The organism is Paenibacillus sp. Soil750 (assembly GCF_001428045.1).
Lineage (GTDB): Bacteria > Bacillota > Bacilli > Paenibacillales > NBRC-103111 > Paenibacillus_E > Paenibacillus_E allorhizoplanae.
In genome coordinates this window covers 804,493-862,163 of the sequence record NZ_LMSD01000012.1, presented here as the reverse complement: position 1 = coordinate 862,163, position 57,671 = coordinate 804,493, and the positions used below count along the sequence as shown (strand labels likewise).

The 57,671-nt window shown below is 40.7% G+C and carries 46 protein-coding genes, 1 tRNA gene and 1 pseudogene (2 of these 48 only partly in view); 34 read left to right on the top strand and 14 right to left on the bottom strand.

Features of this window, described 5'->3' with window-relative positions; all coding sequences use genetic code 11:
* The 3 genes from ASL11_RS15685 to ASL11_RS36510 form a co-directional block, all read left to right on the top strand.
* On the top strand, positions 1-1,845 hold the 3' portion of the coding sequence (locus tag ASL11_RS15685) for an AAA family ATPase (protein ID WP_056615956.1). It extends 1,377 nt beyond the left edge of the window; the window shows 1,845 of its 3,222 coding nt (coding positions 1,378-3,222); the start codon falls outside the window, past its left edge; its stop codon occupies positions 1,843-1,845.
* Between the two features lie 64 nt (positions 1,846-1,909).
* Positions 1,910-2,185, top strand: coding sequence for a hypothetical protein (locus ASL11_RS15680; protein WP_056615953.1), 276 nt, complete (start codon positions 1,910-1,912; stop codon positions 2,183-2,185).
* 30 nt (positions 2,186-2,215) lie between these two features.
* Positions 2,216-2,653, top strand: coding sequence for a hypothetical protein (locus tag ASL11_RS36510; RefSeq protein WP_157256937.1), 438 nt, complete (start codon positions 2,216-2,218; stop codon positions 2,651-2,653).
* On the opposite strand, the gene ASL11_RS15675 is transcribed toward ASL11_RS36510, so the two are convergent.
* Complete coding sequence (locus ASL11_RS15675; protein WP_056615950.1) at positions 2,585-3,625, bottom strand: YkvI family membrane protein; 1,041 nt, start codon at positions 3,623-3,625, stop codon at positions 2,585-2,587. The genes ASL11_RS36510 and ASL11_RS15675 overlap by 69 nt on opposite strands.
* Positions 3,626-3,769: 144 nt before the next feature.
* Between ASL11_RS15675 and ASL11_RS15670 the strand changes: the two genes are divergently transcribed.
* The gene (locus ASL11_RS15670) at positions 3,770-4,405 is read left to right on the top strand and encodes a DedA family protein (protein ID WP_056615947.1); all 636 of its coding nucleotides are present in this window, start codon (positions 3,770-3,772) and stop codon (positions 4,403-4,405) included.
* Positions 4,406-4,470: 65 nt separating this feature from the next.
* Here the strand turns inward: ASL11_RS15670 and ASL11_RS15665 are convergent, their stop codons facing one another.
* Positions 4,471-5,187 (bottom strand): hypothetical protein, encoded by a 717-nt coding sequence (locus ASL11_RS15665; protein ID WP_056615944.1) that lies wholly within the window; start codon positions 5,185-5,187, stop codon positions 4,471-4,473.
* Between the two features lie 265 nt (positions 5,188-5,452).
* On the opposite strand from ASL11_RS15665, the gene ASL11_RS15660 reads away from it, so the two are divergent.
* Together ASL11_RS15660 and ASL11_RS15655 are read left to right on the top strand one after the other, a co-directional pair.
* Complete coding sequence (locus ASL11_RS15660; RefSeq protein ID WP_056615941.1) at positions 5,453-6,022, top strand: xanthine phosphoribosyltransferase; 570 nt, start codon at positions 5,453-5,455, stop codon at positions 6,020-6,022.
* A gap of 80 nt (positions 6,023-6,102) precedes the next feature.
* Positions 6,103-6,429 (top strand): hypothetical protein, encoded by a 327-nt coding sequence (locus tag ASL11_RS15655; RefSeq protein WP_056615938.1) that lies wholly within the window; start codon positions 6,103-6,105, stop codon positions 6,427-6,429.
* 73 nt (positions 6,430-6,502) lie between these two features.
* Here ASL11_RS15655 and ASL11_RS15650 read toward each other — a convergent pair whose 3' ends face one another.
* On the bottom strand, positions 6,503-6,820 hold the full coding sequence (locus ASL11_RS15650) for a hypothetical protein (RefSeq protein ID WP_056615935.1): 318 nt from the start codon (positions 6,818-6,820) through the stop codon (positions 6,503-6,505).
* A gap of 176 nt (positions 6,821-6,996) precedes the next feature.
* Between ASL11_RS15650 and ASL11_RS15645 the strand changes: the two genes are divergently transcribed.
* Positions 6,997-7,260, top strand: coding sequence for a hypothetical protein (locus ASL11_RS15645; protein ID WP_056615932.1), 264 nt, complete (start codon positions 6,997-6,999; stop codon positions 7,258-7,260).
* Positions 7,247-8,059 (top strand): adenosylcobinamide amidohydrolase, encoded by an 813-nt coding sequence (locus tag ASL11_RS15640; RefSeq protein WP_235550478.1) that lies wholly within the window; start codon positions 7,247-7,249, stop codon positions 8,057-8,059. Before ASL11_RS15645 ends, ASL11_RS15640 begins: the two co-directional genes overlap by 14 nt.
* Positions 8,060-8,344: 285 nt before the next feature.
* On the opposite strand, the gene ASL11_RS15635 is transcribed toward ASL11_RS15640, so the two are convergent.
* Complete coding sequence (locus ASL11_RS15635; protein WP_056615925.1) at positions 8,345-8,530, bottom strand: hypothetical protein; 186 nt, start codon at positions 8,528-8,530, stop codon at positions 8,345-8,347.
* A gap of 111 nt (positions 8,531-8,641) precedes the next feature.
* On the opposite strand from ASL11_RS15635, the gene ASL11_RS15630 reads away from it, so the two are divergent.
* Together ASL11_RS15630 and ASL11_RS15625 are read left to right on the top strand one after the other, a co-directional pair.
* A tRNA-Leu gene (locus ASL11_RS15630) sits at positions 8,642-8,725 on the top strand.
* A 141-nt stretch (positions 8,726-8,866) separates the two neighbouring features.
* Entirely contained in the window at positions 8,867-9,520 is a 654-nt protein-coding gene (locus tag ASL11_RS15625; RefSeq protein ID WP_056615922.1) for a Bax inhibitor-1/YccA family protein, read from the top strand.
* Positions 9,521-9,610: 90 nt separating this feature from the next.
* Here the strand turns inward: ASL11_RS15625 and ASL11_RS15620 are convergent, their stop codons facing one another.
* Complete coding sequence (locus ASL11_RS15620; RefSeq protein ID WP_056615919.1) at positions 9,611-9,835, bottom strand: hypothetical protein; 225 nt, start codon at positions 9,833-9,835, stop codon at positions 9,611-9,613.
* Between the two features lie 167 nt (positions 9,836-10,002).
* On the opposite strand from ASL11_RS15620, the gene ASL11_RS15615 reads away from it, so the two are divergent.
* Both ASL11_RS15615 and ASL11_RS15610 read left to right on the top strand, forming a co-directional pair.
* Positions 10,003-10,284, top strand: a complete 282-nt coding sequence (locus ASL11_RS15615; RefSeq protein WP_056615916.1) for a hypothetical protein — start codon at positions 10,003-10,005, stop codon at positions 10,282-10,284.
* Between the two features lie 91 nt (positions 10,285-10,375).
* Entirely contained in the window at positions 10,376-10,567 is a 192-nt protein-coding gene (locus tag ASL11_RS15610; protein ID WP_056615913.1) for a YqzE family protein, read from the top strand.
* A gap of 102 nt (positions 10,568-10,669) precedes the next feature.
* Here ASL11_RS15610 and ASL11_RS15605 read toward each other — a convergent pair whose 3' ends face one another.
* The 3 genes from ASL11_RS15605 to ASL11_RS15595 all read right to left on the bottom strand — a co-directional run bounded on the left by ASL11_RS15605 (position 10,670) and on the right by ASL11_RS15595 (position 14,516).
* A complete protein-coding gene (locus ASL11_RS15605) occupies positions 10,670-11,611 on the bottom strand; it encodes a hypothetical protein (RefSeq protein WP_056615910.1) in 942 nt (313 codons plus the stop codon).
* 116 nt (positions 11,612-11,727) lie between these two features.
* Positions 11,728-12,729, bottom strand: coding sequence for a YqhG family protein (locus ASL11_RS15600; RefSeq protein WP_056615907.1), 1,002 nt, complete (start codon positions 12,727-12,729; stop codon positions 11,728-11,730).
* The gene (locus ASL11_RS15595) at positions 12,726-14,516 is read right to left on the bottom strand and encodes a DEAD/DEAH box helicase (RefSeq protein WP_056615904.1); all 1,791 of its coding nucleotides are present in this window, start codon (positions 14,514-14,516) and stop codon (positions 12,726-12,728) included. The genes ASL11_RS15600 and ASL11_RS15595 overlap by 4 nt, the downstream gene beginning before the upstream one ends.
* A 214-nt stretch (positions 14,517-14,730) precedes the next feature.
* On the opposite strand from ASL11_RS15595, the gene ASL11_RS15590 reads away from it, so the two are divergent.
* Positions 14,731-15,570 (top strand): lipoate--protein ligase family protein, encoded by an 840-nt coding sequence (locus tag ASL11_RS15590; protein WP_056615901.1) that lies wholly within the window; start codon positions 14,731-14,733, stop codon positions 15,568-15,570.
* Positions 15,571-16,176: 606 nt separating this feature from the next.
* Here the strand turns inward: ASL11_RS15590 and ASL11_RS15585 are convergent.
* The 4 genes from ASL11_RS15585 to dat all read right to left on the bottom strand — a co-directional run bounded on the left by ASL11_RS15585 (position 16,177) and on the right by dat (position 20,154).
* Complete coding sequence (locus ASL11_RS15585) at positions 16,177-16,971, bottom strand: ABC transporter ATP-binding protein (protein WP_056615899.1); 795 nt, start codon at positions 16,969-16,971, stop codon at positions 16,177-16,179.
* Entirely contained in the window at positions 16,971-17,885 is a 915-nt protein-coding gene (locus ASL11_RS15580; RefSeq protein ID WP_056615896.1) for an ABC transporter permease, read from the bottom strand. Before ASL11_RS15580 ends, ASL11_RS15585 begins: the two co-directional genes overlap by 1 nt.
* Before the next feature lie 70 nt (positions 17,886-17,955).
* Positions 17,956-19,008, bottom strand: coding sequence for an ABC transporter substrate-binding protein (locus ASL11_RS15575; RefSeq protein ID WP_056617131.1), 1,053 nt, complete (start codon positions 19,006-19,008; stop codon positions 17,956-17,958).
* Between the two features lie 315 nt (positions 19,009-19,323).
* The gene (gene dat / locus ASL11_RS15570; protein ID WP_056615893.1) at positions 19,324-20,154 is read right to left on the bottom strand and encodes a D-amino-acid transaminase; all 831 of its coding nucleotides are present in this window, start codon (positions 20,152-20,154) and stop codon (positions 19,324-19,326) included.
* A 279-nt stretch (positions 20,155-20,433) separates the two neighbouring features.
* Here dat and ASL11_RS15565 point away from each other — a divergent pair, with 279 nt between their 5' ends.
* The 6 genes from ASL11_RS15565 (at position 20,434) to ASL11_RS15540 (ending at position 31,971) form a co-directional block, all read left to right on the top strand.
* Positions 20,434-23,073, top strand: coding sequence for an adenosylcobalamin-dependent ribonucleoside-diphosphate reductase (locus ASL11_RS15565; RefSeq protein ID WP_056615890.1), 2,640 nt, complete (start codon positions 20,434-20,436; stop codon positions 23,071-23,073).
* Positions 23,074-23,485: 412 nt separating this feature from the next.
* The gene (locus ASL11_RS15560) at positions 23,486-27,130 is read left to right on the top strand and encodes a YobI family P-loop NTPase (protein WP_056615888.1); all 3,645 of its coding nucleotides are present in this window, start codon (positions 23,486-23,488) and stop codon (positions 27,128-27,130) included.
* Between the two features lie 370 nt (positions 27,131-27,500).
* A complete protein-coding gene (locus ASL11_RS36975; protein WP_162261651.1) occupies positions 27,501-27,719 on the top strand; it encodes a sporulation protein Cse60 in 219 nt (72 codons plus the stop codon).
* A gap of 316 nt (positions 27,720-28,035) precedes the next feature.
* Positions 28,036-28,785, top strand: coding sequence for a TnsA endonuclease N-terminal domain-containing protein (locus ASL11_RS15550; protein WP_056615881.1), 750 nt, complete (start codon positions 28,036-28,038; stop codon positions 28,783-28,785).
* A gap of 6 nt (positions 28,786-28,791) precedes the next feature.
* Positions 28,792-30,897, top strand: a complete 2,106-nt coding sequence (locus ASL11_RS15545; RefSeq protein ID WP_056615877.1) for a Mu transposase C-terminal domain-containing protein — start codon at positions 28,792-28,794, stop codon at positions 30,895-30,897.
* Between the two features lie 123 nt (positions 30,898-31,020).
* Positions 31,021-31,971 carry a TniB family NTP-binding protein gene (locus ASL11_RS15540; RefSeq protein WP_056615875.1) on the top strand — a complete coding sequence of 317 codons (951 nt, stop codon included), beginning with the start codon at positions 31,021-31,023 and terminating at the stop codon, positions 31,969-31,971.
* 57 nt (positions 31,972-32,028) lie between these two features.
* Here ASL11_RS15540 and ASL11_RS15535 read toward each other — a convergent pair whose 3' ends face one another.
* Positions 32,029-32,373 carry a helix-turn-helix domain-containing protein gene (locus ASL11_RS15535; protein ID WP_056615873.1) on the bottom strand — a complete coding sequence of 115 codons (345 nt, stop codon included), beginning with the start codon at positions 32,371-32,373 and terminating at the stop codon, positions 32,029-32,031.
* A 147-nt stretch (positions 32,374-32,520) separates the two neighbouring features.
* On the opposite strand from ASL11_RS15535, the gene ASL11_RS15530 reads away from it, so the two are divergent.
* From ASL11_RS15530 to ASL11_RS15520, 4 genes and pseudogenes are all read left to right on the top strand, one after another.
* Positions 32,521-32,853: a hypothetical protein gene (locus tag ASL11_RS15530; protein ID WP_056615870.1), complete on the top strand. Its 333-nt coding sequence runs from the start codon at positions 32,521-32,523 to the stop codon at positions 32,851-32,853.
* Positions 32,853-33,227 (top strand): annotated as a pseudogene (locus ASL11_RS37860) (TniQ family protein); the annotation flags it as partial. The gene ASL11_RS15530 and the pseudogene ASL11_RS37860, both read left to right, overlap by 1 nt.
* Positions 33,216-34,985: a sigma-70 family RNA polymerase sigma factor gene (locus ASL11_RS38150; RefSeq protein ID WP_442953068.1), complete on the top strand. Its 1,770-nt coding sequence runs from the start codon at positions 33,216-33,218 to the stop codon at positions 34,983-34,985. The pseudogene ASL11_RS37860 and the gene ASL11_RS38150, both read left to right, overlap by 12 nt.
* 256 nt (positions 34,986-35,241) lie before the next feature.
* Positions 35,242-36,057: a nucleotidyltransferase domain-containing protein gene (locus ASL11_RS15520; protein WP_056615867.1), complete on the top strand. Its 816-nt coding sequence runs from the start codon at positions 35,242-35,244 to the stop codon at positions 36,055-36,057.
* A 137-nt stretch (positions 36,058-36,194) separates the two neighbouring features.
* Here ASL11_RS15520 and ASL11_RS15515 read toward each other — a convergent pair whose 3' ends face one another.
* Entirely contained in the window at positions 36,195-37,646 is a 1,452-nt protein-coding gene (locus ASL11_RS15515) for a cellulase family glycosylhydrolase (RefSeq protein ID WP_162261650.1), read from the bottom strand.
* A 400-nt stretch (positions 37,647-38,046) separates the two neighbouring features.
* Here ASL11_RS15515 and ASL11_RS15510 point away from each other — a divergent pair, with 400 nt between their 5' ends.
* The 11 genes from ASL11_RS15510 to ASL11_RS15460 all read left to right on the top strand — a co-directional run.
* On the top strand, positions 38,047-41,133 hold the full coding sequence (locus ASL11_RS15510) for a glycosyl hydrolase (RefSeq protein ID WP_162261649.1): 3,087 nt from the start codon (positions 38,047-38,049) through the stop codon (positions 41,131-41,133).
* A gap of 121 nt (positions 41,134-41,254) precedes the next feature.
* Positions 41,255-43,906 (top strand): alpha-L-rhamnosidase, encoded by a 2,652-nt coding sequence (locus tag ASL11_RS15505; protein ID WP_056615859.1) that lies wholly within the window; start codon positions 41,255-41,257, stop codon positions 43,904-43,906.
* 140 nt (positions 43,907-44,046) lie between these two features.
* Positions 44,047-45,687: a sensor histidine kinase gene (locus tag ASL11_RS15500; protein WP_056615856.1), complete on the top strand. Its 1,641-nt coding sequence runs from the start codon at positions 44,047-44,049 to the stop codon at positions 45,685-45,687.
* On the top strand, positions 45,680-47,317 hold the full coding sequence (locus ASL11_RS15495) for a response regulator transcription factor (RefSeq protein ID WP_056615853.1): 1,638 nt from the start codon (positions 45,680-45,682) through the stop codon (positions 47,315-47,317). The genes ASL11_RS15500 and ASL11_RS15495 overlap by 8 nt, the downstream gene beginning before the upstream one ends.
* Before the next feature lie 27 nt (positions 47,318-47,344).
* Complete coding sequence (locus ASL11_RS15490) at positions 47,345-49,042, top strand: extracellular solute-binding protein (RefSeq protein WP_056615850.1); 1,698 nt, start codon at positions 47,345-47,347, stop codon at positions 49,040-49,042.
* Between the two features lie 193 nt (positions 49,043-49,235).
* A complete protein-coding gene (locus ASL11_RS15485; protein WP_056615847.1) occupies positions 49,236-50,912 on the top strand; it encodes an extracellular solute-binding protein in 1,677 nt (558 codons plus the stop codon).
* Positions 50,913-50,984: 72 nt separating this feature from the next.
* The gene (locus ASL11_RS15480) at positions 50,985-51,896 is read left to right on the top strand and encodes an ABC transporter permease (protein ID WP_056615844.1); all 912 of its coding nucleotides are present in this window, start codon (positions 50,985-50,987) and stop codon (positions 51,894-51,896) included.
* Positions 51,897-51,910: 14 nt separating this feature from the next.
* Positions 51,911-52,795 (top strand): carbohydrate ABC transporter permease, encoded by an 885-nt coding sequence (locus ASL11_RS15475; RefSeq protein ID WP_056615839.1) that lies wholly within the window; start codon positions 51,911-51,913, stop codon positions 52,793-52,795.
* A gap of 72 nt (positions 52,796-52,867) precedes the next feature.
* A complete protein-coding gene (locus ASL11_RS15470; RefSeq protein WP_056615835.1) occupies positions 52,868-54,637 on the top strand; it encodes a sensor histidine kinase in 1,770 nt (589 codons plus the stop codon).
* Positions 54,630-56,246, top strand: a complete 1,617-nt coding sequence (locus tag ASL11_RS15465) for a response regulator transcription factor (protein WP_056615831.1) — start codon at positions 54,630-54,632, stop codon at positions 56,244-56,246. Before ASL11_RS15470 ends, ASL11_RS15465 begins: the two co-directional genes overlap by 8 nt.
* Positions 56,247-56,424: 178 nt before the next feature.
* Positions 56,425-57,671, top strand: partial view of an ABC transporter substrate-binding protein gene (locus tag ASL11_RS15460; RefSeq protein ID WP_056615828.1) — the 5' portion only. The gene runs 112 nt beyond the window's last position; only the first 1,247 of its 1,359 coding nucleotides appear in the window; the start codon lies at positions 56,425-56,427; its stop codon lies off the right edge, out of view.

Below are 57,671 nucleotides of genomic sequence, written 5' to 3'. Positions count from 1 at the left end.
GTATCAAGTCAATTTACACATTTGCAAGAACGCCAAGCAGAGCAAAATCTCCACCTGCAAAGTCTCGAAGATGCAACGAAAGCCGGCAGAGAGGCAACGCGTGTATTTCGTCAACGGATGATGATCGCAGCAGGCTTTCTAGCACTTGTCACTCCGTTACTTATCGGATGGCAGGGGAACTGGCTCGCAGCTGCATGTGTTTTCCTTATTTTCGCTGGAGTGACTTGCTATATTTGGCTTATGAGTCGTCAAGTGGAAGGGAGCAGAGCAGCTCGTGCCATGTCCTCAACCATTGTCCAAGATCATCGCTTGGAGCAGGAACTGGGGCAGCTGGAACGCCGCATTCAGGAGCAGCTGCGCCATTTTGAGCAAGTCCACTATCAACAATCTAATCTTCAAGAAGCGGCTGCGGCTACAGAATTTACTAAACATGGATCCTATCGAAATGCGAGTGTGTCAATTCAAGATCTTCAGCCACATCTGGATGCTTGGTTCCGTGAGGTAGATCAGGGTAAGCATCTACATAGTGAGCAGCTTCGTAAGCTCGAGAAATTAAGGGATGCACGAGAACATTTGCAGCTGCTTCAGCAGCAAGTTGAGCAGCGTGTCCGCTACGCAAACGAAGTCAAAAAAGACACTCTTCAGATACACAAGGCATGGGAGGAATGGTTGCACAGTCTAGGGGTAGGCTCACATCTATCAACAGATGCCTTGCTAGAAACGATTCAGGTCATCGAGTTAGCTCAAGATGGGCTGCGTCAACTTCACAAAATGACTTTCAAGTTAGACATGTTAAAGGAAAATGTTCATACCTTTGAAGAAACGGTTCGAAAACTGCTTGAATTGCCTCCGTCCAATCAAGATTATTTGTTTGCATTGAAGCGGTGGAAAGAAGATGAGCAGCGGCAGCACGTTCATATCGCGGAACGCAGACAAACAGAACAGTTGATCGCTGAGACGGAACAAATGCTTCTGCTGGTTCAGCAACACATGGATCGGATACAGGCGCGTCTTCATCAACTCTTACAGGATGCATCAGCGCAAGACGGTGAGCACCTGCGAATTTTGGAACGGGAACAGCTGGAACGCAAGAAGCTTGAAGATGAAAGCAGCGTACTTGAAGCCTCCTTGGAATCGTTATTAAGCCGTTCATTAATGGCGAGCTTTATAGAGTTGATGGAATCACAGGGAGAAGAAGATCTGGCTCTTCTAGCTGCTTCGCTGCAACAGAAGCTGTCGGAGACTATCAAGCAAACGAATGAGCACAGAGAAGTCATTGGCAAGATGTCGGGGCAGATTGAGAAGCTGGAGCAGGGGGCTGAAGCGGCGAATCTGCGACTGCAGGCGGAAGGGATTCGAACGACGTTATCTCAGCAAGTAAATCAATATGCGGTAGCTTCATTTGCTGCGCTTTTATTGAAAAAGGCGCGTGATATGTACGAAAAGGATCGTCAACCAGGCGTACTGTTGCGGGCTTCTGCGTATTTCGCAATGATGACGAACGGAGCATTCGAAGCTGTTAAGGCACCATTTGGAGAGCAAAGATTACTAGCAGTAAGAGCAAATGGACAACAAGTGGACACGAATCAACTTAGTCGCGGGACAGCTGAGCAATTGTATTTATCCATGCGTTTTGCGCTTGTAGAAGAGTATGGCGGCAAAGCCATTTTACCGTTGGTTTTGGACGATATTCTCGTGAATTTCGATGAGGAACGGATGGAAAGTTGTTTGCGTGTACTCGCGGATTTGAGTAAGCGTCATCAGGTTCTGCTATTTACCTGTCATGGGCATGTGCGCGATGCGGCAGCACATGTAATTCCTGATCACCTGTATATTCAATTATAGTGGTTGTCCGAAATGGACTTTTTGAACACGCTCTTATAGAAACATGGGATGGGAGGCATCGAACGTGGAAGGAAACGATAAGAGGAAGGATCACCGAGAAATTTCCTATCAAGTCGGTTGGAAAAAAGGCAAGATTCAGTGGAATGAGGGAGCGACAGACGCACTACGAGCTCATAAGAGCAACCAAGAGGACGGGGAGATGGAGAGGAAAAGTCTGCAGGTGCTGTGGTTTCCTGCGATGAAGCTTCCTCATATGATGATCCTTCCGTTGCTTTATGCGCTCCCAGTTATTAGCTTCGGCTGCACGTTATTGCTCATCTACGGCTTGCGTCAACACTAGCTCAAGGTCAGATGAAAGGAGGGCACATGAATGAATTTATTTTTAGCTATTCTAGGTGCTGTGGTTGGTCTGTTTGTGACAGGTGCCGGCATCTTTACTGCTTGGACGGTGCATCAGCTATGGAGGCAGCAAGCTGCCTCGCCAAGAGCTGTCGGCCAAGCCCAGATTGCGGTTACCTATTTCTCCAGGTGGACGATCATGGATTACTCTGTCGTTGGTTTATTTTGTATAGGACTTCTACTTATGATCGCCATGCTAGTGGCTGTTGGGCGAGATCATACGGAAATCGTGAATTTCCATTGGGCTTATTTGCTTACAGGTATTATCTTTTCTGCGATGGGAATGCTGCTATTGTTCATACGGTTGATTATCGTACTCAGCTTCCCGTCTGGGAATGCCCTACAGCGTACTTCGGCGATTACGCCAGATCATCAAGACGAGCCAAACGACACTCACGACGCCAAATAGCGGGTATAAAGCGGTTAACAGCGTTTTAAAACCAATGTGGCTGATGGCATAGCTGAGAAGTAAAATGACGATGAGCAACAATTTGGGAGGTATTTTGATTCGTTGCTGGAGCTGCATGGATAAGCCATAGGCATCCCCAATAAAGGTCGTGAAAATTTCGCCATAAATAACGAGTAAATAGGCGACTTGCGGGAAATAGCCTAGTTTGGTCATAATATTTCCCATTGGGATTTCAAATTGTGCGATGCCCGGCATTTGTGCGGAAAGTGCATAATGTGCTGCTAGTAGAAGTAACCCAATGCCTGCACCTCCAAGCAAGCCACCCCAATAGAGCACAGAGCGATCGCGAATCGCGCCTCCCATTGGAACGAGTACAGCTTGTGCCATGGCCAAATTAAAGGCAGTGTAAAGAAATGGTGCAAACCAAACGCGAACAAGAGAATCTTCGCTTGAGATACGCAGCCAGTTGCCAGACGTAGGTGAATGCCAGGTGTACACGACAATGATGAAACTGAAGAGCAGCATAATGGGGACAACAATTGAGTTTACGGTCATGATGGCTTTGATCCCACGCGTTAGAATGACATAAGAAAGTACGAGTGTGATTAGAAGCCCCGTAGTGTAGGAGAGGTGGAGCTGCTCTTCAAAAACCGTGCCTGCTCCTGCTAACATAACAGTTGTAATGCCAAAAAGAACAACCATCATAAATAAACTAATCCATTTTCCGATTTTTTCTCCAAAAAGAACTTTATTCAAATCCTCATAGGATTCTGCTTTCAAGTCATGTGCCATAAGCATAAGTTGTATGCCAATCCATATGAATAATACGGTTGATAAAGCGATCGTAAAAGTAGCGAGCGAACCATAGCGAGTGAAAAATTGAAGAATTTCTTGCCCGGAAGCAAACCCAGCCCCAACAACGGTTCCGATGTAGGTGAAGGCGACACGGACAATCTGTGCGTGATTTCGCATATATTGCCTCGCTTTCTTTCGTTTGATATAGTACAAGGTATGTTTGTACGTAAGCTTGCATGACTGTAACTTAGGACGAGATTTGTTTAAGTCCCATTGTGCAGCTAAGAGGCAGTTGAAGTTAAACTCAGGAGAGTGTAGGTTGTGAAGGAATTCCTGTTTGATTTTATTAGCCAATATGGCTATGTTGCCTTATATCTCTTGTTGTCCGCTGGGATGCTTGGCGTGCCAATTCCTGATGAGACCTTGATGGTCTTTATCGGTTCTTTGACCGCTTTGGGAGGTCCTTTTGACTTCGGTCCCACACTTGCCGTTATTTATGCAGGGACAATGACAGGCATGACGGTTAGTTATTTCATTGGTCATCGTGTAGGTAAACCGTTTCTCAATCGGTATGGCAAATGGGTAAAGCTGACACCGAGCCGAATCGAGAGAGCAGAAGGCTGGTTTAAGAAATACGGTCTGTGGACGGTTTTCTTTGGTTATTTCGTACCTGGCGTACGTCATTTCACTTGTTATTTGTCTGGTGTAAGCGGCGTGAAGTTTTATAAGTATATTTTGTATGCGGGAACTGGGGCGCTGCTCTGGTGTACAACCTTTGTGACGCTGGGCCGATTTATCGGCAATAATTTTGAAAGTTTTTTACATTTGTTTCATACCTATATGGGTATTTCGTTATTCATTGTGGTCATACTAGCTGCTATTGGCGTATTGATCTATCTTCGTTTTCGCAAGCATCATATTGTTATACTGAAGCGAAAGCCGAAAAAAAGACCATGATTTCAACCTATAAGGCTGAATTCATGGTCTTCTGTTTGATTGTGTAAGTGACTTTGTGTAAGTGACTACGAATTTGCAAAAAGCTTAATGGATTGGATCGTATTGTCATGAGGATCGATATCGATCTTAAGTAAAGTGCCTTGCGATTTATAAGAAAGCACATAGGTGGAGTTCGAATCAGGTTTGCCTAGGATGGCAATTGCATCCTGCTGACTTTGTCCTAAACGTAAGCCATGTAACCCTGGGTCAATATCTATCGAGTGCACATCTACGAATTCAAGCGTTCCTTTGCTATTGAAACCAACCGAAAAGTCGTTGAAATCATAAACTTCAATGTTGTCTTCTTCCATAACGAATTGCTTCTTCACTTTACCAAATCGCTCCAAGACTGAAGCTTTTGGGGTGCCTAGCTTTAATCCCATCAAGGTCGGCTTTTCTTGCTGGTAAGCATCTTCAGCTTTAACCTTCGGTTTAGCGGTCGGTTTTGGACTTGTGTACACTTGCGATGCGGGTATATCACCTTGATCTACTTTGGTAATACCAGCTACTTGTGCCTCATGCTTCATGCTTTCGTCTACCGAAGGTGTAGCTGTCGGAGTAGCGACGGTAATCGGAGGCAAGGATTCCTGGTTAACCTGTGAAGGTACATATGTTGAAGTTACGTCTATGGTAGCCTTTGGAGCAGGAGCAGATGATTCTTGGCATCCAGTCACCAAGAATGATGCAATTGCAACAGGCATACAGCCTATAAGAATGGGTTTAATTAGGTTGTTCATTGCCATCTATCCTTTCCTCCGAAGAGTAGTTGTTGTGAAAATAGTAGTAAGATTAATGATACTGTTTTATCGAAGGTTTTCAATGCATCTTCGTGCCCAAATGTGAGCAATTCTAGAACGAATTCCAATTGAATGAAATCCTTATATATATATAGACACTATAGAAGACCAAAAAGTTTCAGTGTTTTTTGTTATTTTCTAAATGGACTTGAAAGAGGCGGGAGCAATATGGTAACTTACTCATAATAGAAAGCTATAGGGGGCCGATTTCATGGAGTTATTAAAACAGCGGATCTTAGAGGTCGGCGTCGTTGCTTCTGATCAAGTACTTAAGCTTGATGCTATCCTGAATCACCAGGTAGATCCTGTTCTCATCATGGAGATGGGGAAAGAATTTGCAAGATTGTTTAGAGAAACAAAGCCAGACAAAGTGTTGACTGTAGAATCTTCCGGCATTCCTATTGCGTATACGACGGCTTTGCAACTTGGCGTTCCAATGGTATTTGCTCGCCGCAAGAAGACGTTGACGATGGATCAAGATACGTATAGTGAACGTGTTCCTTCTTTTACCAAAGGAATTGTTACTGATATTATGGTGTCCTCGCATTTGCTGGGAAAAGGGGAGCGTATCCTGTTGATTGATGACTTTATCGCCAACGGGGATGCTGCACGCGGCTTGATTCGCATTGTGGAAAAAGCAGAAGCAGAGCTTGTAGGAGTCGGAATTGTTGTTGAGAAATCCTTTCAAAATGGCGGTAAATCCATTCGTGAACGTGGTATTCGCGTAGAGTCACTTGCTCGAATTGCTTCACTTGCAAACGGGAAGATCACTTTTGACTGATTTTACATCATGAGAATGACTTCCCTGAAACCGATTTATCCTTTATAATGATTACAAGGTAAGAGAGGAGGCTGACATCTATGGGTATCGAAAATGGTTCCATTGACTATTTTATGACAAAGCTAGGGGAAGCAAAGACTCACTTTGAACGTGCGCTTGATTGTAAACATACAGAGTTTGATGACCTGTATCCGTATATGATTGAACACCCTCAATTTTTCTGGTATAAGCGCTATGTAGCCTGGTCCGAGTTGTTAACAATCGTGAAGCTTTGTACAGAGCTAACAATCGAGTGGGAGCAGCAGTTCTCTGTTGCACAATCGGATTATATTAAGAAACGTGTGATGTCAAGCAAAGTCCTTGATTTCTGGTTTGAAACGAACGATTCGAAAGAGCATGTAAGTTAAATAAACCATATATGACAAAAGGCCAATGAATTCCATAGGGATTCTTGGCCTTTTAATTTGTAGCAAATTAGGGTCAAATGCCATTTTCCAAAACGTTCATCGTTTCGATATGCCGCTTCGTTTGTTCCGAACCAAGCCGGTGCAGCGTACGATACACTTCGGTTAAATAGTAATCATATTCCTGATTTGTTTCGTTGGAGTAATATACTTTCCAGGGGAGCCAGGAAGTTGCGTAGCTGCCTTGAGACGAATTGTCGGTTTCCTCAAAAAGCTCCTGCAGCTTGGCGATATCATCTTCCGTTGCGGATATTTCGAATTCATAATCAAGTGCTGTGCTGTCTTCGAGTACTTCTCCCGTGCCTACATTGACGTAGTACGTTCTCTTCTCCATTGTAATATCCCCCTTACGGTAGGCATGAGTTAGCCTTTGCCTTATCGCGTGCCTCGTCCTCGTTAAGTTAACCGAAGATGTGTGGATTTATGTAAAGTTTCATCGAATCTCGAATTGGTGTATGCTTAGGAAGGATAGATGATTTTAAACATGCCTATAATGGAGGTGCTACATAGATGATTACAGAAGAACAATTGGATCAATATCGCGTAGATAGCACACTGCTGCGTGTCATTCGAGATGTCAGCCCAGCGAACGATGTACGTGGCATTGTTGTGGCTTGGGATGATGAGACGGTTCTTATTCGCAAAAAAAATCGGAGAGTCGTCAAGCTTGCCCGTGGATACGTGTATCAGCCTTATGAGAATGAAAGGCCGCCAGCGTTCATGTTGCCTCAGGAAACGATAGCGCCGGATGATCTATCCGATGATGCAGAGTGAGAGAGAGGGAACTTCAGCTAGAAGTTTAATTGCTGGTGTTGGGATGAAGCAAGTGGTATCGCCACACGGACGATATATGCAGATTACAAGCGAAAATCCCTTGCGAACCTTGAATTCCTCTCCGTGGGGTGGTGGTTTTGGTCACCACCGGGTGTTGATGAACCGACAAGTGGACAAGACGTATAACGAGACCGACCCGTTGGTGGAGATGGAGGTTTTTATTGCTCGAGAAGGGCTGGAGCCTCAAGATACGGCTGGGATGCTCACCGCGGCGTGGGTGAGTGATGTTGGATTTAGTGAGTTAGCATGGCCTCTTGAGGAAGAACCTAGTGATCAGCGTGAAGAGGCGGTAAGCGAGGTAAACGAGCTAAATGAGGACGAATCACTTCGTGTTGCTGCATGGGTGACTGTCGGGCTGGGGAATAAAGCACGAGCAGGAGCTATATTACCAACGACTTCGCTTTATCCAGGTACGATTAATACGATCGTTGTCATCGAAGGTCATTTGACAGATGCGGCGATGGTAAATGCGGTTATTACCGCGACGGAAGCGAAAGCTGCCGCTTTGCAGTCATTGCATATTACCGTGGATGGTCAAATCGCAACAGGAACGACGACAGATGCCGTGTTGATTGCGGCAACGGGCAGAGGAACAACCTACCGCTATGCAGGTACAGCAACGACGCTGGGGTACTTGATTGGTAGAACGGTGCATGAAGCTATCCTAGCTTCTGGCCAGTTATATGAGTTAGAAATGAGCAAGCGCGCTGCGGCGCATTCGCAGGGGGAGGGTGCGTAAGCACGCTTACAGCGGCGAAAAGGATGAACGGTGGCAGAAATAGTTGCACATTTGCACGCATTTTAGTTTGATAAGGAATTTCAATAAAAAAAGGATGTACTTTCGCACTTTTGCATATTTCAAAGCAACATTCACGATGCGAACAGGGCGGTTTAGAGAAATTTCTTCCTGGTGTGTTGCATAACCAAGTCACCGAAGAACGTTTCGTTTTTTTTAAAATGCAAAAAAGAGGGCCCTCGCCACATAGATGGCTTTAGGGACCCCCTCGTTGGTTAAGTATACAGCTTACGTTCTGCGGAACACACCATAACCGAGTCCTGCCGCAAACGCGTCGATATCAGAGAGATCGTCATCTTCATTCTCGTTTTTGAAATTCGGATCATGGACGATCCCCTCTGCTTCACCCTCGGTCAAATGACGCTGATTGCCCGTATATTTCGGCTCTAGTGCTTTGATTTCTTCTTCATTCATAGGTCATACCTCCTTTGGGATTAGGTTTAGGAAGTGGTCACCGAATTATACCTAGTGACAAAAGTTTCATTGACGAGCTTTTATGTCACATGGTATATTAATTTTGTAAACGCGATCATGGCGGAATTGGCAGACGCGCACGGTTCAGGTCCGTGTGGGCTTACCCCCGTGGAGGTTCGAGTCCTCTTGATCGCATCGCTCGAAACACCCTTTTCTGACTTCTCAGAGAAGGGTGTTTTCATGTCCAACAGTACCCCTGTAGCGGTTTTCATGAATTACAGGTATAATACATAGGATAGATTGTACATTTCTTTATATCTAAAGGAGCTGAATTTGATGGATAGAACCGTTACGATTACACAATCCGGCAGCTTTGCACATGTGCTTCAAACGTTTGCCATTTCCCTATTGGTTTCATTTCTTGGAACATTGATCGGAGCGATGGTTGTCCCGCCATCCATGGTTATGCTTTTCGTCATTGCAGAGGTCGCGATGCTGGTAGCCGCTATCGTGATTCGTATTCGCGGCAAAAATATTGGCTACGGCTTTCTCTACGCATTTACAGCCATTTCGGGGGTCACGCTATATCCGGTCATCATGGCGTACGGTGGTCAACTGGGGGCTAGTGTGGTGTCGGGTGCTTTTTTTGCAACGGCAGCAATTTTTGGCTCATTGGCCTTCTATGCTCACCGCTCCCAACGTGACTTTAGCTTCTTAGGTGGATTCTTATTTGCAGGAACGATTGGACTTGTGCTAATGAGTGTGCTCGGCATGTTCTTACACTTTGGATCCATGATGAATTTGGTATGGTCCATGGTGGGGATTCTGATCTTCAGCGGCTGGGTGCTCTATGATGTAGCTCAATATCGTAACGGTGTCGCAGCGGAAGCCGTTCCACTTGCTGCTTTGAATATTTATCTTGATTTTATTAACTTGTTCCTATACATTTTGCGATTCATCGCTTCTATCGCGGGAATCAACAGAAACTAAACATCGGGTCAACATTCGATGGAAAAAAGCACGATGGCTCCGAACCACTGGAAGGTGGGGGAGTGCATCGTGCTTTTTTTTGCTGCCCGCTTAAGCTTTGCTTGGCAGCTTTTTCGTATGAAAAAAAGGAATATCTCCTCGAAAGCTGCGATTGATTTCCAGCAGGGTATAGATTAACTGGGTCAAATCTGTATGGTTCATACGAATTGTTATAGGGGAAGAATCCCGTTCTGACTTCAATCGGATCTCGAGTCTTAGATTGACTTCATCCATATAAACTTCAAGTTGCTCGGTTGCAAGCATTAGTTCCCACATTCAAACCAACACCTCTTTCTCTCTCTAGTTACTCTAGCTTATGTTTGTTGGACGAGATTAGAAGCAATTGCAACGATTCGAAAATAGGCTTTTTATTGAAATAAGCACGATTTATGCTCTTGCCTCATACAATTTAATGATCCTATTTGAAAGAGGTGAGAAAACCTATGGCAACTTGTAGCACATGGATGTATAAAGGGATTTCGCCTTCCGTATTCAGAGCATTGCAGCAGGTAGGCAGGAGGCAGGGGTTTGCTATTCCTAACACAGCATCAGGCAAATTTACGATTTCAGTCGTCAGCATGAATGTTGGCTTCCAATATGCCTGGGATACGAATGCTCAAACCTTGCTGTTGCAATGCGATAATAAGCCGATGCTGTTAGGCTGTGGCACAATTAAATCCTTTGCAGATAAAATTATTGCTGAGAGCGGCGGAAGACCAGGGTGAATGGCAATAAGTAAGGGGCCTGCCACCTGTCTTCGTGTAGTTTAAAGCCTTGTTGCTCTGGTAACAATAAGGGTAAAAGGCAGGTGGGCGTATGGCAAAAAGCGATGATCTTGTGAAGTACATAACCCAACAAGTCGTTACCTATATCGACACACCGAAGGAAGTTCGTCAACAAGCCAAGGCATCGATGAAGGAACAACGTGAGGGTTGGCAGACACGGTGGTTTGGGATGCTGCCATTAGCAACGCGGATGTTGTTTGGGCGGACGAAGTCGAGAAAATGAGCTTGGTTAAATGTGCGAAAAGTGGCTGGTCACTTGTAGAATCTTCTACTTGTGATCAGCCACTTTTTATTGTGAATCAGATAGCAGTTTGGTTCCCTCTGATTACGGATAGATCTTCCCAAGCGCTAGCGAAGCATCCAATCCTACATACCGCGGGCCATCATGTTCGAGTATGAGATAGTTATCCCCATATATCCATTGTTGATAACCTAACACAGTTAACGGCATCGTCACCTGACCATCATACAACTCCGTGACATAGGTTAGATCACCTTGCTGCTCAAGGGCAATCTTGAGCTCAGGCAAGGTTGACACTTGCAAGGGTGTGCCTTTAATCCAAGGCATCCGTTCATAGGGATCAAATGGGGGGCGTAACAAGCTTTGAGCAGTACCATGCGATAAATCGGTTGAGACACTCAAATCATACGCCGTTCGTGGGGGTGGGTCCTCCGTCAGCGGAAGCATTTCCCCTGATTTGGCGTCGAGATAATAGGTCTCGCCATCCAGCACGATTTTCCAAATAGAAGTAAGGGTATCCATATATAAGCGGTCTTCAATGATCGTTTCATTTTGCACAAAATCGTCGTATAAGGTTGTAGAAGGGATGAGTTCTTGTTGTATCAAAGAGCGATACAACGTAGCTAAACTAAAGAGCGGAGATTTGCCTGTCCCATATTCGGTCAAACGGAAACCGCCAGAGTCGGTGGCATGCACAATCATGTAGCCCACTTCTTGACCTTGATCGGAGAGGATGACGACCCAACCATGGGTGCCAGGCCCAAGTGGATAGCTGTTCCAGCGTGCGTTTAGCCAACCTGCAAAACCATCTTCCTTCGCAAGCGTCGACTGCCACTTACTGATTGTTGAACCGAATGATGATGTACTCGTCAAGTCCGGTGTTGAAGCTGCTGCTTTAGGTTCCTTCACTTGCGCCTGTGTAGGGCTTGTCCCGACTATGTTGTCAACAGCTGAAGTGTGTAAGGGCATGAAGCCAATACTGCACAAAATAATACAAGTGGCTGTCCAAGTGGTCCACGACTTCATCTTCGTTCACCTGCCTCTCGCTAACCTCTTAGTGTATGTGACTATTGTAATGCGTATGCCTTAAAAAGAATGTTAGAACCTGTTGCGGGTTATTTGCGAGGTTTTAGCGACTTGCGTCAGTTTCTGGATGCGATTCGGCTCGCATTTAAGTGAAATAGTCCGCCATTGATGACGGATACAGCGATCCGTGGCTTGTGCTGCCAATCGATCTCTTCCAAGCGATTCCGACATTGAATTTCGATTTCATCTCTTTTGTCAGGTTCTGCTGCAAGTAAAAGGCCGTTGTAATAGCCTTCCACACGATCGATTTCACTGCGATGCCGGGCATTCGCTTCATCGGCCCAGCGGTGGTCGTAGGTGCTGACCTTGCGCTCGAGCATCATTTCCAGGGCATTGATGGCCTTCGGAATTGAAATCGTATCCGGTAAAATGTGACTATTCGCAGGGAGCTTCGGCGACAGACTTTTTGTTAGCATTTGCTTATGAAAATGCTCGCGAATTTCACCGGTCCCCAGCTGAATCGCAAGGGAATGAATTTCTGTACGTTTGCGATCACAAAGAAGCTCAACCTTGTAGTTCACACAGAGCCACGTATTGTAGACGAGGGAAGCATGATACGTCGCACCTGTCGGGAAGGGCTCTTCGAATACATGTATGAACCGACCACGCTCGCGGACGATACCAAAGATCTGGTCAAGTCGTCGGCTGCCGAAGGTGACATCATCTTGTGGTACACGTGTAGTGATGGTCGTTGGAACGAAGCCGAAATAACGGCCGAGTATGCTGTCCGGCGCACTACCTGCAGGAGCACCAGCACCGCCTGTACCAGATGGCCCGTAGCCAGTGGGCGGAGGGCTTTGGACAGCGGTTATAGCAGCAGGTTTCGGCTTCGTTTCCAGCTTCATTTGCTCGGGATCGATCACGAATTTATACGTCATTGTTTCCGCAGCAGCACCTGTTCGCTCAATGAAGCTCCAATAGTATGGTCGGCCTGTCATTTCCCGATCTGCCTCGGGTGAGAGCTTGACCGTTACAGAGGCAGGTGTTTTCTCTAGAATCTGACAATCGTAGGCTTCCAGAAATCGCATCACGAACGAGTGGATGTTTCGTTTATTCATGGGCCCACCTCCACACCTTGGGAACCGCCTACAGCATCAAGAATGTCTTGGAACTTGGCGCCATATTGCGGATTTTGTTCGATCTCTTCTCTTACTTCGCTGATGGAATGTCCGAGTTCATCGATTTTACGACGGATTTCCTCGCCGGAGCCGGCTTCCATCACCATGCGGAACAGGGATGTTTCAAGCGAGCCGCGTTTCTCGATTTTCTCCAAAATCGTATCCAACTGCCCAATAACTAATTCAAACATATTGATTTTTTCGTGTAATAACGAAAGGATATGTTCTTCAATGGTATTCCTTGTGGATAAGTTGTAAATGTTCACATCATGCGTTTGCCCGAGGCGATGAACCCGACCGATCCGTTGTTCCACGCGCATTGGGTTCCACGGCAGATCGAAGTTGATCATGTTGTGGCAAAATTGCAGATTAATACCCTCGCCACCCGCCTCGGTAGCTATAAGTACTTGTACCCGATTTCGGAATAAATCCATCATCCAGTCTTTTTTGCCGCGATTCATGCCACCGCGATAGGGGACGGCCGTAATTTTATGTTCCTTGAGATAGTTCAATAAATATTCTTGCGATGCCCGATACTCCGTGAAAATAATGACTTTATCATTGATGTCTTGGATAAGTCGCATCGTCGTTTCTGCTTTGCTATTGGACTTAATGCTGCGGATAAGCTCAACGAGCTCCCAAATTTTGGGACGTACTGGCGAGTCTTCAGCTGTCTTTTTAAATAAATTAACCAACGTAATAAAAACAGCGTCTCGCGAACTGCAAACCTCACGCTGAAGCGTAATCATAGAAAGCATGGAGCTGAGATCGCCGCCACTTTCGGAATAGCGTGTTCGGACGAAATTTGTAACCCCATCATAGAGCGCCTGCTCATCATCCGAGAGCGTGAGGGGGATATTACGCACAATACGCTTCGTATAGTGAACACCCCCGTCTCCCCGACGGTTGCGGATCATTACTTTAGAAAGCTCTTGCTGCAGCTGAATCTCATTCTTCGGTGTCCGTTTGCCAACAACGAAGTTGCTCTTGAAGCTGTTCTGCCCGCCAAGCTGACCTGGCTTCAGCAGAGTAATCAGGTTGTAGAGCTCTTTGAGATCGTTCTGCACAGGCGTAGCTGTGAGGAGCAGGCAGTATTTTTTGCGCAGCTCGTTGACGAACGTGTAGTTAGTCGTTTTCTTATTCTTCAGCTTGTGTGCTTCATCGACGATGAGCATATCGTATTCAAGGCCCATCACAATCTCGCGATGCGGATCCCTTTTGGCTGTGTCCATCGAGGCGACAATGATGTCAGCTTGCTGCCACATGTAGGCTTTCTTATGCGCAACGGCAGGGATGCCGAATTTGGTATTCAATTCCCGAACCCATTGCAGCACAAGGGAAGCGGGTACAAGAATGAGTGTTTTGCGGACAAGCCCGCGGATCATGTATTCTTTTAAAATTAAACCAGCTTCAATGGTCTTCCCAAGTCCAACCTCATCGGCCAAAATGGCACGTCCACGCATCTCATTGAGCACTCGTTTCGCTGTATCAATCTGATGCGCCATAGGTTCTAGCGTCCCTAAATGCGCAAGGCATTGCATATCATCAAACGTAGAAATAAGCCCCGATTCTTCCGATTCGTAGGCAAGCTGATATAAGGTCCAGTCATCCCAGGGACCTCCTCCACGTACACGATTGTCCAGCTCGCTAAACCAGTCCCTCTCAAAATGCATATCCAGCTGTTTATGAATGGGGCGAATGTTCTCTTGCTGATCATGTTGACGCATGGCTTTGCCCTCCTAAACGTTCTGATACTGCGCCTACCCTCGCAAACGTCGCATACTTGTTAGTATGTCCAGAGAAGAATCTTTCATAACTTTTCCCATGTAAGAGTTTTACTAGGGGGACGTGTCAGAGGTCGAACGCTGAACTTGAATATGCTATGATAGAGATTAGTTTTTGGGAAAAAGTGACGTTCTACACGAAAGGAAGTCGAATGAGATGACAGCTTGGCGATTTATACATACAGGGGATCGATCTCCTGCTGAAAATATGGCTTTAGATGAAGCGATACTTACCGCACACAGCGAAGGCAAAGTTCCGCCAACGGTGCGTTTCTATGGATGGAATCCTGCTACATTATCTATTGGTTATTTTCAAAAGGCGGCAGAAGTGGATCAGGAAGCGGTAGCGAACGAGGGAATCGGATTTGTGAGACGGCCCACAGGCGGGAGAGCTGTGCTGCACGATAAAGAGCTGACGTATAGCATCATCGTAGCTGAGGATTATCCAGGTATCCCCCGCAATGTGACAGAGGCTTATCGCGTGTTGAGTGAGGGGTTATTGCAAGGTTTTCGTGCGCTAGGCCTAGCAGCAGAAATGGTACAGTTGGCCAGCGAGGAGGAAAAAGAGAAGTATGCCTCCGCTGGCTCTGCGGCATGTTTCGATTCACCTTCATGGTACGAGTTGGTTGTGGAAGGTCGCAAAGTCGCTGGCAGCGCGCAGGTTCGGCAGAAAAACGTTGTGTTGCAGCATGGATCGATCTTGCTGGATATGGATACGGATCAATTATTTCGGATGCTGCGCTTCTCCAATGAGAAGGTGGCAGATCGCATGAAACAAAGCTTTCTGAAGAAAGCGGTGGCGATTAATGAATTGCTGCGTGCGCAAGGGAAAGCGGAAGTGACTCTAGGCGAAGTTGAGGAAGCGTTCCGGCGTGAAATCGCGTTAGGTCTTGGTGTCGAACTCATCGAGTCGTCATTGACGGACTATGAGGTTGAACTTACGGAGCGTCTTGTTTCCGAGAAATATGGCACGGATGAGTGGAATTTACGGCGTTAATTACATCTAGAGAAGCTGATTTAGTTAGATATCACCCACTAATATCCCCTAAATCAACTAACACCCGATAGAATTAGCATATTACTTGGGCAAAAACGAATTAAACCATCCTTGGGATGGTTTAATTCGTTTTAGTTTGGTTTTTTCAGACTAACTCTGGGGGCGCTTGTTACTCCAGAGTTAGTCTGTTTTGTGGACTAACTATGGGGTTTTTGTTTCGTTTCTCCAGAGTTAGTCTGTTTTGTGGACTAACTCTGGGGTTTTTGTTTTGTTTAACCAGAGTTAGTCTGTTTTGTGGACTAACTATGGGGTTTTCGCTTTGTTTGGCCAGAGTTAGTCCGTTTTGTGGACTAATTCTGGGGTTTTCGTTATGTTTGACCAGAGTTAGTCTGTTTTGTGGACTACTCTGGGGTTTTCGCTTTGTTTGACCAGAGTTAGTCTGTTTTGTGGACTAACTCTGGCGTTTTCGTTTTGTTTCACCAGAGTTAGTTTGGTTTGTAGACTAATGTTAGTTTTGAAAAAAAAGTACCCATAGACGGAACACTACTCTAAGTGTCCATCTATGGGTACTCATGTTTGTACGGCATTCACGGAGGGCTTTCCGTTTTAACCCAGCACCACGCGGTCATCCGCCAGCTTATTGCCGCTGATATGTTCAAACTCACCGAGAAGCTGTGCTACCGTGAGGTTCTTCTTCCGTTCCTCGTTCACATCAAGAATGATGCGACCTTTATCCATCATGATCAGGCGATTGCCGAGACGAATCGCTTGCTCCATATTGTGCGTGACCATGAGTGTGGTCAGCTTCATTTCGCGCACGATTTCCTCTGTCAATCGTGTGATCAGTTCAGCCCGTGCTGGATCGAGCGCGGCTGTATGTTCATCGAGCAGCAGAATCTGCGGCTCGGTGAACGTTGCCATGAGCAAGCTGAGGGCTTGCCGCTCGCCGCCGGAGAGCAGACCGACCTTCGCGCGCAGACGGCTTTCCAAGCCGATACCGAGGCGCTGCAGCTGTTCCAGGAACAGCGCGCGCTTCCGCGCGTTGGTGCCGAAGCTGAGCCCGCGCTTCTTGCCGCGGGCATACGCCATGGCGAGATTCTCCTCGATGGTCATACGAGGAGCGGTCCCCGCCATGGGGTCTTGAAAGACGCGGCCGATCCAACGGCTGCGCTTGTACTCAGGCAGATGGTGAATAACTTCACCATTGATAGCGACTTCGCCGGCGTCAGGCGTCATGACACCGGAAATGATGTTCATCAGCGTCGATTTACCGGCGCCGTTACTGCCGATGACCGTGACGAAGTCACCGGGCTTCAGGGTTAGGTTGATACCGATGAGCGCAATTTTCTCGTCGGCAGAACCAGGGTTAAAGAGTTTGGAAACGTTCGAGAGCTGCAGCATTAACGCTCACCTCCTTTGTTCATTTGCAGCGCGAGCTCGAGGAGCTCAGCAGAGCGCTTCTTCGCATTCGCTTTTTGTTTGATCGCTCGCTGCACGGAAGGCAGAACGAGCGCGATAATGACGATAATCGCGGTAATTAACTTCAAGTCGGATGCTTTCAGCCACTCGACTCGAAGCGCCAATGCGACAACGATTCGGTACACGATGGAACCGAGTACAGCAGCTAGTGTCGCTTGGAAAACGGAGCGAGCCCCAAAAATCGCTTCCCCAATAATAACGGAAGCTAGTCCAACCACGATCATCCCGATACCCATCGAGATGTCCGCAAAGCCGGATTGCTGGGCAATGAGTGCACCGGATAAAGCCACTAACCCATTTGACAAGCTCAAGCCTAGAATCGTTGTTCGGTCTGTATTGGCACCGAAGCTGCGAATCATGCGTGCGTTGTCCCCAGTTGCACGGAGCGCAAGACCCAGATCGGTATGCAGGAACGCATCAAGCAACAATTTGAATACAATCACAATGATCAACACTACGGTAATTGGTGACATGGAAGTAAACAAAGTATCTACACCAAGAAGCGAAATGTTCGGTTTGCCCATGATTCGCATATTAATCGAGTACAAGGCAATCATCATGAGAATCCCGGACAGAAGCCCATTAATTTTACCCTTCGTATGAAGCAGTCCTGTACAAGCGCCAGCCACAAGTCCACCTGCAAAAGCGGCTAAACAAGCAAGAAGCGGTGAATAGCCATTTGCAATCAGAATCGCAGCAATGGCACCGCCTGTTGTAAAGCTACCGTCCACGGTTAGATCGGGGAAATCAAGAATACGAAACGTAATATAAACACCTAGCGCCATCAACGCATAGAGAAGTCCTAGCTCGACGGCACCAGTCATTGAATCCATCATCATTATTCCTCCTAACTTTGAAAAAAAGAGGTGAACGAAAGTGACGTTCACCCCTTTAGTGTCTTTCTACTCATTGAATAATATTTTTCTCTTTATCTTTTACTGCGGCTTTCATCGCATCGGTTACTTCGATGCCTTGTGCTTTAGCTGCTTTTAGGTTTAGGATGAGATCCATTTTGTCAGGCACAGTTACTTTCATGTCTGCTGGTTTTTTACCATTTTTGAGGATGTCGACAGCCATTTGGCCTACTTGGTAGCCGTGATCATAGTATTTGAAGCCAACTGTTGCGAAAGCTCCTTTTTCAACGGTATCACGGTCACTGGAGAAGAATGGGATCTTCTTATCGTTCGCGATTTGAATGATACCATCCACACCACTAACAACCGTGTTATCAAGCGTAATCAAGAATGCGTCTGCACGACCAACAAGGGACTGTGCAGCTTGTTTAACTTCTGATGTGTTCGTAACAGGTGCTTTAATGAGCTTGATGCCATGTTTGGTTAAAGATTGTTCGGCATTTTTGGCCATAATGACAGCGTTTGGTTCTCCTTCATTCAGGACAAGACCAACTGTCTTAATCTTCGGCATGTTAGCTGCAACGAAATCCATCAATTGGGCAATGGCCATTGGATTCGTATCGGAAGCTCCGGATACATTGCCTCCTGGCTTATCCACATTGGTTACGATTTTGGCTGCAAGTGGGTCTGTAACCGCTGCGAAAAGAATCGGTGCTTTCTTCACTTGCTGTACCACTGCTTGTGCGGATGGTGTTGCAATTCCAAGTACAAGATCGTTGTCAGCGGATGCAATTTTTTGAGCGATGGATAAGTTATTCGGTTGATCGCCTTGTGCATTATTGAAGTCAACCTTTAGGTTCGTACCTTCTACGATGCCTGCATCTTTAAGTGCAGCAAGGAATCCCTGACGTGTTGCATCTAAGGATGGATGTTCAACAATTTGTGAAATCGCAATCTTGTAAGTTTTGGATGCGGCTGCTGTAGCTGCCGGAGTAGTTGAGGCTGCGCCACCTGCTGCAGGTGTTGGCTCAGCTTTTTGACCACAACCTGCGACTAACATAATAGCTGCTGATAATACGATGGATGTGAGTGCTTTCTTTTTCAACAAAATTACCCCTCTCTAAGTTCCCAGATGTTGCTTGGACGCATTGCTCTCCCACCACTTTAACGCTTTCGTTCAGCAAAGTAAGAGAGGCGAGGTGTCCAAGTACTTTTATAATTAACCATAGTTTAATTGGCTCATGGGGTTTCCGTCAATTGTTTTATCCGAATTTGTGATTTATTTGTAAAGATTTGTCGGGAGGGGAACGACGACTTGCGAATGAAGGGAGGAGGCTTGTACGCAATAAGGAGGACAGCCTTAGAAGCCAAATGAGATGACTAAGGCTGCCCTTGTAATGTTGGGGATAGTGGAAGTCTTTTAGTTAAGAAAGGTTCGTTCAAATTCAGCTTGAAGTTTCTGGGTTGTTGGACCAGGTGAACCAGAACCGATCGATTGGCCGTCTATTTGAAGGATTGGTGTAATTTCTACCGTCGTGCCTGTGATAAAAGCTTCATCCGCCTGAAGAAGTTGTTCCGTTGTGAAAGCTTCTTCCTTGACTGGTAGTTGTAAGGCATGCGCAATTCGGAGTACGACAGCACGTGTAATACCATGCAGAATCAAATGATTGGCAGGATGCGTATAGAGAACCTGATCTTTCACCATCATTAGATTCGAGGCACTGCATTCGGTCACCGTTCCTTCACGATGAAGCACGACTTCTTGTACACCATGATCAAGTGCAGCTTGCTTCGCTAGGACATTTGGCAGCAAATTTAGAGTCTTGAGATCGCACCGTAACCAGCGAATATCAGGTTGTGTAATGGCTTTGATGCCATTCTGAATGGTGGCTAAAGGACGCTTGACCTCAGTACAATAGGCTAGTAAAACCGGCTCAGCCTGTGTCGGGAAAGGATGCGCCCGAGGAGCCTCTCCACGAGTGATTTGCAAATAAACCGTGCCTTCGATGAGGTTGTTGTGTTGAATAAGCTTGTTTAATATAGATAGGATTTCCTCACTCGTATGCGGTAAGGGAAGGCGTACTTCATTAGCTGTTCGTTCGAGTCGCTGCATATGTGCGGGGCCTTCATATATCTGTCCATTGTAGACGCGAAACACTTCATAAATACCATCACCAAAGTAATAGCCGCGATCATCAGGTGAGATTTGAATGTCTTGTTTATGTACGAATTCATTTTTATAAAAATACATGTGGGTGCACTCCTTAGGAATAAAATAATTATGGAACATATGTTCTAAATAATGCCCTGATGTGGTATCCTACTTATAGGTTAACAAAGGATGAGAGACGCGTCAAAAGCTAGTATATTCGTGACTAGAGTGAATTTGGTTCTTTTGCCAATGGTACATCCATATGTTGTGTAGTATAATAATTTGGCACTACCATATATTGAGAAATAAGGGCTACTAACTCTTGTAGCGACTATCTTAAATGCAGCTGAATATGTAGTCTATTGGGAGGCTTATGGCATGGGGAATGTTTATGAGAGCAAGAAGTTAACGGGATTAAGTGAGAAAATCTTTTTGGATCGCTACGCACTTAAGAACGCAGATACGAGTCATGCTAAGGTGGGGGATACCGTCCTCGTTTTGACCAAGGATGATCCTAAATTCCCAGCTAAAGAGGTTGGCGAAATTATTAGTCGTGAAGGAAATACCGTGAAAGTTCGAACGCGCAGTGGGGAAACCGTGGAATCTGCAGTTGAGAAGCTAACGTTAAATATGGAGAAAACACCGGAAGAAATGTGGGATCGCTTGGCAGGCGCGATGGCTTCGGTTGAGAAGACAGCGGAGAAGCGTCAGGAATGGACGGAGAAGTTCAGATATATTCTGAACGATTGGAAGCTTGTACCTGGGGGGCGTATTGCAGCAGGCGCGGATGCGAGTGATGAATTGACTTTGTTCAATTGCTACGTCATTCCTTCACCGAAGGATAGTCGCGGCGGCATTATGAACACGTTGACCGAAATGACAGAAATAATGTCACGCGGTGGTGGCGTTGGCATCAATCTGTCTTCACTACGTCCGAGACGTTCTGTGGTGAAAGGTGTAAATGGATCGTCCAGCGGTGCTGTCTCTTGGGGCGGATTATTTAGTTATACGACAGGCTTGATCGAGCAAGGTGGCAGCCGTCGTGGGGCGTTAATGCTGATGATTAATGATTGGCATCCGGATTTGGAGGATTTCATTACGGTGAAGTCCACCATGGGACAGATTACGAACGCAAACTTATCCGTGTGTGTCAGCAATGGCTTCATGAAAGCAGTGAAGGAAGATTTGGAGTGGGAACTGGTGTTCCCGGATACGACAGATCCAGAATACAATGAGCTGTGGGATGGTAACTTAGATGCGTGGAAGAAATTAGGAAAGGCGGTTAAGCCTTATCGCACGGTTCGCGCGCGTGATGTTTGGCATTCGATTATTGAGTCGGCATGGAAATCCGCTGAGCCTGGCGTAGTTTTCTTGGAATATTACAATCAGATGTCCAACAGTTGGTACTTCAATCCAATCATTTGTACGAATCCATGTGGGGAACAGGGGCTTCCGGCTTGGGGTGTTTGTAATTTATCAGCGATCAATCTATCGAAGTTCTATGATGCAGAGAAGCACGACGTCGATTGGAAAGAGCTTGCTACCGTCGTACGCTATTCAACGCGTTTTCTGGATAATGTCATTGACAAAACACCGTATCATTTTGAAGAAAATCGGGTGAATCAGCAAAATGAGCGCCGGGTAGGACTAGGTACGATGGGTCTGGCGGAGCTTATGATTCTTTTGAAAATACGGTACGGCAGCCCAGAATCACTCGAGTTCTTGGACAAGATTTATGGGTTCATGGCGAGAGAAGCGTATCTAGCTTCATCTGAGATTGCAGGCGAGAAGGGATCCTTCCAAGCCTTTATCGAGGATAAATTTATGGAAAGCGGCTTTATGCGCAAAATGACAGAGGTATATCCTGAGGTTGGAGCGGCCATTCATCAGAATGGTATGCGTAACGTGACAGTAATTACCCAAGCACCAACGGGAAGTACTGGAACGATGGTTGGCACATCGACAGGGATCGAACCCTACTTCGCATTCGAGTACTATCGTCAAAGTCGCCTAGGCTTCGATAAACAGTATGTGCCGATTGCGCAGAATTGGAAAGACGCGAATCCAGATCAAGATCTGCCGGATTATTTCGTTACCTCCATGAGCTTGTCCGCTGAAGACCATATTCGCGCACAAGCAGCCATTCAGACGTGGGTGGATAGCTCCATTTCGAAGACAGCTAACTGTCCAGCTGATTTCACGGTTGAAGAAACGAAACGACTCTATGAATTGGCGTATGATCTGGGCTGTAAAGGCGTAACGATCTACCGCGATGGCAGCCGTGATGTCCAGGTATTAAGCACAAGCTCGGATAAGAAGGAAGAAGCAAAGGCGGAGGCTCTGCCGGAAGTTGCTCCAGTAGCTGTCGCGGCAGAGGCTGTTGTGGAGAAAGAAAGCTTTGCTGCCATTTCTGGCAAACTTGCTGTGAATGTGGACGCAAAGACGGAGCAAGGCTTCGATAAGCAATACAAGCGTCGTCCGCAAATTCTGCGTGGCGCTACTTATAAAGTGAATACGCCATTCGGTATGGCGTATATCACGATCAATGATATGAACGGAACGCCGAGTGAGATTTTCCTTAACGTAGGAAAAGCTGGCTCCGACGTGTTCGCGATGTCCGAAGCACTTGGCCGCGTGTGCTCCTTGTTCTTGCGTTATGGCGATCACGGTGACAAAGTGAAGCTGCTCGTGAAGCACTTGAAGGGCATTGGCGGCTCCGGCGCCATTGGTTTTGGCAACAACCGCGTCGAGTCGATCGCAGATGCGGTTGCCAAAGCGCTCGAGCAGCACGACGAAGTGATGAGCGAGCCAGACGACGCGCGGAACTACGTGACCGCGACGAGTGAAGTTGTTGATGCAGCGCCGGCGGCTGGCGTTGCAGGCGTTGGCGGGCACGCGGCTCCGAGCGCGACGAGTGTCGCGGCGATGGACCTGTGCACGTCGTGTGGATCGGCTTCGCTGGTGAACAGCGAAGGGTGTAAGAATTGCGTCAACTGCGGATATAGCAGATGTAATTAGTAGAGAATCCAGGGCGGATGCCCTGGATTTATTTGTGAGTTGTAATTTATTTTGTCGGTGATTGGAATATGAAATGTCGTTGAGTTTGAATATAAATGTCGTTAGCTCGTACCTTGATGGTACGGGCTTTTTTTATTTTTCATTCTAATTATCATGGCTTTATTGACTGCAAAAATCTCAGTAGTTCATGAGAGGGTATGGTTTGTAAAAATTGAATATAGAATGTCACTTTTTCATTATAAGTTGCTTCATCACTATTCTGAATGGGGAGAATGTTGCTTTAGCAGTCGATTCCAATAAAAGGAATTTGTCGATATTTAGCGAATAAATAGTATCATAAACAAACGACCAATTTATTGATCTTTAATAAGAATGTTTATTGCAGTCGAAAAAGAATTCAATGAGGTGCGCTATGAAAGCGAAATTACTGTTCCATTTAGGGAACTTCCTGATCTTAATAATTAAAATGGTAGAAAAGTTGCATATTTTTGTTAATTCCAAAAACAATACAAGCAATAACATATATGAATCCTTGGTACCAAGCGATAATGTTGATCCCGAAGGAACCTACTCCAAAGCATTAGAATGGTCTCTACAAAATAAAGAAATTAAAAATGTTGCATTATCGGGACCTTATGGTTCAGGTAAAAGTAGTTTATTAAAAACCTTCGAAAAGAAAAATTCTAATAGGTATGATTTTATGAATATTTCTTTGTTAACAACTCAAGCAGAAAGTTCTGATAATGATGCTGTTCAAACCTTAGAGAAAAGTATTTTGCAACAAATGTTCTACAAGGTAAAGGATGAGAAAATACCCTTTTCTCGGTTCAAAAGAATCAAAAATGTAAAGGAGAGCTCGTTCTTTTATTGGCTGCTTACTTCTTCACTGTTCCTATTTTGTATTACTGAATTATTCAAAACAGGATTTTTAAAAAAATTATTAAGTAGTACGTTTTTTGTTGTTGAAGTAACTAATCAGCAGTTGTATAAAAGTATTATTGTGGCATACTCAATAACTTTTTTATTAGTTTTTTTGTACCTTAGTTATAAAATGATATATAAAAATTTGAGATTAAGTAAAATTACTCTTAAGAATACAACTTTAGAAGTAATGGCTGAAAAATCAGTCTTCTCCAAATATATTGATGAGATTTTATACTTTTTTGAAGCCACTAAATATAATGTAGTGTATTTTGAGGATTTAGATCGATTTAAAAATTTAGAGATATTCGAAAACTTGCGTGAACTCAATTCACTAATTAATAATTCTGAGAAGATAAGGAGAAAAGTAACTTTTATATATGCTATTAAAGATGACATGTTTGGTGAGAAAGATAAGTTAGAAACTAGCAGGAACAGAACTAAGTTTTTTGATTTTATTTTACCAGTAGTACCAATAATAAATTCTTCTAACTCCGGTGAAGTTCTGAAGAAGAAATTAAAGAACGAGAACATTGGACTTGGGATTACAGAAAGTTTTATAAGTGATATAACAATTTTTATTGATGATATGAGATTGTTAAAAAATATATTCAATGAATTCGTCCTATATAAAAGTAACTTGGGGAGTATTAATTTAATTCCTAGTACTTTACTCGCCATGATTGTATATAAAAATATCTATCCATCAGACTTTGCAAAATTACAGTTTAACGAGGGGATGGTATTTACTATTTTTGAGAAGAAAAACGAACTTATTCAAAAACGGATAAATGCCATAAATATCGATATAGGAGAAGTTGAGTTGAAAATCAGTCGAGTTGAACAGGAGAGCTTAAATTCAATTGAAGATTTAACAACTGCTTATTTAATCGCTATATTCGGTTATCACAACAATGTTACAGTTTACATGGACAATTCAAGTTACAACAGCGCTATTCACGGATCCACATTGTTTAGTAGTATTGAATCAGCTAGAAATATAAAAGTATCTCGAAACGGGAATACGAGAAATTATTCAAAAGAAGAAATATTAACTGTGTTCAATACAAGAGAAAACTATTATTTACGTCAAGAAGCTATAACGAATAAAATTGATAATCGATTAAATGTTTTAAAAGTTGAATTGCAGCAGCTAAAGGAATTGAAAGAAGAAGTAAAGTTATGGTCTATGATTGACATAATTCAACAGAGTCCATTTAATGATATCTTTACGGAGGATATCGCGAACGAAAAATTGCTAGTATTTTTACTAAGAAATGGTCATATTGATGAAACTTATCATCAATATATAACTTATTTTTATCCAGGTAGCCTATCGATTGAAGATATGCGGTTTATTATGAGTGTGAAAAATCAAGAAATTTTGCCATCCAACTATAATTTAATTAAGATACAGCAATTAATCGAGAAACTATATGCGAACGATTTTAAGAGACCAGAGATTCTAAACATCACTCTTATAAACTTTATTATCAAGAATGCAAGTGAGTATACTCTGTTTCTTAAGTTGATAATGGTACAGCTTTCTGACGAAACAGATACCTCGACTCAATTTGTTGACATATTCAGAAAGAGCACAATACATAAGGAGAAGTTTATAGAAGAACTGTGCAAAGAATGGACTGGAATTTGGAAGTTCGTGGATCTTAAGTCAATGTATCCAGAGGCAACAAAGGAAGAGTATTTGCTAGATATTTTATATTATGGTTCTATAGAAGACATACAACTACTGAACATTGATAATGTATTATTGAATTACATAGCAAACAAGGATAACTTTTTAGATTTGTTATTAGATGAATCAAAGCATGAAAAAGTTAACGAAATATTTTTGTCTCTTCAAATTAAATTTAAAGTTATCTCAAGTTCTACAGCAGATAATAAAGTGTTAAAACATATTTATTTAAATAACCTTTATGAAATCAATAGGCAGAACATTGATTTATTGTTAAGAATCTATGGTAATCTTACTAGGGAAACAGCCCATCATATTTACGATAGTATATTGAATTCAAATTGTACTGAACTTATTGACTATGTAGAGGAAAACATTAATCATTATATTTCAAATGTCTATTTGGCCCAAGAAATTATCCATGAAGATGAAGCTGTATTAATGATCCTACTGAATAATAGCGGAATTACTTTAGAGTTAAAGCAAGGAATAATACAAAAACAAGAGATAATGATAGCAGATCTAACTCAAATTGAAGATACTGAACTTTGGTCAGTTTTACTTGTTAACAATAGAATGTTGCCAACGTGGGAAAATCTTATTGGATACCTTGAAAAGTACAATCTCGATGACGCGGCTATAGTCTATTTAAATCAGACTAATAATTGTGAGGAATTGTCAAAAAATATATTGACCAATTTAGAAAGTACATCAGGCAAAGAACTAAAATATATATCTATTATGATTATTAACTCAAGAAATATTAGTTATGAATCTTTTAACATTATCTCAAAAAGCCTGCATAGATTTATTCACTATCCGTTAAATGAATTACCAATTCAAAGAATTCAATCCTTGATAAACAACAGAATATTGGCTTTATCTCCAGAAAATTTTTCAGAATTAAAACAATTGGACTCAGACTTAGATTTGCAGATTCTACTAATTGAGAAAGAACCACAGAAATTTATAGAACAACTAAGTGTGTATAATCTTACGCCTGAGGAAATTGTTTTGCTATTGCGTTCAAGATTTTTTAATGCAAACGAAAAATGGAAGATTGTTCAGAGCATAAATGTTAGTGATCTCCCAACTGAATTAGAATCGGCAGAAATTATTACTAAACTTATACTAGAGAATGAAATAGAAATAAATACCGAATTTCTTGATTATTTGATGGAATCTCAAATCTCAATTGAATCCAAACTACGCTTGATGTTAAGTCTTATTAAAGATATGGAGAATGAAGAGATAATGGTAAATTTGACGAAACTAGGCTCTCCATTCTCAGATATTACAGAAAGAAAAAGGCCTTTACTTGATTCAAATGTGTTAACTCAAAAGTTAGTTGAGACTTTATCCCAAAGAGATTTGATTTCTTCATATAAAGATGAGCGCGGCGCAATTCGAGTTCACACTAAACAAAGAATGAATGGATAAGCGGATGTGTATAGAGAGGGTGAAGAAGTTCCGAGTGGGGAGTTCATGGGAATATCACCTCATGCAAATAGGGTAAGACTCTCAAGGTCTGGGCGTCGAAATGTAAAAGAAACTCATTGCCGTTACTGCGAATAGTCCAGTAAACTGTGACTTTTCAAGACATGGATAAAGTGAGGATGAACTGCCAGCATCTCCTATGGAATTGTCAGAAGCGAAGCAGATTATTAGTAATGCTTTGATAATTGGCGGATTGAGAAGTTGTAAAAGTAAGGTTGCAACAATATTTAATAGATACCAGCTTGTTCCTAATGGAACAAGCTTTTTTTTATTGTGTATATATAAGTTGTTTAATCTTGGAGGTGAGCTAGTAGTGGGTACAAAGGTTAAAATCCTAGCTGAATTTAAAGAAAGTGAACTTGAAAAAGACATCAATGATTTTTTGGCTTCTTTAGAAAATGATGGAGCAATATTAGTTGATATTAAATTTAATTGCGCATTTGCTGCTGATGAGACGCAAAATCACGAATTGTATTCTGCACTTGTAACTTACCAACTGCCTGAGTATAAACCTTTAAGGAAACCTTATTAAAGTGAGGCAAAGATTAACCAAATTTTGTTGGCGGTAAAGAAACAAGGACCAATGACAAGCGCGTCATTTCTTCTCGCTTCAATTTTATTCAGCAAATGTACTAGGAAGAAAATGTAGAAGCTCGATATCTTGCTCAACCCTCGTCAGTTGGCTTCTCTAAGCTCAAACTGGGGAGGTTTTTTTGAGTATATCATCAATGCCCCCAATTTTTCTTATTTTAGCAGTATATTATTTGCGTTTATCCATAAAAGAATGGGTAATACTGAAAAGTATTCATTACTGGAACATATTTTGTCACTTTTCAGGAGGTTGGTAAATGAACTACAACTGGAGTACAAAAAAAGACTGGAGCAAAGAGGATAAGTTATTCTCGCGGAAAAGAAATGTCACTAATAAAGGTAGCAGAGAATTCGAGCATCTAATAGGCAGTATTTACAGTCACAAAATGAAGCGAGGTGTTCAATACGAATCATTTTGGGGAGAGTGCCTTTTTTATTATTTACTGGAGCTTGATAGGTTAACTATTCGCTACTATGAGCAACCAGTCAATGTTCCAATAAATAGACTAACTAAAGACCATATATTAAAAGAAGAAGTACACGTACCGGATGTTCTGACATTTAGAGATGGCTCAAGACCAACTCTAATTCAGATTAAAGGCGGGAACAGTAAAGTTGAGCAAAAACCCAATCTGTATAAGATCTGCGAGAATTATGCCAGAGAAAAAGGCTGGGAATATAGTTTGGTAAATCCAAAGGTTACAATACCAGAAATCATAAAGGAAAATATTCTATGGCTAGTTAATTATCTGCGGCCAAGAGAATATTATTCTGCTCTAATTCCTGAAGTTAGACGCCGCGTAGAATACCTTCATAAAGTAGAGGTGTTACGTTTGGCAAAAAGTTTTGAACCAAAAGTGGACTACCGGCATGTGCTGCCGCTTATATTTCATTTAATTGCAACTGGTGTTCTGCTAACTAAAATAAGTAAAAGAATTGATCAAACAAGTGAAGTTTCGTATGGAACTATTTTTGATGATATTAACTTATTATTTGATAAGGAGTAGCTGCTGATGAAGTTACATAATCCTTTAGCTATCGATGACGAGTTCTATTTAAATGGTGTTAAATTCTACGTTCACGATATCCAGGCGCCAAATATTTTGTATTACAGGGAAGATGGAGATAAGAAATTAAGGGAAATAAACTACATTTCCTTATTAGAGGATTCTACATTTAGAGGCCCTGATGATGTCATGAGAAGAGCAGCTAAAAATGAAACAAACGTTGAAAAAAAAGTAACATTTATGTTAGATACGTTAATTCCAGATAGAAAAAAGAAGACAATACTTCGGCTCAATTTAATTAAGCCGATACTACTTTATGATAAGGCTAAGCAAGGTGATTTGTACGCTTTAAATTCCTTTAATGAGATATATAAAGGTTATCTGAATACTAATGAAACCATTGCCAAGTTAACCAAAAAAGAACTTTTAGAGCGTGTGTCAAAGAAATCAAAGGAAAGAGGAGAGAAGAAAATTTCTCCTCGGCAATTGGAGAGATATCTAAAATCTTACTATGAGTCTGAAAACAATAGGGAAAATTTCGGAGTAGAAGGTCTCATTTCGAAGGCTTATTATAACTCCCATTCGAGGGAAGATGAGAAAGCTATCCAAATTATTCATCCCAAAAAGGATGAAATCATTCTAGATACGATATACTGCAGAGTTGAGAATGAAGAATATGTTCCATTAATCGAAAATGGGATCAAGCGTTTCTTATCAAAAAAGCGAAGGAAGATTACTCATTTACATTCTGATTTAGAGATTCTATGTTCTAGCAAGAATTTAGAACCTCTTCTTTACGATACTGTCTATAAAATGGTTAAACGGATTAATGTACAAATTTATGACCGATTATCGAAAGGGATTATGGAAGCGGAATATCATGATCCAATAACACAAAGGGTATCGGGTTATTTTGCTAAATGTCCGCTTAATGTAATTGAAATAGACCATGTTAAACTCCCGATAAAACTAATTGATGAGACAACAGGCAGTGATCTTGGAGAGCCATGGCTAACTCTTGCTATTGATGTATTTACCAGAATGATTTGGGGATTTGATCTTTCTTTTCAAAATCCATCAGGTCATAAGGTTATGTGCGCTATATATAATGGAATTTGTCTCAAACGAGCAAAAGAAATGTATGGAACAATTAATGACTGGGAGATGCATGGAATACCAACTGTAATTTATATGGATAACGGTCCAGAGTTCAACAATGCCTATGTAAAAAGTATGATTGAAGATGAATTACAAGCAGAAGTGAGATTTAGACCTGTAGCTACTCCTCGATATGGTGGAATTATAGAAAGATTTTTTAGAACAATTAATGATGAATTTTTGGATCAATTACTGGGTTTCTATAATAAAGGGAGTAGGGCTGAGGAACGTCAAGCAGCTAAAAAAGAAGCTATTCTAACCGTGAGTGATTTAAGAGAACTACTGGTTCGATATTTTGTTGATGTGTACCATTTTGATACTCATAGGGGCTTACCACTTGAAGAAGATACCCCTGCAGTAAGATTTCATCGTGCTGTCGATGTAATGGGTTACCCACCAAGTATTCCAATTAATCAAGAGACAAGCTATTTGATTAAATTGCTACCTGTTGACATGAAATCATACGATAAAGACGGTATTCGAGAGGAGAATGTAAAATATGCTTCACCGGAAACAAGTCGTTTTGTAAATACTCGTTTGAAGAAAAATGTGAAGATTAAGTTTGATGTACGTGATATATCTCACATCTATATTTTGGATACGATTAATCAAACGTATATTGAAGTACCATCTATATCTCCACCTGCGGAGCAAGTGCAAGGAATAAGTCGTGATCTCTACAAAGCAATTCGTAAAATACTAATTGAGAAAGGGAAAATTAATAAAAGACAAATACCAGGTACGGATCAAATCATTGAGGGAAAGAAACTAATTCAAGAGCGGTTTGAAACAATTGTAAACAAAAACAGCTCAATGAGGAAACATATTTTGAATAAAGGTGGTACTTTGTCAGTAGCCATACCAGCTGGAGAACCAACAAAGAGATCTACACCTACTAAGACACAAAGTTTAATTGAAAAATACAATAACCAGCGAAGTGGTAAAGAAAGTTAAGGAGATAGGGGCAGAAGTGCTCCTTTTCGCCATCTTCAGTGGGGATATCAGCTCTAATGGAGAATAGTTCCGGTATAATTTGGTAATCCTTTTAACATTAATTTTAAGGAGTGGTTCACGTCTATGATAAACAAAGAGCATAAAGATTTTCAGAATCGAATCAGTAATTTATTTATTGAACATGATGAGGTTACTCGTATTTGGAAAAGATTAAATAAAAATAGACAGAATAAAAGAGCAGGGGCAGAGAGTGATGATTCCCCTATTCATATATTTATTGAGGGTAAGTCGGGCGCTGGAAAATCCATGACATTAAAAAAATATGTGAAGATGAATAAGGGATGGACCGTTGTAGATGAAGACTTCACAGAAATAGATATTAAACCGGTTATATATATGACACTTCCTATTCCGTTTACTTACAAAGGTTTTTATAATAATATCCTTAAAGCTATGAATTTACCTCCTCGTAATGCGGATGTTGATCGGATAAAAACTCAAGCTTTCGAAATGATGAAAGCATTGAAAGTTGAAATGCTCATCATTGATGAGTTGGATTACTTACTAGCTTCAACGTATGTCCAACGAAAAGCTGTGATGGAAAATATTAAAGATATTGCAAACTCTGCGGATGTTTGCTTAGTATGCGTCGGAACCCTTGCTATTGAGGAACTTAGAACTTTAAATACTCAACATATTCGACGATATCCTAAAACAGTGTTACGACATTTTGAGAAGTGTGATGACTCTTTTAAGCAATTCATTAAGAATATTGAATTTCAACTATCACCGCCTCTAGGACTTCTAGATTGGTCTAATGATGAAAGTATTTTCCCTGAATTACTTTACGATATTACCGGTGGGTTAGTTGGATGGATTAAACCTATTCTAAGGGAAGCATTTGATATCATTGGTGTTATGGAGGAGGACTTTAATGACTTTAATATTCTGGGGAAATTAGATGGGAATGTCATAGCAGAAGCACAAAAAAATATAATTGGAGAATTTGCGGATAACGATATGGCTAAAATTTTGGCTGATGAACTAGTGTCTGAAGAGGAAAGCTCCGCATAGCTGGTCAAAAATTTAATCTTTGAGCTCTGAAATAAGCGGTGGCATTTATGCCTCCGCTTATATTTTGTCTTCAAACATGTTGTATACAAAATCTTTAATTTTTCTAACGTCTTTATTGGGAAGTTTAATTAGAGCTTCCAATATCTTTTCGATATCAGAAGTTTTTTTATCTACAGATGAATTTAATTTTGTGTACTCAAATAAGTCATAAACTCCAACTTCTAGAGCACTTGCAATTTTTATTAAATTAGCGAGTGTGACATTTTTTTGTGCACGTTCTAGTCCACCAATGTAAGTGTAATGAAAACCGGAAATCTCGGCCAGATATTCTTGAGAGTAACCTTTTGCTTTTCTTAAATCACGAATACGTTTTCCCAGCAGTACCTGTTCTCGATCTGTCATTGTCTACACCTCATAAAAAGTGTAGACAACATTAATAAAGAAAAACATGTCTGTTAAAATAACAAAATCGATATATTGTTATGTATACGTATCATTTCTAGTTAATATGGCAACTCTAGTAATAATAGATTCATAGGAGGGACTCATATGGAGACAAGTAATAGCGAGCTCATCAATTTATTCATTCCTGCAATATCAGAAATAACTGAGAAAGGGATTAAGTACAAGGATAAGTATTATTCGTGTCACTGGGCGATAAGAAATCAATGGTTTCAAACCACAGCAAACACACAAATGCTTAAGGTGTTCGTAGACACAGTAAGTGATGACTATCTTTTAATAACCTTAGAAAATGGTTGTTTAGATATTGCACTCCAAATACAACATCAAGCGGCTGATTCTGAGGAATTAGATGAATACTATCAACAACTAGATAAAATAAAAAGACAGATTAAAGAGCGCAAAAGGAAGAAAAAGTAATGGAAGTAAATTATATTTTTCCTAAGCGTCCGATCCATTTTCATGATGAAAGTATGTCGAGCTATTTGTTTCGTTTATATAAAAATAATCATTTTATGCCTAATTCAAACTACTTGAGAGAGTTAAAACTCACTTATGCACAACTGATAAATAATGAAGTTCCTGACGCAATCTTTTATAGAATCTGTCCATGGATTAAAGAAAGTGAATTTATTTCTTTGAACAATGCAAGCCGTATCCTAGGGGATCTAAATGATTCCTGGACCTATAAAATAATTCAAAAAAATAACCTTAAATTTTGTCCACTGTGTGTTCGAGAAAATTTTTATCATAAACTAGAGTGGTGTATTTTACCTTTAAAAATGTGTACTAAACATTTTGTGACTCTTCAAGAAGGTTGTGGTACCTGTAGTAAGCCTTTAGATTATTTTAGTTTCATTCAGCAAAGTTGTATGTTTTGCCAATCACCACTTAACCGCCTCAACATTGAGAAAATTCACTGCGATATATTTTCAAATTCGCAATTAAATCTAATAAAAACATTAATATTTAAAGAAAAGTCAGTTATTTTTAATCTGGAAGCAAAAGACTATATAGAACTAATATATGCCAGCTTCAGGTTCTTAGATGGATTTAAAGATTTAACTGGTTTTAGTCAAGATACTATGGATATTTTTCATAATCAAAAATACAAGTCGAAAAGTAGTACCATTCTTGCAATAGCCTTTTCTAATGCCGATTGGATGTACACTAGCTTCGCTTCTCATTTTTATTTTGTGCTTGATTTGTTTCTTGCAAAATTTAAGTACACAAAGAGATATGATTCATTTCTGTTATTTGAAAAAATAGTTAAACGTGATTGTTTTGCTGAGATAAGAGAGGCATTTCATCAATACTGTATTCAAAAATTAGAAAGTGGAGTAATTAGAAGGGACTTTGGGGTTTTTAAGGAAGAGCCTCAATTACTTCAGAAACGAAAAATAATCCGCCGCGAGGAAGTTAAAATTGAAAAAGGGGTTACGTACGGGAAAATGTTCCGCCTAGCAAAGAACAACTTGGTTCAAATGAATCAAAGTAATAAAAATGAATATTATGTTGATCAGAATACCCTCGATATGTACCTCAAGGAAGAGAAAAGATGGATAACAAAAAAAGAAGCTGGTCTTATCCTTGGTATACATGCTGCTTCTTTGGAAAGTCTAATTCGTGCTAATTTATTTGAAGTAAGTTTAAAATTCTCTGGAAAATCAAAACGGATAAATCTTGATGAAGTTAAAGAACTAGTTACACGTTGCAGAGGGGAATTAGTAAAGGTAATTCCTTCTAACTACATTAGTTTCCATGAAGCTTTGATTAAGTACACAATACATAACCTATCAATTGTATCGCTTATACAACTTATTTTATCTGGTGTAATAATACCAGTTCGTCAAAACTCTGAGGCAACACTTCGTGACATATATCTTGAAAATGATAAACTTCACAAATGTTTAATAGATCTTAAAGTAAGAAATCTAAAAGAGCAGGGATATTTTTTTTCGGATTTACTTAAAGTGTTTAAAATTGGAGAAAAACGACTCCGTCGCTTGCTCAAAGAACATAACATACTGCCGGATATTATTAGTCACTATAAGGATGGGAGAGCTAGATTTTTATATAAAGAAACATCTAAATTGAGAATTCAAGAAGTTCTAGTGGGAAGGAATTCAAATAAAGGAAAATATAATAGATTTAAGTCTGAGTCAGCACGATTTATTGAGAATGAGATCCTTATGCATCTGCGCTCACTAAAGAAAACGTGGAAGGGTGTATCCTTGCACGATCCTATCGAAACGGATAAAGAGGGGAATGATGAAATTACGCTGATTGACATCCTCGGTAGCGAGGCGGATGACGTGGTGGATGCGGTGCAGCTTAAGATCGAGAAAGCGAAGATATATAAAAATCTAGAGATTTTGGACGACCGCGAGAAGGAAGTTGTTGTCGGTCGGTTTGATTTGGAGCTTGGCGGCGAAGAGCGGACGCTGAGGGAGATCGCGAAGGAGCTTGGGATTTCGCGGAGCTATGTATTCCGAATTGAGAAAAGGGCGCTCATGAAGTTGTATCAAGAGTTTTATAAGGCGAAGCGGTAGAGAACGAACACCATTGAGTATCTGTTTGAAGCATCGTATTCTTCATTTTTATCACAAATAAAGACCAGCATATAACGATAGAAGCACTCCCCTACTATGTTCAGTCCAATACTCGGTTTTAAGTGAATACGGAAGATTTTGAGCAATTTGAATTCATATTGTACGGTCTGAAATGCCCTATTAGGATGTCTTGAATACCCCTATAGATATGACAGTTGATATGTTAGAATTACTTAAAAAAAGGAAGATGCTTACTATGGCTTATCCATTTGAGGGCATTACGTTACGAGCTCATCATAAAGATTCGATTGATTATCTAGTTAGTATGCTAAGCCTAGACCCTTCAATCTTAGCAATTATTATTGTTGGGTCTGTTGCCAAAGGAATTGCACGTGAGGACTCCGATATCGATTGTTATCTGGTCGTTAGCGATGAATTGTTTGAAGAAAAGAAACGACAAGATCAATTGTTTTATTTTGCAAAAGAGGGGTGTGATTACACAGGTGGCTATTTCGATGGGAAAATCATACCATATCACTTTCTTGAAGCTGCTGCACTCAGGGGGAGCGAACCTACCCGTGCTTCATTCGAGAAGGCGTTCGTTGCATTCTCACAGATTCCTGGGGTGGATGATCTAATTGCAAAAATCCCCGTATATCCGGAAAAAAACAGGGAAAAGAATTTCCAAGATTTCTTTGCACAAGTAGAGCTATATGGTGGCTACTTTGCAAATCGGGCTAATGAAACGGGAAACAAATATTTATTAATCTATTCGATCGGACAGGTTACCTTATTCGCCGGAAGGCTGCTACTCGCTTACAACCATGTGTTGTTCCCATGCCACAAGTCTATGATGGTTGTGTTGAAAACGCTCACTCATATACCTGAGCGTTATTTTGAGTTGCAAGAGGATATGTTACTTAATACCAACAGGGAAACGATCCAGGCATTTGTGGAATGCATTCGTTCCTTCCATGCATGGGGGATAGCTCCTCACGAAGCAGTGAGCCGGTTTATCCTAAATAACGAATGGAACTGGCTGGAGGAAGAGCCCCCTCTGTCTGATCGTTAATATATTCAATTCTTTAGAGCGAGCTCCACAATCCAATTAAAGTAAACAGCTGACACAGTTGAAATACCCGTGTCAGCTTTCTTTTAATATCCTAAGATTTTGCTGTTGAGCAATTGCTCAACGGCTGTTTTTTTGAGCTAATTGATTATAACGCCTGCTACAGAATAAGCAGGAATTGATACATTTGAGATACTGAGGCTTCCACTTGTCAATGGTACATTTGTAAATGTTTGGGTAGCAGTGCTTCCAGCATTTGTTGAACTTGCTATATACACTGTGACTGTGCGTGTACCGTTAGAAGCATTAATGTTGGTGAAGTTTACATTTACAGTTTTTGCTGATGAGGTATCGTTGACCATCGTTCCAATTACGTTACCAGCACTATTTATGGCACCAACCGCTGTATCAACTACACCTGCATAAGTTGCCGTATATGCCTTAAAGGTACCGGCTCCCAGTTTCATAGAGGAGCTAAGCAGTCGGAATGCATTGGTTTGCGACATCAGAGTTGCAGTATTATTGTTCCAAGTGTAAAGCCCTTGTTTGATGACGCAACCTGGACAATCCTCATATGGTGATAGCACAACGTTAGTAGGCAAAAATGACATAAACGCCGCGCCTTTTACGGATGGTTGAAGCATAAATTTCATTAATGTCGTACCGACAAATGTAGCTGCCTGATTGCCCACAACATGCGGATCGGTCGTATCCCCAACATAAGTGTAATTCCACTCATCTATGAAAATGGGAAGCCCGGCTCTTCCTGTATTACTCAACAATGTATTCATTGCACCTATTTGAGATTTTGCAACTGGGTCACTGCTGTAAGCGTGATAACTCACAAATTGAATATCAGTTGATGAAAGCCTAGAGTCCCTAAGAATAGTTCCTAAAGCACCAAAATCCCCGCCTTGCTTATCATCTCCATCACCGCCAACTTGGACAGTTGTATTTACTGCCCTAATAGCCTTCACTGTATAGTAATATATATCTTTAGCAGCAGTTTGTTGGGAAGTATAAGGACTGCCTGATCGTGATAGCATATTGCTGGTCATCGGTTCATTCAATGGTTCAACATAATCAAGCTTAGATCCATATTTAGTAATAATTTTTTTGATAATATCTTGATATACACTCCAGTCTTTTGGAACGCCTTTAGCGTTACCACTATAAGTAAGCCAAGGTGGAGCATAAAACATATTTAACATTGTAGTTATACCGTTTGCTTTTGCAAAATCAACCCACTGAAGTCCAGTCCAATCCCACGTATTTGGATCTTGTACATTATTCACATTATTTTTGTAATCCGCGAGGGTGATGTTACTGGGTAGGAGAGTGTCCATATGGATTGTACCTCGTTGATACTTAAAACCTGCACCTTTCAGTTTGGGATAAACATTTGAGTTATGTTCTGGACTAGGTTCATTGGAACCGCCGAATAGTAATGGGCTGCCCGAATTGTTTGTTGCAGTTTTGTAGTTAAAAGTTACCGTTCCGGCTGCATAGGCAGTTTGGAAAGTTCCAATTATTGTAGTAGTCATGAGTAAAGACATTGCAACTAAAAACGATTTCAATGTTTTGGATTTCAAAATTTTCGCACTCCCTTCATAATAAAACCATATTAATTTGTAGAGTAAGAACATAGAAATCAATACTTTTTTGTAACAGCTCCTCCATTCTAATGAGATTTGTAAGGTGTTTATTGTTTTGTTTGTGTAATCATAGTTGCTTATTTATTGTAAATTTTTTCTAAATGACTATCGGTGTAAAATATTAATATTCATTATACTTTTTTTGCTTTTTTGTATGAATGACAAAATAAGGTGCCCACCATCTATTGAAGGGGGGGGACCTTATTTTATTATTCAAAGAAGAAAGGCTAAAAAATTGAAAGAGATGTTAACATAATGCAATCTTCAGCATGTAATTATTTGTGTAAAATGAAAAATAGCCATAGCTTATTCAAGTAATTAGATGGAGTTGATATCGTTGAATATTAGCAATTTAAAGAAAATGTTTGAACAACCTCCAGTAGAATATAAAGGAGTACCTTTCTGGTCATGGAATGATACACTCGAGCAGGATGAACTTGATACCCAGGTGAAAGGATTCAAGGAACAGGGAATGGGAGGATTCATGATGCATGTTCGAGAAGGTCTGGAAACGCCCTACTTGAGCCATGAATTCATGGAACGTATAAAGCAAACCGTAGAGACAGCCAAACAGGAATCCATGCATGCATGGTTATATGACGAAGACCGATATTCATCTGGCATGGGCGGGGGACTCGTGCCGAAGATGGGCGGAGATGAAGTTCGTGCTAAGGCACTTACTTTAGAAGTAGATGTCCAATTTTTGTACAGCGACTCAATTGTTGCAGTTTATATGGCTGAAGTTCAAGGCAATGAAATCATACATTTTGAGCAAATCGGGCCAGCTTTAGCTGAGCCACTTACAAATGGCAACGTTTATTTGGTTTTCCGCCGCGAGATAGCTATTGCAAACGAATGGTGTCATGGAGATTCATATACAGATAATTTAAATCCAAAAACGGTAGAGTTGTTCATTCAATCAACATACGAGGTTTACAAGGATGCTGTAGGTACCGAATTTGGCAAAACAATTCCTGGTATTTTCACTGACGAGCCTTCTATGCGTGGCTTTGGCCAAAATCGAAGCGCCTATGCGTGGACGCCATGGACGGACTTATTTCCTCAGTATTTTAAGGAAATGTGTGGTTATGAGCTATGGAGTGTGTTGCCCTATCTATTCTTCACTGGTGAGAAATCTGCAAAGACAAGACACGACTATTGGAGAACGATGACTCAAATGTTTACTCATTCTTACACCAAACAATTAGGGGATTGGTGTCAGGAAAATGGCATTCAATTTAGTGGTCATTACCATTCTGAGGGCAATTTGGTATCTTCAGTGCAGACTTCAGGTGCAGTCATGCCACACTATCGATACATGGATATTCCTGGTGTTGATACGCTGTGTGAGCAGACCGATGAAAGCCTTACGATTAAACAAGTAGCAAGCGTAGCTAATCAATATGGCAAAAAACGTGTTATTACCGAAACGTATGGCGTCACAGGGTGGGAGCTTACTTTCGAAGGAAGAAAATGGATGGGTGATTGGCAATTCGTCCTTGGTATTAATTATTTAACTCACCATCTTGCACTCTACTCACTGAAGGGTTGCCGTAAAAGGGATTATCCACCAAGTTTTAATTACAATACGAATTGGTGGGAATATAACCATATTCTTGAGGACTATTATTCAAAATTAAGTGCTGTTCTCAGTCAGGGTAAGGTAGTTCGTGACGTGCTTGTAGTTCACCCTGTATCAACTGTATGGGCGATGCTTGGTATTGATGTGAATGGAAGATGGGGCAATTCCGCTGGCAATCATGACGAACTACAAGCATTTAATCGTCAATTTAATGAATTTATTGACCTAATGCTTGCTGCTCATTACGATTATGATCTTGGTGACGAGACTATTTTGCAAGAAACAGGACAGATTATTGACGGAAAGTTTCATGTCAATAAAGCAGCATATGAAGTAGTTGTGTTGCCTTCGATGGTTAATATATTCGGCAGCACGGTAGAGCTTATTCGACAATTTATCGATGCAGGTGGAAAAGTTGTAGCAGTAGGAAGTCTGCCTAATCTTGTAGATGGTAATGTCTCGGATGAGGTTCTTCAGCTGTCGGCGCATCCCAATTTCATTCATGTTAGTGAAGCAGGAGCTGTTCCATTTGAACTTGAAAAGATTTTGGATCGAAAAGTTAGCATTAGGGACCGCAAAATGAGGGAAGCCGACACTTTCTTATATATGCAAAGGCAGATGGATGATGGGCAAGTCGTGTTTGTTGTAAATAAAGATCGCACTGCTGAACACGTGGTTGAAATTCAGCTTGCCGGGTACGGGGAAGTAGAAATTTGGGATCTCCTTAGTGGTGATATTAGTCGAGTTGAAACCCAAAGAGTAGATGGTCGAGTGTGTTTTAAACAAACATTTGGTCCTACAGATTCCAAATTGTATGTGATGAATAACACCATAAGACCAGTTGAAGTTATACGTACTGATAATTGGATGTTCAATCCACCTCAAGAGCAAAAAGGGGAAATAGTAACAGCTCTTGGGCCGGTAAGCTTGTTTAGCCGTACAGCACCTAATGTACTAGTGTTGGACAAATGTCGCTATCAAAATGAAACAGGCGATTGGTCCGAAGTGACAGACGTTTGGCAAGCACAACGGGAGATTCGATCATCACTCGGAATGCGCCAGGTTTACTATAATGGTGGTCTGCAACGGCATCTCTGGATTCACCAGGCGCATGAGCAGGATCATGCACAAATCACTTTTGAGTTTACAATCGATGTGTCTGATGTGCCAGAGAAAGAAATTTATCTTGTTGCTGAACAAGCGCAGCGATTTGAGGTAAGCTTAAACGGCCAAAAGGTAGATCATGAAGTAACGGGTTGGTACTTGGATCGTTGCATGGGAACAATTAAACTTCCTACATTAGTTAATGGTCGAAATACACTATTGCTTACTTGTTCATATACGCATGAAATGGAAATGGAAGACTGCTATTTAATAGGTGAATTTGCATTAGGATCTGATCGTCAGATTATTAAGGAGCCTGAAATGCTCAGATTCGGAGACTGGTGTCTCCAGGGCTATTTGCACTATTGTGGCAGTATAATTTATCATTTGAAATATGAACATTTTGACTTAGATGAATGCCGTATGATTATGGAGTTAGGTGATTTTGCCGCAGTAACAATTGTCGTCCGGGTAAATGGCAAGGAAGTTGGACATATTCCTTGGCGTTCAGCTAAAAACTTAGATGTTACCGATTTTCTGAAACAAGGTCAGAACTCGATTGATATCGAGATTGTTGGAAGTCCTCGTAATATGCTCGGCCCATTGCACCAGGCAGGAACGGCATATGATTGGAAGGAATGGTGGGACTATCGACGCACTGGGCAGGAATATACGCCGGAATATGTAACTGTTCCTTATGGGTTGATGAGTCAAATTCATATGTATAAGAAGCTTTAAGGCCGTCAGAATGTATAAATAATAAAAGGCTCAGTTCGCTCTTTGCGACTGGGCTTTCTTTCTTAAGAATTCGAGATATGTATATCTTTTAGAATCACTGATTGGAAAAGGAGAAAAACAAATGAGACCAATTTTCTTGAAAATAAAAAACTTTGCTTCACCCCTGGGGATTACTGCGAGGAAACCGATATTTTCTTGGCAGCTTCAAAACAAGCAGAAGAATGAGCACCAAATAAGATACAGAATATTAGTGGCTGAAGACCTACATTCCCTAGCATTAGCTCAGAATCTAGTGTGGGATAGCGGTATAATTACTTCCTCGGAACAATTGGCTGTGAGTTACGCAGGGTTACCACTTTGTAGTGTCAAAGACTATTACTGGCAAGTGGAAGTATGGGATCAGGAAGGGCATATTTCATGTAGCGATGTTTCACCATTCGTTACTGGTTACTTGGAGGATTCATGGAAAGCTAAGTGGATCGGTAACGGACAAAGTAAGCCATTCTATACCCGTCGCTCCTTTGAAATTAACTCAAAAGTGAAAAAAGCCTATGTTTTAGTTTCCGGTCTAGGGCATTTTAATTGTTATATGAATGGCAGTAAAATAGGGGATCATGAGATGGATCCGGGATGGACGAACTACCATAAGTCCATACAGTATACCTGTTTTGATGTGACAGATAATCTGACTCAGGGTTGGAATGTTATAGGTATACATGTTGGCAACGGTTTTTTCGCTGGAGACAGCGGGAGTAGGCACTTTTACACGATGGACAAAGGTTATGAGCCATACGGCAGTCAACTTATGACTATAGCTGAATGCCACATCGAGTATGAGGACGGAAATCGTTCGACTGTACATACGAATGAAGAAGGTTGGCAGGTGAGGAATAGCGCAACCACGCTAGCTAACGTATATGGATCTGAAAATTTTGATGCTCGTCTATACCCACACAGCTGGTCGCAAGTAGGTTATAACGATTCGGATTGGCAGAAAGCAGTGATTTTGAACCCTCCTATTGGAAAATTGGTTGTGCAAAATCAACCTGCTATTACTGTGAAAAACATCTACCATGCCATTCAAATTAACGAACCGTTACCTGAGGTTTTTGTATTCGATTTAGGACAAAATATGTCAGGCATGTTTGAAATTTATGTTAGTGGTTCAGCAGGTACCAAAGTTACGATTAAACCAGGTGAATTAATGAGGGAAGACGGAACCATCGCGACACCTTGGGATATAGTTACCTACTCCGAGTATATACTGGAGGGGACTGGCGAAGTTGAAGTATGGAAACCTGATTTCTCCTGCTATGGAGCAAGATGGATACAGATTGAAGGTTGTACACGAGATGTAGAGAAAAAATATAAGCCATTTATACATGATGTAAAGGGGCATTTCGTTACATCAGACTCGGTCGATACAGGTGAACTGGAAACCAATGATCCCAGAATCGGAAAGCTTGCAGATATCATTACGAAAGCGATTGAAAGCAATCTGCAAAGTGTTCATTCAGACTGTCCGACGATTGAGAAGTTAGGTTGGATTGAAACCGCTGGCCTAATGGGACCCTCCATTATGTATGTGAAGCACGTCGAAGATTTATGGCTCAAGATTGTGCAGGATATGATAGAAGCTCAAACGGATGAAGGACTTATTCCTGATATTGCACCTGAATACTCTAAATTTGAAGGGGGATTCCGTGATTCAATTGCATGGGGAAGTTCTATTTTGACCGTCCCCGACTTGCTGTTAGAGACATATGGAAATGAAACAGCGATACAAATGGCTTATCCGGCAATGAAAACCTATATGGCTTATTTGAAGTCGAAAGAAGTTTATGGTGGTCTGATTAATCATGGTCTTGGGGATTGGGGTATTCATCCACAAACGGGTGGTGATTATATCGAGAATGTGGAGTCTGCGATTTATTATGAGAATTACCGGCTAATGGCGAAATTTGCTGAACGACTGGGAATTCCTGAAGATGCTAATTACTATTTGCAAGAGTCAGAACGAATACGTAAGGTATACAACGCACTATTACTTAAGACGGTTACTTGCTTCGGTCAAATTCGCACTGTGTATTGCAAAATTGACGGCAAGTTCGATCCTGAGAATCAAGTTATTCAGGCAATGCCGCTGTTCTTCGGATTAGTTCCTGAAGCCAATCGAAAGGAAGTTGAATTGACTCTTCATAAAACCGCCTCTACACGGCAAATACATTCAGGAGAGATTGGTCTTAGGTTTTTATTCGGAGCACTCTCAGCGACGAAACGCAATGATATTGTGTTTGATATGATGATGCAACCAGAGCATCCGAGTTACATACGATTCGTCGAAAAAGGAGAGACAGCACTGCCGGAGTTTTGGACAGATGATGCACGTTCACGTAATCATGATATGATGGGACATATATTGGAATGGCTTTACAAGGATTTACTAGGTATCTCATCAATCTCCGGAGCCTATAAAGAAATTAGTATTGCACCGTACCTATGTGAGAAACTTCACCATGTGCGCGGCAAATATCATTCAGTCAGAGGATTAATTTTAGTCGATTTTTCACATTCCAAAGAGAAAGTCAGCTTATCTGTGAGCATTCCAGCTAATACTTCCGCACAGGTGCGTATCCCTATTCTTGGGATAGGAGCATTAGTGTTAGAGAATGGTTATCCAATTAGCCATGATGTTGTGTATGAAGGTGGATACTATTATACGATAGTTAGAGTTGGTTCGGGCAGCTATCATTTTGAAACCTGTTTTAAGTAAGTTATTAGGAGGACATCCTTATTCGCTATCGAAAATTTCAGCTAAAATCAATTTTTAGTAAGTTAATCATCAGTTTTATTATTGCTATCATACCTATCTATGTGTTCAGCCTTTATTTATATTATTGGGATATATCACATATGAAGAAATACATTACTGAACAATCCATGGAACAATCAGATTATTACCTTAAAAATTTAGAAAATACAATTAATAAAATTTCCTTAATGCAGTTTGAAATGTTAACAGACCGTTACGTTAATCAAATTGCTATCGGCTATGATAGTCATGATTCATATGCGAGAATACAGGCAATTCTTTCTGTTCAGTCAAGACTGCAGTCAATCAGAAATATGAGTCCCATTGTGGAAGATATAAAATTATATGCACCTAAAGAAAACATAGCGTTATCCGCGGTGACTGGACTAGGCGAATTTGACACCCAAATGATAAATGAGAAGAATTTAAAGCACCCATCCCAAATTGTGTATAGCAGTGGGAAGCTTTATATGACCATTTCAGATCTATCTCCAATAACAATTGATCCAATGAAAGAGACACCAACCGTAATTTTAGAAATAGAATTATCGATTCCTGAAATTGAAAATGACTTAGTTCAGTCGAATATTAGAACATATAGTGGAATTGTGATTCTAAGAATAGGTGATCAATATCAGTTTACTTATGATAGTAATGGAGAGAATCAATTTGAACCATTTCTAAAATCAGAGAGTGAAGGTAATTCTAATCAATTACAACTTTCAGAAGAAAGAAATATTTCAGGGAAGTCTTACATGGTCATTCAGGTTGCCGCATCTAAAGATAACAAGCTGCTACTCCAACAGTTTATTCCAAAAGATGTAATTTTCAAGCAAGTGCATAGAAGAGCCATTTGGTTCTGGATTTTTACAGTATTGACGTTCGTCGCTATTTGTTTTTTTCTTGCTTACAACAATAATACGATTCACCGCCCGCTGCTTCAAATGGTACGTGCGTTTAAACGGGTGGAAGAGGGGAATCTGGAAACGGTCATACATCATAACCATCAGGATGAGTACAGATACCTGTATGAACAGTTTAACTGGACTGTGGATAGTCTTCGGCATTTAATAGATGAGCAGTACAGAAAAACCATCTTGCTTCAGACTGCAGAATTAAAGCAACTGCAATCTCAAATTAATCCTCATTTTCTGTATAACAGTCTTTTTATCGTTGTTCGAATGATCAAATTAGAGAAACTGGAAGAAGCAGTTATTTTTGTTGACCAATTGGCTCAATATTTCAGATTTGTCACTAAAAACTCAAGTGATATGGTTATTCTGGAAAATGAGGTTCAACACGCTAAAAATTATGCAAATATCCAACAAACACGTTTTAACAACCGAGTGACACTCATTTTTGGAGAAGTACCTGAACGCTTCAAGCCTAGACTGGTCCCCCGACTCATTATTCAACCGTTGATTGAGAATGCTTATATACATGGGATGGAGGACAAGCTGGATAAAGGTGTTTTGTCTGTTACTATTGAACTGAACGATCAACAACTTAGAATATGCGTTGAAGATAATGGGGATCGTGCAGAAGATAATTTGGCACGCATTCATGCATGCCTGAATACCGATGATTCTTTTGATAAGGAAACAACAGCTATTCGCAATGTCGACCGGAGACTCAAATCTGTATTTGGTCCAAATAGTGGATTGAATGCTTCTATAAGTCGTCGATATGGGGGGATTTGTATTTGTATTATCATTGAGGGGGAGGATTTATCACATGCATAAATTGCTGATTGTTGATGACGAGCCTTATATTCTAGAAGGTTTAGTTGAGTTGTTCACTGAAAATGAGCAACTGGAGCTTACAATATTTAAGGCATCATCCGCTTTTGAGGCGATAGCAATTTTAGAGCGTATCCGTATGGACATTGTGCTTACTGACATTCGAATGCCACAAATGTCAGGCCTTCAATTACTAGATCAAATTAAAATGCGTTGGCCGCGCTGTAAAGTGATTTTTCTTACGGGACATAATGAATTTGATTATGTTTATCAGGCAATTCAATATTCGGATGTGCGGTATGTGTTAAAAGCAGATGGCGATTCACTAATTCTGGAAAATGTCTCACTTGCCATTAAAGACGTTGAAACTGACTTACTCATGGAAACGCTAACCGATAAAGCGGATATTTATTATAAAATGCATATTGAGCACATGAGAACGTTGTACATCACTGATTTGATGGAAGGTTCACTCAAAGTGAGTGATATTAATCAACAACAGTTCAAGGAACTTTCTATTTGTTTATCTGTCAATCAACCCTTTATTCTTGTATTGATTCGTATGGATGATGCTGAAGGTATGTCAAGAACGGAAATAAATAACCAATTTGTTTCAATTCAAAATGTAGCTCATATGCTTCTAGGCTCATTGACTGAAGTTGTGAGCAGTATATACAGCCCGTCCTATATTATTGTTCTGCTTCAACCGAAAACTCAGATGAACCTGAGTTGGGAGCGTGCATGTTCATTTGTTGGTGGTACGCTAGAAACATTGTTGAAAACTGCTCAGATGTCATGGAGAGCTCCGCTGTCAGTTGCTTGGCTTAACAAATCATCGCTAATAGATGAACTACCTCAACACTTTTCTTTTTTAAAGCTGTTATTGATGCAGTTTTACGGTGAGAGGGGAATGATATTAACGGATGCAAACGATCACTGGGGATCACTAAATCATCAGAACTTATCTGATGCGATCGAGGGACATGTCTTAATCAAAAAGGCTGGGCAATTACAAAATCATTTGGAGACAAGACAGCAAGAGGCTTGTTTAAGAGTGATTGCCGAGTTTAAGGAGGCCTTACATGGACCGATTGAAAAGGATAACACATTTGTCTTTGAACTCTTTTATCTGCTGGGGCTAGGTTTTAGTTCGTTATATACGAATTTGGAAGAGAGAGATCGAAGTGTACATTTGTCATTGCTAACAAGATGGCAAGAACTGTTTTTACAAGGCAAATGGGAGGCTGTTTGGGATTATGCGAAGGAGATGACAATTTTCCTGTTTGAGTTAAACAGAGAACAGATGGGGAAGGAAAAGGAAAGGGCGATATACCAGGTGAAACAATATATTAATAAACATTTGGATGGCGATCTGACTCTTATTCATCTTGCTGAACAGATCTATTTAACGCCTGAATATTTGTCGCGGCTGTTTAAACAAACGGAGGGAATGACGTTATCGGATTACATTACAAATCTTAAAATTCATTCTGCTAAAGAAAACCTTAAAAACCCTGCTCTTCAAATTCAGGAAGTCGCGAGCCAATTAGGTTTTACCACTGCAGGCTATTTTAGCAGATTTTTTAAAAAAGTGGTCGGTATAACCCCACAAGAATACAGGAACCGCGCTTAGCAAATGAACGGGCGAAAGGGGAATTGAATGACTAAATTTAAGAGTATGTTTGTTTGTCCAACAATTGCTGCTTTTTTACTAATTTTCATCGTCGCTTGCTCGAACAGTGGTGAAGAAGCTACAAGTTTACCAACCAATACTACAAACGCCGACACCAATTTGAAACCGAATACAGATATAATGGCAAAATATGATCCGCCAATTACTATAAAAACAATCTTTGAAGTCAATGTGGCAATAAAGGAACAATATTCAGATTTAGGTTTGAAGAATAATTTATGGAACAAGGCAATGAAAGACGAATTAGGTATTAACCTTGTGTATAAATGGATTACTCGCTCTACTGAGCAATCATTGCAAAAAGTTTCAATAGATATTGCTTCGGGTGACCTACCGGATATTTTTAACGTTAATATTGAGCAGCTGGCTTTACTGTCCAAAGCGGAGTTGATTAATAAAGATCTTGGGCCTATCTATGATCAATATGCGTCCCAATTGACAAAAAGTATCATGAAACAGGAAGGCAATTCAGCTTTTCAAGCGGCAATGTCCGATGGCAAGCTCACTGCCATTCCCATGACGAACTCTTCAGGTGATGCTGCTTCCTTCATGTGGATACGCAAAGATTGGCTGATACAATTAAACCTTCAAGAGCCGAAGAATTTAAATGAATTGCATGAAGTGATAAAAGCATTCGTAAAAGCAGACTTAGGTAAAACAGGCAAACCTGTCGGACTTATGCTGAGTAAAGATTTCTTACAACAAGGCGTAGCTGAAGCTATCGGAATTTTTAACGGATTCCATGCTTATCCGCAAACCTGGATTAATGATTCATCAGGGCATTTGGTCTACGGCAGCACGCTGCCAGAAATGAAGAAAGCACTGACTTATCTCCAAACGTTATATAGAGAAGGTTTGATTGAAAAGGATTTTGCAGCCAAGGACTGGCAGAGGGCTACGGATGCCGCTGCAGCAAATCGATCAGGCGTGGAATTTGGTGCTATGTGGAACGCAATGACGCCGTTGCAGAAAACGAAAGATAATTTCCCGGATTCTGATTGGAGGGGATTGGGCATTCTCTCAAGTGATGATCAACCTGCAAAAGCAAAAATTAATTTAAACAACGAAAATTATATCGTTGTGAAGAAAGGATTCGGACATCCAGAAGCTTTGATTAAACTTCTAAATCTTTTCACTGAAAAATCTTTTGGCGAAAATATGGATGAGTATAATAAATTTTATAATGTTAGGGATGGGGTTACAGACCCATTAAAAAACCCTGGCCTTCATTACATGCCTTTCCGCGCATGGCCTACGAAGAAGAATCTACAAGCACACGAAAATGTAGTAAACGCGTTGAAAACGGGTGAGGTATCCAAGTTGACTCCGGAGCAAAAAGGATACTTTGAGAACATTCTTAAATACAAGGCTGGAGATAACAGTATGGCTCAATATGAAAAAGTTTTTGGGGTAACAGGTTCCTATAATGCAATGAAAATGTATTATGACAAAAATCTATTTATGATGGATAGATTTTATGGCTCTCCAACCGAGACGATGAAATCAAAAATGAAAATTATTAGTGACAAAGAAATGGAATACTATACAAAAGTTATTATGGGAGTTGAATCAGTTGATAACTTCGATGTATTCATACAGGAATTGAATAAAATAGGACTGCTGCAAATAACGAAAGAAGTTAATGAATGGAATAACAATAAGTAGAAATTATGGATTTAATAGAGAGAAACAGAGAGCAAACATGCTCTCTGTTTCTCTTTCTTTGCTTTAACGGAAATGTGTAAATTTAAGAAGTCAACAAAGTGTAAGCGATGTCAATAACGTGATATCGCTTACGTATTTGTCATGTTCTATCATTAAGAATGTAAACAAATCACTCATATTGGGGGAACAGACAGTGAAGAAAAGTTTATTAGTACTTAGCACAGTTATTTTAAGTACCGGAATTATGGCTGCATGTGGCGAGAAAAAAGATAGTGCTACAAATAGTGCAACACCTGCAGCAACTGCATCTGCAACTACACCTGCAACTTCTGCAGATCCTAACGCGAAGTATGATCCACCACTGAAAGTTTCAATCGATTTTCAAATTAACGATGCTATGGCAAAGGATTTTAAGGAAGCCGATTGGCCCAATAATCCATGGAATAAAGATTATCGGGATAAGTATGGTATCGACCTGAATGCAACATGGTTTTGTTCAGGGACTGATTTATGTTCTCAAAAGAAGAGTGTTGCCATCGCTTCTGGAAATATTCCTGATATTATGACAGTCAACATTGAGCAATTAGCATTATTGTCTAAAACGAATTTAATTCGAACAGATCTCAAAGATGTGTATGATAAGTATGCTTCAAAACTAACGAAGGATACCGTGGCTGAATCAGGTCAAGCACCATGGGATTCGGCAACATTTGGTGGTAAGGTCTTGGCTATTCCACAAGTAGATTCGTCTATTGATACAGCATCATTCTTATGGATGCGGCAAGACTGGCTGGACAAACTGCAACTTAAAGTCCCTAAGTCATTGGATGAACTTTATAATGTGATGAAAGCGTTTAAAGAGAAAGATCCGGACGGCAATGGTAAAGCAGATACGTATGGTTTAATGCTAAATAAGGACTTCCTTGATCCAGGCGTTGGTGAAGCATTAGGTATATTTAATGGCTTCCAGGCTTATCCTCGTATTTGGTTAAAAGATAGCTCAGGGAAGCTAGCTTATGGTAGTGTTCAACCACAGATGAAAGAAGCACTCATATACTTGAACAAACTGTACAAGGAAGGCCTTATTGAGGCGGATTTCGGCGCTAAGGATTCAGCAAAAGCGACAGAACTGGCAGCAAGCGGCAGAGTTGGCATCGAATATGGTGCAATGTGGAACGCTATGTATCCACTTCAACAAACGAAGGATAATTTCAAAGACTCCAACTGGCTCTCATATGGACTTGTTTCAAATAACAGCCAGCCAGCTAAGCCTCAGATCAAGCTAAATGTACGTGGATATTATGTTGTTAATAAAAATTTTAAGAATCCAGAAGCGTTAGTGAAGTTGTTAAATTACTTTGTAGAAGTAAATCGCGGACCGGATGTACAATTATATGATAAATTTTTTGGACCGAAAGGCCCTGGACAACATCCGACAATTTTCCAAGAGTGGGCAGCTAAGAAAAATTTGTCAGCGCATCTGAATGTTACGAACGCAATGAAATCAGGTGATGCCGCTAAATTGAATAGTGAAGAGAAAACATATTATGACAATATTAAAAAATATCAAGGCGGCGACAACACGCAAGCACAGTTCGAAAAAGTATTCGGTGAAACGGGTTCGTTCAGAATCATGAATGAATACGACAAAAATAATCTGTTCCTTCTAGACAATTTCTATGGATCTCCAACGGATACGATGAAGAGTCGGATGGATACGATCAAGAAAACAGAGATGGAATTCTTTACAAAAGTTATCATGGGTGCAGAGTCAATTGATCATTTTGATGCATTCGTAGAAAATCTTAATAAGCTTGGATTAACACAAATCACGAAAGAAGTAAACGATTGGGACGCTGCGAAGAAATAAATTGAAGCATTAGAAGACGGAGGGAGATAAGTCTCCCTCTACTTCAATTACGAGAGAAATGGAGTTAAGACCATGAATACGACATTTCGAAAAAGAAGAGGTATGCCAAGAGCTGCATTCCACATCATGTTACTGCCGGCAGTAATTCTTATCCTAATCTATAGTTATGGGCCACTTGCTGGTCTTGCAATCGCGTTTCAGGATTTTATTCCAGCTAACGGATGGTTTGGCTCACCATGGATTGGAATGGATAATTTCAAGTATGTTTGGAGTATGCCTGGGTTCATGCAGGTCATGTCAAATACAATAGTAATTGCTTTACTTAAGATTGTTGTAGGAATCATCCTTCCTATCTGTTTGGCAATCATGCTGAATGAAGTGAAGCATATGATATTTAAACGTTCAGTCCAGACGCTTGTATATATACCTTATTTTCTATCTTGGGTAATTTTGTCTGGCATATTGATCGACTTGCTATCCCCCTCAGGTGGATTAGTAAATATTGTTTTATCTCAATTCCATATTAAACCCATATACTTTTTGGGTGATTCAGGTTGGTTCCGGTTTGTTCTTATTGCATCACACATTTGGAAAGAGGTTGGATTTGACACGATTGTCTATTTGGCGGCTATTTTAAGTATTGACAAATCATTGTACGAAGCTTCAGCACTCGACGGCGCGGGACATATGAATCAAATGTGGCATGTTACTCTTCCAGGAATGCGTCCTATTATTGTTCTGCTCACTGTATTAGCTCTAGGAAATGTTTTAAATGCTGGTTTTGATCAGATCTTTAATTTATATAGCCCCCAGGTATACAGTAGTTCGGATATCCTTGATACATTTGTCTATCGGCTTGGTATAGAACAAATGCAGTACGGCGTGGCGACAGCGGTGGGCTTGTTCAAATCCATCATTTCTTTCATATTTATATCTACTTCTTACTACTTAGCTTATAAATTAGCAGATTATCGCATTTTTTAAGGAGGTTACATTCAATGTTGGAACAGCGAACATTTGGGAGAATATCTTTTCTTATTATTAATTATGCTGCACTTGCCATATTCTCACTCACCTGCGTGTTTCCAATTATACACATGCTTGCAATGTCATTTAGCTCTAACTCTGCCGTAACAGCAGGTTGGGTTAGTATGTGGCCAGTTGGTTTCACTTTGGATTCTTATAAGTATATCTTGGAAAATCCCGCCTTCGGTCAGTCGTTCCTAGTTGCAGTTGAGCGCGTGATCTTGGGAGTCTCTATAAATATGATATTGACTATCTTGGCTGCCTATCCATTATCTAAAACAAATCGGCGTTTCCCGATGAGGACAGTTTATGCTTGGTTTTTCGCCTTCACTATGATCTTCAACGGAGGGTTGATCCCCAGTTTTATGGTTGTGAAAGCGACAGGACTGATGGATTCAATCTGGGCTCTTATTATTCCATCAGCAGTTAATGTGTTTAATATCATTTTAATGCTGAATTTTTTTCGGACGTTACCAAACGAGCTTGAGGAGTCAGCGATGATGGACGGGGCTGGCAATTGGCGAACACTTTGGAGCATATATTTGCCTATTTCTAAACCTTCAATCGCAACTATTTTATTGTTTTGCATTATTACCCATTGGAATTCCTGGTTTGACGGTTTGATCTATATGAACTCGCCAAGTCACTATCCATTGCAGACTTACTTGCGCACGGTAATCGTTTCAAAATCATTAACAAATATAAATTCAGCTGATTTGGCGTTGTTAAACAACATTTCGAATCGTACGGTTATTGCTGCACAACTCTTTGTATCCATACTACCGATTCTTTGCATTTACCCTTTCTTGCAGAAGTATTTCGTTAAGGGTTTAACATTGGGAAGTGTAAAAGGATAGTCTTAAGAAACCAGAGTACCCCCTAGTGGGGGTATTTGCACTTTTGCAATTGTTCTGACAGAAAGGACATTTATGAATAGTCTAAGTATTAAATATAAAATTATATTGAGCATGATCGTGCTCGTTGTTATTTTTACAATCCTGAATACGTACCAATGGAATTCACGCGTAACCAGCGATACGGAGGCTTCCGCGACTTCGTATATGAAAGAAATGCTTAAGGTAACAAATGATAATTTTGAAGTTTCATTGCGAGATGTTGACCATATTGTTGCCATGCTCTCAATTAACCCAGAAATAATTAATGCTTTTTCCACAACAGGTTATTCTTCTCAAATCGATTTTCTGAAGGATGAAAGAAAAATCGAATCGCTAATTGCCAATGAATTGAACTTTAAAAGGTATCTCAGCGGTTTAATGGTAACAGACTTAGCTGGTCGAATGACAGGGGCAGGGGATTTTATGCGATTCGATGATGTAAAGAAGCAAAGCTGGTACACCGATGTACTTCAATCTAAAGGACGTAAGTTAATTATAGGGCCGTATTCTTATATAAATGGAGTTGTCGAATTTAAGAATCCTGAAAGCAAAGATTCGGTCATTTCAATTGTGAGACCTATAGTAAAAGATGATAGGGTCATTGGGTTTGTCAAAGCTGACATTCGTTTTAATCTATTACTAGATATATTTAACGTAAACTTAAAAGACAATGCATCCATTATTATGTTGAATCAGAATGGTGGGTGGATACTGAAACCACCGAGTGAGTTAGAACCGTTTATTTTACCAGAAGCAGTAATGAAAGCGTGGGAGAGTAAGCAAGAATATAAAAATAACATTTATTTAGATATCGCTGGGGAAGACACTTTAGCTATCTTTAATCATTCTTCTTTTACAGACTGGACTACTGTGGGGCTTATTCCAAAGACAAAATTATTAGACGGTATTCATAAAACACAAAGAGCGAACTTATTATTTACTTCTTTTATGGCCCTTATTTCATTTGCAATTCTGTACGGGATCATTTCAATTCTTACTCGCAACCTACTATTACTGAGCAAAGCCATGAAAAAAATCGATCGCGGCAACCTCGATATTGCCATTCATATCAAGAGTCAAGATGAAGTTGGCCAACTTTACAACCAATTTAATCGCATGGTGCAGCGGATTCAGGATTTGGTCGAATCGACAGCTCATAACGAAAGTGAAAAAAGAATAGCAGAGATGAAAGCACTGCAAGCACAAATTAATCCTCATTTTTTATACAATACATTAAATACAATTAAATTTTTAGCTCAATTGCAAGGAGCTGAAGGGATTAGGGATGTTTCTGAATCTTTGGCTACACTAATGCATGTCAATATGGATAGTCGTAGAATGATTACGGTTCATGAAGAGGTTGAATACTTAACTAATTACCTTCGCATACAGGAATATAAATACAATAGTAAGTTTATCTCACGCATATCAGTAGAGAATGAAATAAAGAATGCTAGCATATTGAAGCTTCTGCTTCAGCCAATTGTTGAAAACGCATTAAGACACGGGATTGCGGGAATGAAAGGTCAAGGCATATTGGTGGTGAAAATTTACAAAAGTAATGATTCTTTAATAATCGATATTGAGGACAACGGAGTTGGTATGGATGAAGAGAAAATTATCGAGATAATGGATGACGATTTATGCAAAAAAAGTATAGGTATTATCAATGTTCGAAAACGATTGAGCTTATACTATGGCGAGCTGGCGAGCTTCAACATTGTAAGTGAAAAACATTATTTCACCCATGTGAAAATTACTCAACCTTATATTGTTGAAATAGAGGAGGGTAAGGATGGTTAAAGTACTGATTGTTGATGATGAGTTGTTAGTGAGAACAACAGTGAAGCTTCTGCTGGATTGGGAAAGAAATGGATATCATATTTGTGGTGAAGCCAAGGACGGGATTGATGCACTGTTTATGGTCAAGGAATGTAATCCCGATATTGTATTGACTGATGTGAAAATGCCCAGAATGGGTGGAATTGAATTAATGAATACATTAAAGGTTCAATATCCTCATATTAAGGTCATTATACTAAGTAATTATGATGATTATGATTATGTGCGAAGTGCCTTAAAAGATGGCGTAGTCGATTATATATTGAAACATAACTTACATGCATCGACGATGCTAGACACGCTAATTAGAGCAAAGGAACAGCTTGCCAATAAAACGAACACATTCCGATCGTTGGATCAGAACAATTTATTAGCGCTGCGAAACAAGTTTACGTTGGATCTACTTTCGGGCTTATATAGGGAAGAGGAAATTGAGCAGAGACTTGCCGTGTTGGATATACAACTGGACTTAAAAAATATATGCGTAATTATTATGAGCGTAGACGGATATAAGCAGAAGAATGCGGAAAGAAGTATGAAGGAGATATCCTTATTTAATTTTGCTATTTTGAATATTATCGAGGAAATATTAAAGGATGAGGATAATGGGGCAATCTGCCATGTGGCTACTGAGCAATTTGTGCTTCTTCGTTCTTTCAAATATGCTGTAAGTTCTTCTACCAATGAACAAGGAACCATGCAAGTGTTGGATAGAATAAGGCTTTCTTTGAAAAGATTTTTAAATATAACTGTCAGTTTTAGTATTGGTCCCAATTCAAGGAACATTGTTGATATAAAGAAAAGTTACGAGTTTGCAAGGGTACAGATGTCACAGAAATTTTTAAAAGGTAAGAATACGGTTATAAAAGAATCATCCCCCCCACATATGACGAATTCTTTTAAGGGTGTCAGTCTGGAAATGGAGAAAAGCTTGATCGCGATGATTCATTTAAAAGACTCAGAGAAAACCATGATGTTGCTGAACCAAGTGTTTCAGACAATCATTCAGACGAGTCTAGATATTTACAGTTCTCAAATGATATTTAATGATCTAATTAGTATTGTTAATCGGGTATGTAAAGAGCTTCAGGTGGAAATTGCGAAAGTTTATAATAATAGACCGCCTGCAGAAGCCATACAGACCTTCGAGTCTATTGACGAAGCAAGGCAATGGTTTCATCTTGTGTTTGAGCGATTATATGAGGCGTTATCAGAAAAAGGGGAAAAGTATGAATCTTTGCATGTTAACAACGCAATCCTATATATAGATAAACAATATTCAGAAGACATTACGTTGGAGTCAGTAGCACAATACCTAAAAATCAGTAAAGTATATTTAAGCAAAATCTTCAAAGCGCATGTTGGGGTTGGTTTTATGGAGTATTTGACAGAAATGAAGTTGAAAAAGGTATCCGTGCTTCTTAAAGAGGGTTCTCAGGATCTGAGGGAAATCGCGATTTCATCTGGTTTTCATAATTATCCTTATTTTTTTAAAGTATTCAAAAAAAGATATGGTGTTACGCCAAAACAGTATATAGAGGGGCAAGATTACAGATCAGATGAGCCATGAGCATAGCAAATTAATCGGCGGGCTGTTTTAATTGGCCTATTCCTTATTACTATTAATCAAACCTTATTATCTTAAAAAACTATAATCGATGATAACAGAGTGAAATGATTGATGAATTGCAAATAAGTTATCATGTTAATAGAACCAAATAGTAACTAACTTAAAGGGAGAGATGAAAGTGAAAAGGGGAAAACTTCTTGTATCCACTGGCATGGTTGTCACCATGTTAACCCTAGCTGCATGCGGTAACTCAGCAGGGACAAGCTCGCCAAATGCAACAGCAACAGATAAAGCAGGAGCAAGTTCTCAGACGCCTGCTACAGCTAAAGCTGTGAAAACATTAACACTCGTTGTACATTCTTCTTGGGTACGACCTGGCTTTCAAGCTGTCGTCGATTTGGTCAATTTCAAGTCAGCCGAGCTTGGTGCAAAAATTGAGTTAGAAAAGATAGCAGAGGGCGACGCTGGTGATCAAGTCGTTCAAACGAAATTTGCTGCAGGCGAACCGCCAGATATTCTTTCTTGGTATGATGCGACTTGGTCCAGTAAGTTAGGTGGAAGCGCTCGTCTGGAAGATCTTTCAGGTGACTGGATGAAAAACTATGATAGCAAAGCGCTGGATACTCCTAAATATAAATCAGACGGCAAATTAATAGTAGCTCCATTTGGAGAAGTTGGTACGATGTCTATGTTCTACAACAAGAAAGTTTTCCAAGACAATGGCCTTCAAGTGCCTAAGGACTGGAAAGAATTTCTGGCAGTAAGTGAACAATTGAAGGCAAAGGGAATAACACCTGTTTATTTTGCAGGTAAGGATGCTTGGACCTTGCAAATTATTCCACTTGTTGGCGCAGTTCGAGACTCCAAAGATAAAGTGACACCGACTGCGGATGGATTAAGTACAAACAAAACCCATTTTACGGATTTGAAGCTATTCGTTGATTCAATCAGCAAAGTAAAAGAATTGGCAGATAAGCAGCTCATTAACAAAACATTCCTATCTGATGATGACCAATCTTCTCGCCAAGCGTTACTTGACGGGAAGATCGCAATGTATGCTATGGGATCCTGGATTGTACCGGATTTAGTAAAAGCGGATAAGGATAAAGCCAATAATATTGGCGCCTTCGGTATTCCTTTTGATGAAGGTCAACTTATTAATATTTCGCCACCAAGTGGATTATGGGTGCCATCTGAATCCAAGAACAAAGAGCTAGCAAAGAAAGTGGTTGCTTTCATGGTATCACAGGAAGCTCAACAAGCGTACTTTAAAGCGCAGCCCGATATTCCTTTTGCTAAAGGCATTCAAGTCAATGGCTTGGTGCCTGCCCAACAGGATATTAAAAAACTAATCGATGAGGGGAAATCATTCCAGTCACCTCTTGATTACACTAAGTATCAAAAAGGTCCATTCGAGAAGTATTT

What these genes read in the sequence shown, in the direction of transcription:
- ASL11_RS15540 (WP_056615875.1), top strand. Translation starts at nt 31,021, where the DNA reads ATGATAAACAAAGAGCATAAAGATTTTCAGAATCGAATCAGTAATTTA.
- ASL11_RS15505 (WP_056615859.1), top strand. Translation starts at nt 41,255, where the DNA reads ATGAGACCAATTTTCTTGAAAATAAAAAACTTTGCTTCACCCCTGGGG.
- ASL11_RS15500 (WP_056615856.1), top strand. Translation starts at nt 44,047, where the DNA reads ATGAAGAAATACATTACTGAACAATCCATGGAACAATCAGATTATTAC.
- ASL11_RS15610 (WP_056615913.1), top strand. Translation starts at nt 10,376, where the DNA reads ATGGCAAAAAGCGATGATCTTGTGAAGTACATAACCCAACAAGTCGTT.
- ASL11_RS15520 (WP_056615867.1), top strand. Translation starts at nt 35,242, where the DNA reads ATGGCTTATCCATTTGAGGGCATTACGTTACGAGCTCATCATAAAGAT.
- ASL11_RS15635 (WP_056615925.1), bottom strand. Translation starts at nt 8,530, where the DNA reads ATGAATGAAGAAGAAATCAAAGCACTAGAGCCGAAATATACGGGCAAT.
- ASL11_RS15580 (WP_056615896.1), bottom strand. Translation starts at nt 17,885, where the DNA reads ATGATGGATTCAATGACTGGTGCCGTCGAGCTAGGACTTCTCTATGCG.
- ASL11_RS15565 (WP_056615890.1), top strand. Translation starts at nt 20,434, where the DNA reads ATGGGGAATGTTTATGAGAGCAAGAAGTTAACGGGATTAAGTGAGAAA.
- ASL11_RS15590 (WP_056615901.1), top strand. Translation starts at nt 14,731, where the DNA reads ATGACAGCTTGGCGATTTATACATACAGGGGATCGATCTCCTGCTGAA.
- ASL11_RS15655 (WP_056615938.1), top strand. Translation starts at nt 6,103, where the DNA reads ATGGGTATCGAAAATGGTTCCATTGACTATTTTATGACAAAGCTAGGG.
- ASL11_RS15560 (WP_056615888.1), top strand. Translation starts at nt 23,486, where the DNA reads ATGAAAGCGAAATTACTGTTCCATTTAGGGAACTTCCTGATCTTAATA.
- ASL11_RS15530 (WP_056615870.1), top strand. Translation starts at nt 32,521, where the DNA reads ATGGAGACAAGTAATAGCGAGCTCATCAATTTATTCATTCCTGCAATA.
- ASL11_RS15535 (WP_056615873.1), bottom strand. Translation starts at nt 32,373, where the DNA reads ATGACAGATCGAGAACAGGTACTGCTGGGAAAACGTATTCGTGATTTA.
- ASL11_RS15585 (WP_056615899.1), bottom strand. Translation starts at nt 16,971, where the DNA reads ATGCTGCAGCTCTCGAACGTTTCCAAACTCTTTAACCCTGGTTCTGCC.
- ASL11_RS15625 (WP_056615922.1), top strand. Translation starts at nt 8,867, where the DNA reads ATGGATAGAACCGTTACGATTACACAATCCGGCAGCTTTGCACATGTG.
- ASL11_RS15665 (WP_056615944.1), bottom strand. Translation starts at nt 5,187, where the DNA reads ATGGCAATGAACAACCTAATTAAACCCATTCTTATAGGCTGTATGCCT.
- ASL11_RS15615 (WP_056615916.1), top strand. Translation starts at nt 10,003, where the DNA reads ATGGCAACTTGTAGCACATGGATGTATAAAGGGATTTCGCCTTCCGTA.
- ASL11_RS15660 (WP_056615941.1), top strand. Translation starts at nt 5,453, where the DNA reads ATGGAGTTATTAAAACAGCGGATCTTAGAGGTCGGCGTCGTTGCTTCT.
- ASL11_RS15675 (WP_056615950.1), bottom strand. Translation starts at nt 3,625, where the DNA reads ATGCGAAATCACGCACAGATTGTCCGTGTCGCCTTCACCTACATCGGA.
- ASL11_RS15480 (WP_056615844.1), top strand. Translation starts at nt 50,985, where the DNA reads ATGAATACGACATTTCGAAAAAGAAGAGGTATGCCAAGAGCTGCATTC.
- ASL11_RS15465 (WP_056615831.1), top strand. Translation starts at nt 54,630, where the DNA reads ATGGTTAAAGTACTGATTGTTGATGATGAGTTGTTAGTGAGAACAACA.
- ASL11_RS15495 (WP_056615853.1), top strand. Translation starts at nt 45,680, where the DNA reads ATGCATAAATTGCTGATTGTTGATGACGAGCCTTATATTCTAGAAGGT.
- ASL11_RS15470 (WP_056615835.1), top strand. Translation starts at nt 52,868, where the DNA reads ATGAATAGTCTAAGTATTAAATATAAAATTATATTGAGCATGATCGTG.
- ASL11_RS15550 (WP_056615881.1), top strand. Translation starts at nt 28,036, where the DNA reads ATGAACTACAACTGGAGTACAAAAAAAGACTGGAGCAAAGAGGATAAG.
- ASL11_RS15600 (WP_056615907.1), bottom strand. Translation starts at nt 12,729, where the DNA reads ATGAATAAACGAAACATCCACTCGTTCGTGATGCGATTTCTGGAAGCC.
- ASL11_RS15605 (WP_056615910.1), bottom strand. Translation starts at nt 11,611, where the DNA reads ATGAAGTCGTGGACCACTTGGACAGCCACTTGTATTATTTTGTGCAGT.
- ASL11_RS15475 (WP_056615839.1), top strand. Translation starts at nt 51,911, where the DNA reads ATGTTGGAACAGCGAACATTTGGGAGAATATCTTTTCTTATTATTAAT.
- ASL11_RS15640 (WP_235550478.1), top strand. Translation starts at nt 7,247, where the DNA reads ATGATGCAGAGTGAGAGAGAGGGAACTTCAGCTAGAAGTTTAATTGCT.
- ASL11_RS15645 (WP_056615932.1), top strand. Translation starts at nt 6,997, where the DNA reads ATGATTACAGAAGAACAATTGGATCAATATCGCGTAGATAGCACACTG.
- ASL11_RS15620 (WP_056615919.1), bottom strand. Translation starts at nt 9,835, where the DNA reads ATGTGGGAACTAATGCTTGCAACCGAGCAACTTGAAGTTTATATGGAT.
- ASL11_RS36510 (WP_157256937.1), top strand. Translation starts at nt 2,216, where the DNA reads ATGAATTTATTTTTAGCTATTCTAGGTGCTGTGGTTGGTCTGTTTGTG.
- ASL11_RS15650 (WP_056615935.1), bottom strand. Translation starts at nt 6,820, where the DNA reads ATGGAGAAGAGAACGTACTACGTCAATGTAGGCACGGGAGAAGTACTC.
- ASL11_RS15545 (WP_056615877.1), top strand. Translation starts at nt 28,792, where the DNA reads ATGAAGTTACATAATCCTTTAGCTATCGATGACGAGTTCTATTTAAAT.
- ASL11_RS15595 (WP_056615904.1), bottom strand. Translation starts at nt 14,516, where the DNA reads ATGCGTCAACATGATCAGCAAGAGAACATTCGCCCCATTCATAAACAG.
- dat (WP_056615893.1), bottom strand. Translation starts at nt 20,154, where the DNA reads ATGTATTTTTATAAAAATGAATTCGTACATAAACAAGACATTCAAATC.
- ASL11_RS15490 (WP_056615850.1), top strand. Translation starts at nt 47,345, where the DNA reads ATGACTAAATTTAAGAGTATGTTTGTTTGTCCAACAATTGCTGCTTTT.
- ASL11_RS38150 (WP_442953068.1), top strand. Translation starts at nt 33,216, where the DNA reads ATGTGTACTAAACATTTTGTGACTCTTCAAGAAGGTTGTGGTACCTGT.